Source organism: Mycolicibacterium flavescens (assembly GCF_001722335.1).
Lineage (GTDB): Bacteria > Actinomycetota > Actinomycetes > Mycobacteriales > Mycobacteriaceae > Mycobacterium > Mycobacterium flavescens.
Map to the genome: position 1 here is coordinate 57,672 of NZ_MIHA01000020.1, position 44,058 is coordinate 101,729.

Consider the following 44,058-nt stretch of genomic DNA (forward strand, 5'->3'; position numbering starts at 1 on the left):
ACGGTGATCTTCTGGGGTGTGGCCACCGGCGCCGTCGCGGCGGTGATGCTGCTGGTCGGCGGGGAGGACGCGCTGACCGGTCTGCAGTCGATCACGATCATCGCGGCGCTGCCGTTCGTGCTGGTGATGGTGGGCCTGGCGGTGGCGCTGGTGCGGGATCTGCGCCGCGACCCGATGATGGTGCGCAAGAGGTACGCCGAGGAGGCCGTCGACAGCGCGGTCATCCACGGCGTCACCGAACACGGCGACGACTTCATCATCTCGGTGGAGAAGGACCCGGCCGCCGACGGCTAACCTCGCCTGGTGCGCGTCTACATACCGGCGACCCTGGCCATGCTGCAGCAGCTCGTCGCCGACGGGGCGCTGCACGCCCGTAGCGGCACCGCGTTCGCGGTCACCCCGGCCCTGCGCGAGTCCTACGCCGAGGGTGACGACGACGAGCTTGCCGAGGTCGCGCTGCGCGAGGCGGCGCTGGCGTCGCTGCGGCTGCTGGGCGGGCAGGGCGTCGGTGAGCTGCCGCCGCGGCGGGCGGTGCTGGTGGCCGACGTCGAGGACGCCGCCCCGCGACCCGATCTCGACGACGCGGTGGTGCGGCTGACCGGGCCGGTCGGGTTCGATGCGGTGATCGCGGCCTACGTCGACAACGCTGAGGCCGAGTCGGCGGTGCTGGCCGCCGTCGATGCGGTCGACGACGCCGATCTGGGTGACGAGGACGCCGAGTTCGTCGTCGGCGACGCCCAGGACCACGACCTGGCCTGGTATGCGCCGCAGGAACTGGCGTTCCTTCTCGAGCTGCTCTGACGTCCTGCGGTGAGCAGACACAGAATCGCGTAATCGCGGCCGTCCGGGTGCGAGTCCGCGTCTGCTCGCCGTTCGGGTGGATACGGGAGCGTAAGTTACGGTACCGTAGGTTGCCATGGCCAAGAATCACGTGAAGGTTTCGGCCAATGTCGTCGATACCGTGCGGCCGTCGGTCGCCGGAGCCGACAGACATCCGGGCTGGCACGCGCTGCGTTCCCTCGCACAGCGGATCACCACACCGCTGCTGCCCGACGATTACCTCAAGCTGGCGAACCCGCTGTGGTCGGCGCGCGAACTGCGCGGCCGGGTGCTGGAGGTGCGTCGCGAGACCGTCGACTCCGCGACGCTCGTCATCAAGCCCGGCTGGGGTTTCACGTTCGACTACCAGCCCGGGCAGTACATCGGGATCGGTGTGCAGATCGACGGGCGGTTCCGCTGGCGGTCGTACTCACTGACCTCCGCGCCGTCGCGCACCACCCGCACGATCGCGATCACCGTCAAGGCGATGCCCGAGGGCTTCCTGTCGACGCACCTGGTCGACGGCCTGGCCCCCGGGACGATCGTGCGGCTGGCCGCGCCGCAGGGCAACTTCACGATGCCCGACCCCGCGCCGGCCAAGGTGCTGTTTTTGACCGGCGGGTCCGGGATCACCCCGGTGATGTCGATGCTGCGCACCCTGGCGCGTCGCGACCAGATCACCGACATCGTCCACTTGCATTCCGCACCAACCGAATCCGATGTGATGTTCGCCGGTGAACTCGCCGAGCTGGCCGATGCGCACCCCGGGTACCGGCTGCGGATCCGGGCCACCCGCACCGAGGGCCGGCTGTCGCTCGACCGGTTGGCCGACGAGGTCCCCGACTGGCGTGAGCGCCAGACCTGGGCCTGCGGCCCCGAGGGCATGCTCGACACCGCCTCGCGGGCGTGGTCGGAGCACGGCGTTCCCGAGAACCTGCACCTCGAGCGGTTCGCGGTCACCAAGGCGGCCGTGCAGGGCGCCGGCGGCACCGTGGAGTTCGCGCGCAGCGGCAAGACCGCACAGGTGGACGCCGCGACGCCGCTGATGGACGCCGGGGAGCAGGCCGGGATCCGGATGCCGTTCGGGTGCCGGATGGGCATCTGCCAGTCGTGTGTGGTGGGTCTGCTCGACGGCCACGTGCGCGACCTGCGCACCGGTGTCGAGCACGAACCCGGCAGCCGCGTGCAGACGTGCGTGTCGGCGGCAGCGGGCGATTGTGTACTCGATGTGTGAGGTTTACTCGCCAGTAACCTACGGGTACGTAGGTTACGGTAGCGTACGGAGCGAGAGGAGGCTCGACCATGGCAATCACTGACGTTCCGGAGTTCGCCCATCTGACTGAGTCGGACATCGAGGGTCTGGCCGTGGAGTTGGATGCGATCCGGCAGGACATCGAAGACTCCCGCGGCGAACGCGACGCGCGCTACATCCGTCGCACCATCGCCGGCCAGCGCGCGCTGGAGGTGGCAGGTCGGCTGATGCTGGCCGCGAGCTCGCGTCGCTCCGCCTGGTGGGCAGGCACCGTCACGCTCGGCGTGGCCAAGATCATCGAGAACATGGAGATCGGCCACAACGTCATGCACGGCCAGTGGGACTGGATGAACGATCCCGAGATCCACTCCTCCACGTGGGAGTGGGACATGAGCGGGTCGAGCAAGCACTGGCGGTTCACCCACAACTTCATGCATCACAAGTACACCAACATCCTGGGCATGGACGACGACGTGGGCTACGGCCTGCTGCGCGTCACCCGCGATGCGAAGTGGAAGCCGTTCAACCTCGGAAACCTGCTGTACAACACGATTCTCGCGCTCGGCTTCGAATGGGGCGTCGGACTGCAGCACGTCGAGCTCGGCAAGATCTTCAAGGGCCGGGACAACCGCGACGAAAGCAAGGTCCGCGCACGGGAGTTCGCCGCCAAGGCGGGCGCCCAGGTGGTCAAGGACTACGTCGCCTATCCGGCACTGACGTCACTGTCCCCGGGTGCGACGTTCCGTTCGACGTTGACGGCCAACGCGGTCGCCAACGTGATCCGCAATGTCTGGTCGAACGCGGTGATCTTCTGCGGCCACTTCCCTGACGGCGCAGAGAAATTCACCAAGACCGACATGGTCGGCGAGTCCAAGGGCCAGTGGTACCTGCGTCAGATGCTGGGCAGTGCCAACTTCGAGGGCGGCCCGGTGTTGCGGTTCATGAGCGGCAACCTGTGCCATCAGATCGAGCACCACCTGTATCCGGACCTGCCGAGCAACCGGCTGCACGAGATCTCGGTCCGGGTGCGCCAGGTGTGCGACAAGTACGACCTGCCGTACACGACGGGTTCGTTCCTGGTGCAGTACGGCAAGACGTGGCGCACGATCGCCAAGCTGTCGCTGCCGGACAAGTACCTGCGCGACACCGCCGACGACGCCCCCGAGACCCGCAGCGAGCGGATGTTCGCCGAACTCGAGCCCAGCCAGCGCCGCGGCCTCAAGTCGGCGATCACGGCGGCGCGGGCGCGGCGGCGCCAGAAGCGTCTGGCGGCCTGAGCATTTTCTGCGCGAGCGTGCGTGTCTGCGCACGACACGCCGCGGAAAATCAGCGCTCTGCGCACGCTCGCGACGCGATGAGGTAGGCCTGCTGCGTCGACTCGAGGCCGTCGTCGTCGGCGTCGCGCACCAGGCGCGCGTACGGCCGGAGGCCCGCGTCGGCGAGCAGCCGCTCGACCGCCTCCGGGCGGCGGCGGTGGAACGTCAGGTCCACCTCTTCGCTGAACGCCTCGGTGAGCACTTTCGGCTGATCGCCGACCTGGAAGGCCAGCAGCGCATGGCCGCCGGGTCGAAGTATCCGGTGGAACTCCGAAAAGACCTGCGGCAGCTGATCATCAGGGATATGGATTGTCGAATACCACGCGCAGACACCGTCGGCGTGGCCATCGGGCAGGTCGGTGCGCATCATCGACCCGACGCGGTACTCGAGGTCCGGGTTCAATCGGCGCGCCTCGGCAATCATGTTCGGGGAGAGGTCGATTCCGACGACGTCCACGCCGTAATCGGCGAGGATGCGTGACGTCGCCCCGGTGCCGCAGCCGAGGTCGACGACGAGCCCGTCGGGCCGGATCAGCCCGGCGAACCCCGACAGCACCGCGCGGTCGAGGGGCTTGTCGCGGAGGTGGTCGTGGAACCGTTCGGCATAGCCGGCGGCGGTCACGTCGTAACCCTCTCGGGTGCGCCGCTCGTAGTGCGGTTCGCTCACTGGCGGCAGTCTACGCACGCTCGTTCGGGTTTGAGCGTGCGCAAAGTGTCGAAGTTGCGCGGCGTGTCGGGTGCAAACGCGCACGCTCGCCCCAAAGAGGTGAGGGGTTACCAGGCTGTCGACTCGTGCAGGGCGGCCAGCAGCCTGCGGGCGGCGGCGACCCGCTCGACGGCCGGCCCGGTCAAAGTGTCCAGCGCGCACTCCGGGTCGGCGGGCGGACCCATGTGCCCGCAACCGCGCGGACAGTCCTTGATGGCCTCGGCCAGATCCGAGAACGCCAACAACACGTCGTCGGGTTCGATGTGGGCCAACCCGAACGACCGGATGCCCGGCGTGTCGACCACCCAGCCGCCCGACGCCAACGGCAGCGCCACCGACTGCGTCGACGTGTGCCGACCCCTGCCGATGTCGGTGACCGCGCCGGTCGCTCGATCCGCCTCGGGCACAAGCCGATTCACCAGCGTCGACTTGCCGACCCCGGAGTGGCCCAGCAGCACCGTGACCCGGTCGGTCAGCAGCGGCGCGACCGTGTCGAGCGGATCGTCACGGCCGGCGGTCGTGACGGTCAGGTCCAGGTCGGCGAACTGCGCGGCGAACGGCTCCGCGGGCGCCAGGTCGGTCTTGGTCAGGCAGAGAATGGGTTGCAGTCCGCCCGCGTAGGCCGCGATCAGCGCGCGCTCCACCAGGCCGGTGCGCGGCGGCGGGTCGGCCAGCGCCACCACCATCAGCAGCTGGTCGGCGTTCGCGACGACGACGCGCTCGCTGGGGTCGGTGTCATCGGCGGTGCGGCGCAACACCGTTCGCCGATCACCGCGGCGCACGATGCGGGCCAGCGTGTCCGGCCGCCCGGACAGGTCACCGACGATCCCGACCTCGTCACCCACCACGATGGGCGTGCGGCCCAACTCGCGCGCCCGCATCGCGGTCACCCGCCGGTCCGGGTCACCGCCGAGCGCGCATCCCCACCGCCCCCGGTCGACCGTGACCACCATGGCTTCCTGCGCATCGGCGTGGTCGGGGCGGGTCTTGGTCCGCGGCCGCGAGCCACGACCCGGGCGTACCCGGACGTCGGACTCGTCGTACTCGCGCCGGCTCAAGCGGTGCCGACCTCCGTCGTCTGGCCGGCGAGCATGTCGGCCCACAGGGCCGGGAAGTCGGGGATGGTCTTGCCGGTCGTCTCGATGTCCTGCACCGTCACGCCCGGAACCTTCAGTCCCACAATGGCGCCCGCGGTGGCCATCCGGTGGTCGGCGTAGGAGTGCCACAGCCCGCCGCGCAACTGCCGGGCGGTGATGACCAGGCCGTCGGCGGTCTCCTCACACTGCCCGCCGAGACCGTTGATCTCCGCCGACAGCGCCGCCAACCGATCGGTTTCGTGCCCGCGAAGGTGCGCGATGCCCGACAGGCGCGAAACCGCGCCGGGGGAGGCCAGCGCGGCCAGCGCCGCCACCGCGGGGGCCAACTCGCCGACATCGCGCAGGTCCACGTCGATACCGTCGTACTCGTGCGCGCCGCACACCTCGAGGTACGAATCCCCGTGCCGCACAGTGGCGCCGAGCTTCTTCAGGATCGCGACGATGGTTTCGGTCGGCTGGGTGCTCGCCTGCGGCCAGCCCGCCAGGCGCACGGTCCCGCCGCTGACCACCGCCGCGGCCAGGAACGGCACCGCGTTCGACAGATCGGGCTCGATCACCCATTCCCGCGCGGCGACGGGTCCGGGCGCCACCCGCCACCGGTTGGCCTCGGTGTCGTCGACGTCGACGCCCGCGTCGCGCAGCATCGCCACCGTCATCGACACATGTGGCGCCGACGGCACCGCTTCGCCGGTGTGCACGACGGTCAGCCCGTCGCGAAAACTGGCTCCCGACAACAACAGTCCCGACACGAACTGTGAGGACGCCGACGCGTCGATCTCGACGGTCCCGCCGGCGACCGACCCGGCGCCGCGCACCGCGAACGGCAGCCCGTCGCCGTCGATGTCGACCCCGAGCCCGCGCAGCGCGTCGAGCAGCGGCGAGATCGGGCGGACGCGGGCCTGCTCGTCACCGTCGAAAGTGATCGTCGCGGTGCCCAGCGCCGCGACCGGCGGCACGAACCGCAACACCGTGCCCGCCAGCCCGCAGTCGATGCGTGCGCCGTCGCGCGGGTCGACCGCGCCGCCGATGCTCAGGTGGTCGGCCGCACCGTCGACACTGACCCCGAGTTCCTGCAGCGCGCCGATCATCAGGTCGGTGTCGCGACTGCGCAGCGCACCCGTGACGGTCGACGGCCCCTGCGCGGTGGCCAGCGCCGCCAGCACCAAGGCCCGGTTGGTCTGCGACTTCGAACCCGGGACGGTGATCGTGGCGTGCACGGGGTTGGCGATCGTCGGTGCAGGCCAGGCCGCCGGTTCTGCGGGTTCGGTGTTGTTCACAGCTCCCATCTTCCCCTGTCGGCGATGCGTGCCACCATGGGATTCATGTGTGGACGTTTCGCGGTCACCACCGACCCGGCGCTGCTGGCCGAGAAGATCAAGGCGATCGACGAGACCACGGCGAGCGGCAAAGACACCGGCGCCAATTACAACGTGGCCCCGACCACGACGGTCAGCACTGTCGTCAAGCGGCACAGCGACCCCGACGACGAGGCCACCCGACGGCTGCGCTCGATGCGCTGGGGCCTGATCCCGCCGTGGGCCAAGGCCACCGGTGACGGCAGCCCGGAGACCAAGGGCCCGCTGCTGATCAACGCCCGCTCCGAGAAGCTGACCACTTCGCCGGTGTTCCGCGCCTCGGCCAAGAGCAAGCGCTGCCTGGTGCCGATGGACGGCTGGTACGAGTGGAAAGGCGAGAAGGGCGCCAAGACCCCGTTCTTCATGTACGCCGGCGACGGTGAGCCGCTGTTCATGGCCGGGCTGTGGTCGACGTGGCGACCCAAAGACGCCCCCAAGGACGCCAAACCGCTGCTGAGCTGCACGATCATCACCACCGACGCCGCGGGCCCGCTCGCCGACATCCACGACCGGATGCCGCTGACCATCAGCGAACGCGACTGGGACCGCTGGCTAGACCCCGACGCGCCCATCGACGAAGGCCTGCTGCGCGGGCACGGCGACCTGGACCGGGTGCAGGTCCGCGAGGTCTCGCGGCTGGTCAACAGCGTGCGCAACAACGGCCCCGAGTTGATCGAACCGGCGCAGCCGGAACCGGAACAGGGCACCCTGCTTTGACGGCCGGCGAGCCGCCCGCCGTGGCGGCCGACCCGGCCGTCGTCGACGCCCTCGGCGCCGACCTGCGCGCCGCGGGATACACCACCGACGCGGTGGCCGATCTGCTCGGCGAGGACGTCTACGCGGCGTTCGCGCGGGGCGTGTGGTGGCCGGCGGCGCGCGCCACCGAGCGGGCGCGAAGCGGTGAGCGACGCCGGCTGGCCGCGGTGGTGCGGCTGTTCCTGCTCGGCTCCGACGAACCGGTGGATCTCATCGCCGATGCGCTGCCCACCGCCGGCGTCGACGCCCTGCTCGCCAACGGTGTCCTCGAGTCCGCCTCACCCGCGACGGTCCGCGCCGCGCTCGATGTGCGCCCGCACAGCGACGGTGACCGCGACTTTCTGGTGGTCTCGGATCTGGACGCGGCGCTGCGGGCCGGCCCGGTGCGCCAGGACCACGTGCTGGGTATCGGGGGTGCGTCGGTTTCGTTGGCCCGCGCGGTGATTCGCCGGCCGGTCGAACGGGCGCTGGACCTCGGCACCGGGTGCGGTATTCAGGCGCTGCACCTCGACGCGCACTGTGAGCAGATCGTCGCCACCGACACCAACGTGCGCGCGCTCGCGCTGGCGGCGGCCACCGCGCGGCTCAACGGAATGGACTGGGACCTGCGGGAGGGCAGCCTGTTCGAACCGGTGGCGGGGGAGCGGTTCGACCTGATCGTGTCCAACCCGCCGTTCGTGGTCGGTGCCGGCACCCGCGACTACACGTACCGGGACTCCGGGATGGTCGCAGACACCCTGTGCGAGAGCCTGATTCGACAGATCGGTGACCACCTGAAACCGGGCGGCCATGCGCAGATCATGGCCAACTGGGTGGTGCGCCGCGACGCCGACTGGCGCGACCGGGTGCGCGGGTGGCTGGCCGGCACCGGCCTGCACGCGTGGGTGGTGCAACGCGAACTCGCCGACCCGGTCAGCTACGTGTCGCTGTGGACGTCGGACGCCGGTGAGACCCCCGAACAGACGGCGCTGCGCGGTGGGCGGTGGCTCGACTGGTTCGCCGCCGAGGGGATCGCCGGGATCGGGATGGGCGCCATCGCGCTGCGCGCCCCCCGCCGAGGCGAGGACGGCGACCCCGAGCATGTCCTCGAGGAGATCACCGGTGCCGACGAGGCGCCGACCGGAGACGAGATCGAGGCGTTCTTCGCCCGCCGCGAGTACCTGCGCGACACCACCGACGAGCAGTTGCTCGCGGCGAAGTTGTCCACCGCGCCGGTCTTGCTCGAGGAGCACTCGCTGCCCGGACCGGACGGATGGCAGGTGGTGGGCGCGGCGGTGCGTCGGCCCGGTGGGCCCGGCGCGGTTCTCGGCGTCGACGAGGTGAGCCGCGCGCTGCTGGCCGGCTGCCGCGGCGAGGTGCCGCTCGGCACTCTGATCGGGCTGCTGGCCGGCGTCCACGACGTCGACGCCGACGCGTTGGCCACTGCCGCGCTTCCGGTCGTGCGCGAGGCGATCGGCCGCGGCATCCTCTATCAGGCCCACTGACGTTGACAGAGGATTCCTCGGTACTACTAGAGTGATCCTCGTGCCCGCGAGGAGCGATGCCCGGACGCGGCTGCTGGCTGCCGCCCGGCGCCGGTTCGCCGCGGACGGCGCGCTGTCGGCGACCCTCGACGAGGTACGCCGAGAGGCCGAGGTCAGCGTCGGAGCCCTGTATCACCACTTCCCGGACAAGGTTTCGCTGGCCACCGCCGTCTTCGCCCAGCTGCTCGGCGAATACCAGGCGGGCTTCATCGCGATGCTGCGAAGTCACGACACCGCGGAGGGCGGTATCCGCGGCGGCGTCGCCTACCACCTGCGGTGGGTCGCCGCGCACCGGGGCGAGGCCGGACTGTTGCTCGGTCCTCGCCTGGACAGTGACGAGCTACGCGAGTCCAACGAACAGTTCTTCGCGGCGGTCGGCGACTGGTGGCGCCCACACCACCGGTATGGAGTGCTGCAGCCGATGCGGGTCGCGGTCACGGCGGCGCTGTGGCTGGGGCCGGCCCAGGAGTACAGCAGGCACTGGGTGTACTCCGCCGCCAAGCGCCTACCGCCGGGCACGATCGAGGTTTTCGCCGACGCCGCCTGGGCGGCGTTGCGCTCCAGAGAAACCGAGGAGGACAGATGATGGCTGAGCAGAGCCCGTTGTACCGCGAGATGGTGGCCGCCGGTGATGACGACGACGCGCCCCAACGTGTGCGCGTCGAGCGTCGCGGGGACCGGGCCGTGGTCACGCTCGACGAACCGCGGCGGCTCAATGTGCTGTCCGCGCCGCTGGTGCGCCAACTGCGCCGCGCCTTGACCGATCTGGACGGCGACCCCGAAGTCCGCAGTGTCGTGCTCACCGGCGCCGATCCTGGTTTCAGCGCCGGCGGTGACCTGCAGATGATGAACACCGCGATCGACCGACTCGGCGCCAGTGAGGGGGCGGCCGACATCTGGCGGTGGATCCGCCGTGAGTTCGGCGGGATCGCCCGGTTGATCGCCGGCTCCGACACCATCTACATCGCCGCGCTCAACGGCGCGGCTGCCGGGGTCGGGTTGGCTTGGGCGCTGACGTGTGACCTCGTGATCGCCAGCGAGCGCGCCATCATCGTGCCCGCGTTCGGTCGGCTGGGGCTGCTTCCGGAAGTCGGCACGAGTTGGGCTCTGACGCGGCGGTTGGGCTATCAGGGCACGTTGGCCTACTACCTGCGCGGCGAACACCTCGATGCCCGTGCTGCCCAGCGTCTGGGTCTCGTGCAGGAAGTCGTCGAACACGCGCGACTTGCCGAGGTGGCCGACGAGTGGTGTGCGCGGATCGCGGCCATGCCGGCGCACTCGGTCGCGATGGTCAAGCCGTTGCTCCGTGCGGCCGCCGACGCGAACTGGTCCGACGCGGTCACGCTCGAGGAGTTCGCCGAGCCGATCTGCTTCACCACCGCAGCCTTCGCCGACAACGTGCGCTCCATGCTGTCCTGACCACGCGGCCGGGCGCGGGCATTACCGTGAATTCGCTGACAGCGCGTGAATCAGCATTAACATAGTGCGGGAGAGGCGATCGAGAGGACGGCATGCTCAGCGCGGCAAAGAAGCTCTTGAGCTTCGAGATGACCATCGCCGAGTGGATCGGCACCGCGCTGATGCTGGCCGCGCCGTACGCGGTCATCGGGATGGCCTGGACCGCGTTCAACACCGACCAGCTGCCCGGGACGGGCGTCGTCTGGCTGGTGCAGCTGCTCGGCTCGATCGTGTTCTGGCCGGCGATGGTGTTCTCCGCGGTGTGTGTCGGATGACCGACCGCTACCGCATCTCGATCCGGCGGCGCACCGCGCGCTGGGACCCCGACGCCGAGGTGTCCGCGGCCGAGGCGATGGACTTCTGGGCGTTCGCCGCGGGCGCGGCCAACGTGATCATGCAGCTGTCCTGGCCCGAGGTCGGCTACGGCGTCGCCGAGAGCAAGGTCGACTCGGGCAACCTGCTCAAGCATCCGTGGAAACGCGCGCGCACGACGTTCCAGTACCTGGCTGTCGCGGTGCTCGGCACCCCCGACGACCGCGCCGCGTTCCGCGAGGCGGTCAACGGCTCGCACCGCCACGTCAAATCCGAGCCGGACAGCCCGGTGCGCTACAACGCGTTCGACCGCGACCTGCAGATGTGGGTTGCCGCATGCCTTTTCGTCGGGTTGGAGGACACCTACCAGTTGCTGCGGGGCGAGATGACGCCGCAGCAGGCCGAGCAGTTCTACCGCTCGGCGTGGCCGCTGGGCACCACGCTGCAGGTGACCGAGGATCAGTGGCCGCCCACCCGCGCCGAGTTCGACGACTACTGGCGCACCGCCTGCGACCGCGTCGCGATGGACGACCTGGTCCGCGGGTACCTGACCGACCTGATCAACCTCAAGATGATCAACCCGCTGCTGGGTCTGCCGTTCCGGCCGCTGCTGAAGTTCCTCACCACCGGCTTCTTGGCCCCGGTCTTCCGTGAGGCGATGCGGTTGCGGTGGAACGGATTTCAGCAGTTCCTGTTCGAGTCGCTGTTCCTGCTGGTGTCGTTCGTCAACCGGTTCCTGCCGGTGTTCATCCGCCAGGGCGGCAGCTACGTGCTGCTGGCCGACGTGCGTCGGCGGGTCCGTGCTCACAAGGCGCTGGTGTGACCGCGCTGCGCCGCCTGCTGAGCCGCCCGGTCAGCGTCGAAGCGATGATCGAAACCCTGATGTGGCTGGCGATCCCGTACCTGCTGATCGGGCTGGTGTGGGCGTTCTTCGACGCCGAGCAGGTGCAGCTGATCGACACCGCGCTGCGCACGCGCATCCCGGCCGGCTCGGACATCGGGGCGTTCCTGCTGACCGCGGCGTTCTGGCCGGCCGGTCTGCTCGGCATCGATCTGTGCGTCGCCTGAGATCCGTGCGTCAGGGCCCGCGGTAGCCGGGCGGATTCGGCGAGTCGACCCACAGGTCGACGCCCAACTCGGCGCCGGGCACGCAGTTGTACACCGACAGGTTGGTCACCCCGGATTCCAGCAGCACGTCCTCGCACAGCAGCGAGTTGCCGGTGTACTCGCGGGCGGGCTTGTTCAGGACCACGTACGCGGCGTCGGCGTAGACGTCGGGCGTGCGGGCGCGGCCCATCGCCTCGTCCCCGCCGAGCAGGTTCTGCACGGCGGCCGTGGCCACCAGCGTGCGCGGCCACAGCGTGTTGGACGCGATGCCGGCCTCGCGCATCTCTTCGGCGATCCCCAACGCGCACAACGTCATTCCGAACTTCGCCATCATGTAGGCGGTAGGCTTGAGCCACTGCGACTCCAGCCGGATCGGCGGCGACAACGTCAGCACGTGAGGGTTGTCGCGGCCCTTCATGTGCGGCAGGCACGCCTGCGAGACGGTGTAGGTGCCGCGCACCTGGATGCCGTTCATCAGGTCGAACCGTTTGAGCGGCACCTCTTCGATCGAGCCGAGATTGATCGCCGAAGCGTTGTTGACGCAGATGTCGATGCCGCCGAACCGTTCGACGGTCTGCGCGACGGCCGCGGCCACCGATTCGCCGTCGCGCACGTCGCCGACGATCGGCAGCGCCTGCCCGCCGGCCTCCTCGATCTCCTTCGCCGCGGTGTAGACCGTGCCGGGCAGCTTCGGATGCGGGTCGGCGGTCTTGGCGATCAGCGCGATGTTGGCCCCGTCGGCGGCGGCCTTCTTGGCGATCGCCAGGCCGATACCCCGGCTGGCCCCGGAGATGAACATGGTCTTCCCGTTGAGCGACATGGCCTGAGCCTAACCGCGGGGCAAGCACCGCCGACCGATCAGGCGCAGATGTCCGCCGTCACCGCCGACGTCAGCCGGACCAGGTCCTGCGGCGCCAGCGCCACGTCCCAGCCGCGTTTGCCCGCGCTGCACAGCACCCGCTCGAAGCGCAGCGCCGAGGCGTCGACGACGGTCGGCAGCGGCCTGCGCTGGCCCAGCGGCGAGATGCCGCCGAGAACGTAGCCGGTCGACCGTTCGGCGGCGGCCTTCTCCGCCATGGTGGCCTTCGCAACGCCCAGCGCCGCCGCGGCCGCCTTGAGCGACAGCCGCGCCGGTACCGGCAGCACCGCGACCCCGAGACCCCGCGGCAGCGCGATGACCAGCGTCTTGAACACCTGCGCGGGTTCGACGCCGGTGTCGCGGGCCAGTGCTTCGACGGCCTCCTCGCCGTACGACTCGGCCCGGGGGTCGTGGTGGTACTGCAGGACCTCGTGCGGGACGCCGGCGGCCAGCAGGGCCGCGATGGCCGGGGTGGCTGCGCGGGGCACCGCGTCAGGATAGTGGCCGCCCGGATCGCCACCACCTCGCTGTTCGGGGAACAACCCCGGCGGCTCGCGGTGTTATTGACGGTGATTGCGGCCGTGAATCGGTCGACAGCGGGCGACGGCGTGTCGGCCGCTACCTCTACGATTGCGTGAAGGGGGTCAGGTGCCAGCGCTCACCGCGGACTATCCCGTGCGTCTGGTGTATCTACCGGGCATGATCGGTGGCGCCGCGACAGAAGGGACGGTGTTGCCCACAATGACCGACTCCGACGGGTCGACCGGCGACACGACGCCGGAGACGTCGGCGCAGAAGACGTCGGCGCTGGAGCCGCGGGAGGAGACCGACGCCGAGCTGACGGCGCGGTTCGAACGCGACGCGATCCCGCTGCTCGATCAGCTGTACGGCGGCGCGCTGCGCATGACGCGCAACCCGGCAGACGCCGAGGACCTGCTGCAGGAAACCATGGTCAAGGCCTACGCGGGGTTCCGCTCGTTCCGTGAGGGCACCAACCTCAAGGCGTGGCTGTACCGCATCCTGACCAACACCTACATCAACAGCTACCGCAAGAAGCAGCGGCAGCCGGCGGAGTATCCGACCGAGGAGATCACCGACTGGCAGCTGGCGGCCAACGCCGAGCACTCGTCGACGGGGCTGCGCTCGGCCGAGGTCGAGGCGCTCGAGGCGCTGCCGGACAACGAGATCAAGGAAGCGCTGCAGGCGCTGCCCGAGGACTTCCGGATGGCGGTGTACTACGCCGACGTCGAGGGCTTCCCATACAAGGAGATCGCCGAAATCATGGACACGCCGATAGGCACAGTGATGTCCCGGTTGCACCGGGGCAGGCGTCAGCTGCGCGAACTGCTGGCCGGTGTGGCCCGCGACCGCGGCTTCATCCGGGGTCAGATGGACACGCCCGAGGAGGTTACGTCGTGAGCGACCGCTCAGACGCCGATGAGCGCTGGAGCCCGCCGGTCGGACCGGTGGACCCCGAGCACCCCGAGTGCGCCGCGGTGATCGCCGAGGTGTGGACGCTGCTCGACGGCGAATGCACGGCCGAGACCCGCGACAAGCTGCGCCATCACCTCGAGGAGTGCCCGGCGTGCCTGCGCCACTACGGTGTCGAGGAACGGGTCAAGAAGCTGATCGCGCAGAAGTGCGGCGGCGAGAGGGCCCCGGAGAGCCTGCGTGAGCGGCTGCGCATCGAGATCAGCCGCACCACCATCATCCGTGGCGGTTAGCGCACCGACTTCGAACCGGCGTTGGGCCGCTTGCCGTGGTTGGCCTTGGAGTGCTTGCGGTCGCGCTTCTTACGGCCACGCTTGGCCATGGTGGTCCTCCATACAGTCTGGGATGATCAGGTCCGCCGTCGGGCGGACGCGTTGACGACCATTGTGTCATGACCCTGCGACAGCACTGACGGCGCGGGGTTGTGGTTCGATAGGACCCTGTTGGCAGCCGGTGCGCCGGTGAACTGGAGAGCTCCGAAGGGGTGAAGATGGCCGAGGACGTTCGCGCTGAAATCGTGGCCAGTGTGCTGGAGGTCGTGGTGAGCGAGGGCGATCAGATCGGTGAGGGCGACACCCTGGTGCTGCTGGAGTCGATGAAGATGGAGATCCCGGTGCTGGCCGAGGTGGCGGGCACGGTGAGCAAGGTCAGCGTCTCCGTCGGCGACGTCATCCAGGCCGGCGACCTCATCGCGGTGATCAGCTGATCGCATGATCCGCTGCCGGAGGTGATCGGCGATGTCCACCCTCGGTGATCTGCTCGCCGAGCACACCATGCTGCCCGGCAACGCGGTGGACCATCTGCACGCCGTGGTGGGGGAGTGGCAACTGCTCGCCGACCTGTCGTTCGCCGACTACCTGATGTGGGTGCGCCGCGACGACGGCGCGCTGGTCTGCGTCGCGCAGGTGCGGCCCAACACCGCCTCGACGGTGCTGCTGGCCGACTCGGTCAGCACGCTGGCCGACGCCGACGCCCTGCCCGTCGTCACCGCGGCGTTCGACTCCGGCGAGATCGTCGTCGGCGACGGTGCCGGACAACAGGTTTCGCCCGGACTGAACGTCGAGGCCGTCCCCGTGCGCTACAAGGACGAAGTGGTGGCGGTGCTGACCCATCAGACCGCGCTGGCGTCCCGCAAGGCCAGCCGGCTCGAAGGCGCCTACCTCGACTGCGCGGGCGACCTGCTGCTGATGCTCTCGGAGGGCACCTTCCCCAACGTCGGGGACCTGGCGATGTCGCGGTCGAGCCCGCGCGTGGGCGACGGGTTCATCCGGCTCGACGGCGCCGGGGTCGTCACCTTCGCCAGCCCGAATGCGATCTCGGCCTACCACCGGATGGGACTGGCCGCCGAACTGGAGGGCCACAACCTGGTCAGCGTGACCAGGCCGCTGATCGGCGACCCGTTCGAGGCCCAGGAACTGGCCAACCACATCCGTGACTCGCTGGCCGGTGGGTCGAGCATGCGCATGGAGGTCGACGCCGGCGGCGCCGCCGTGCTGATGCGCACGCTGCCGCTGGTGGTGCACGGTCAGGCGGTCGGCGCGGCGGTGCTGATCCGCGACGTCACCGAGGTCAAACGCCGCGACCGGGCGCTGCTGTCCAAGGACGCCACCATCCGCGAGATCCACCACCGGGTGAAGAACAACCTGCAGACCGTCGCGGCGCTGCTGCGGCTGCAGGCCCGCCGCACCAACAACGCCGAGGGCCGCGAAGCGCTGATCGAGTCGGTGCGGCGGGTGTCGTCGATCGCCTTGGTCCACGACGCGCTGTCGATGTCGGTGGACGAGGAGGTCAACCTCGACGAGGTCGTCGACCGCATCCTGCCGATGATGAACGACGTTGCCGCCGTGGACACTCCGATCCGGATCACCCGGGTCGGCGAACTGGGCGTGCTCGACGCCGACCGGGCGACCGCGCTGATCATGGTGATCACCGAACTCGTGCAGAACGCGATCGAGCACGCCTTCGACCCGTCCACCCCACAGGGCTGCGTCACGATCCGCGCGGAGCGCTCGGCGCGCTGGCTCGACGTCGTCGTCCACGACGACGGCCGCGGGCTGCCCGAGGGCTTCAGTCTGGAGAAGGCCGACCGGCTCGGTCTGCAGATCGTGCGGACCCTGGTCTCGGCCGAACTCGACGGCTCACTGGGTATGCACGAGGTCCCCGACGGCGGCACCGACGTGGTGCTGCGGGTGCCGCTGGGCCGTCCGCGCCGGCCCGCGCAGTAGCCAGAACTCGATTCGCAATTCGTCCGATTGATCGTTAATCGGCTCACAGCGAATTTGCGGAAAAGATACGGCCCCGACATATGTCGGGGCCGTAGTGCTATTCGCGTGAAGCGGTGATCAGACTCCGCTGCGGGCCTTGGTGCGGGCGTTGCGACGCTTGAGTGCACGCCGCTCGTCCTCGCTCATGCCGCCCCACACGCCGGCGTCCTGGCCGGACTCCAATGCCCAGGTGAGGCACTCGGTGGTGACCGGGCAACGATTACAAACAAGCTTCGCGTCGGCGATCTGCGCGAGCGCCGGGCCGCTGTTTCCCACCGGGAAGAACAGTTCCGGATCCTCGTCGCGACAGACGGCCTTATGGCGCCAATCCATTGATCTAACTCTCCTTATTCGTTGGCACAGCACAGCGCACGAGCGATAGTTCGGCTGTTAACGCGTGCACATGAAATGTTTCAGCACTGTTGCTATCGATATTTTCACAGGCTGGACAGATGTCAATACTCGCGAGTTAACAAGTGCGCAATGTCACTAGCGCGGCCCGTTCGCGGCTCACTCACCTGCCTGTACTAGACTCGATCCAACTGCGCCTACAACTCTACGCCGTAAACCGGTTACCGCTGGTGAGAGCCTTTTTCCGGATCCGCCGGCGCGGGCGCGAGAACCCCCAGCGCCTCCGGTACCGACCGGAACGTCATGGAATCGCGCGGCCCGAGGAAATCTCCGTCGATCTGGCAGGCGACCGGTGTATCGCTCGTCACCCGCAGCCACGGCAGGTCGTCGTCGCGCACCAGATGCCGGGCCTTGACGACCGACTTCTGCGACAGCATCCGCCGCACCAGCCCGAGGTTGGCCCATACGCTCATGCTGGTGGTGGCGAACAACCCGAGCCCGGTCTCGAACGTCGTCGACGGGTTCGTCCACACCGGCCTGGCGTTGGCGTAGGTCCACGGGCTGGCGTTGGAGACGAACGCGAAGTGCACGCCGCCGACCGGTTCCTGGCCGGGCAGGTGCAGCGTCAGCGTCGGCTCCTTGCGGGCGCTGGCCAGCACCTCGCGGATCGCCACCCGCACGTAGCGCGACGCGGTCACCTTGCGGCCGCGGGCCCGCTGCGCCTCGACCGCGGCCACCACGTCGCCGTCGACCCCCATACCCGCGGTGAACACCGCCCAGCGTTCGCCGCAGTCCATCAACCCGATGCGCCGCCAGACCCTGCGCCGGCGGTACTCCGAGAGCAGGTCGACGAGCTGGTTGGTCGCCTCGATCGGGTCCGGGCTGATGCCCAGCGCCCGGGCGAACACGTTGGCCGACCCGCCCGGCACCACGCCGACGGCCGGGGCCGCCGCGCCCGGGCCGTTGACCTCGAGCACACCGTTGACCACCTCGTTGACGGTGCCGTCCCCGCCGTGCACGATCAGCACGTCGACACCGTCGCGGGCGGCTTCACGGCCGATCTCGATGGCATGCCCGCGGTGGTCGGTGTGCACGACGGTCAGCTTCACCCGGCTCTCCAGCGCGTGCGCCAGCAGATCGCGGCCGGCCGGGGTCGTCGAAGTGGCATTCGGGTTCACGATCAGCACGGCGCGCACGGGGTCCGAGCCTACTGAACGGCCTTTACGCACTTGAGGGCCTGAGCGCACCCTCTACGCTCGGATCGTGATCGTTCCCTCCCCGACGACCGTGCGGCAGGCCGCCGTCCTCGTCGCCGCAGAAGGTGTCGCCGCGCTGATCGCGGCGCTGGTGTACGTGGTCAGCGGCTTCGGTGCGGCGGAGGTCGACGGGCTCAACAAGTACGGCACCGCGCTGTGGTTCGCGATCATGGGCGCCGGTGTGCTGGCCGCGGGCTGGGCGTTGTGGACCGGCCGGCGATGGGGCCGCGGCATCGCGGTGTTCGTCCAGCTGCTGCTGCTGCCGGTGGCCTGGTACATGGGTCCCGGCTCGCAGCAGTGGCTCTACGCGGTGCCGATCGCGGTGGTGGCGGTCGCGACGCTGGTGCTGCTGTTCAGCCCGGCCACGGTCGAGTGGCTGGGCGTCCGGGACGACGCTCAGGGCAGTTCTGAGGCCAGCGCCGACAACTCCGGGCCCGACACCCGGTAGGTGATCCAGTCGCTCTGCTGCGTGCCGCCGACGGCGTCGTAGAGGGCGATCGCGTTGACGTTCCAGTCCAGCACCGCCCACGTCAGCCGGGAATAGCCGCGTTCGACGCATTCGCGGGCCAGCGTGGCCAGGATCTTGCGCGCCAGCCCGCGCCTGCGGAACTGCGGGCGGACGTAGAGGTCTTCGAGGTAGATACCCGCGACCCCGTCCCACGTCGAGAAGTTGGTGAACCACAACGCGCCGGCGGCGGCCTGTCCGTCGACCTCGACGATGTGGCCGTTCACGGTCACCGGATCGCCGAAAAGTGCTTGGCGCAGTTGGTTTTCGGTGACGGTGCACTGGTCGGCGGCGCGTTCGAACTCGGCGAGTTCGTGGATCATCGCGGTGAGCTCGGTTTCGTCGCCGGGCCGCACCCGCCGTATCACCTCGGTCACGGCCGGACGCCCAGCGCCGACAGGATGGTGCTGAATTTCGTTGTGGTCTCGCTGACTTCGTCGTCCGGGTCGGACTCGGCGACGATGCCGCCGCCGGAGTAGGCGTCGGCGGTGCGCCGGTCGGCTGAGAGCTGCGCACACCGGATGGACACCACCCAGCGGCCGTCGCCGCGCTGGTCGCACCAGCCGACGGCGCCCGCGTAGAAACCGCGGTCGCCCTCCAGTTCGGCGATCAGCGCGGCCGCATCGGCGGTCGGCACCCCGCCGACGGCCGGGGTGGGATGCAGCGCGACCGCCAGATCCAGTGCGGTCGTTGACTTGTCGCGCAGCCGACCGGTGACGCGGGTGGCCAGATGCCAGACCGCGTCGGTCTTGTGCAGCTGCGGTTCGGCCGCCACGTCGAGTTCGTCGCACAGCGGAGCCAGCACCTCGCGGATCGCGTCGACGACCAGTTGGTGTTCGTGCCGGTCCTTGGCGGAGGCGGCCAGCGCGGCGCCGTTCGCCTCGTCGGTGGCCGGGTCGGGGGAGCGGGCAGCCGAACCCGCGAACGGCGCGCAGACCACCTGGTCGCCGCGGCGCGCCACCAGAAGCTCCGGGCTCGCGCCGACCAGCACGCTGCCCGAACAGCCGCCGCCGGCTGCGCTCAGATCGACCAGATAGCCGTTGGCCGAAGGGTCGGCGCCGACCAGTCGGTGCAGCACGGTGCGCGCATCCAGCGGCCCGTCGGCGGTCAGCCGCAGCGCACGCGCCAACACCACCTTGTGCAGGCCGGCGGCCGGATCGCGCAGCCGGTCCACCGCGGCGGCGATGCGGGCGCGGTGCTCCTCGGGCGCCGGCAGCGTCTCGGCGATCTGCACCTCGGGCAGCTCGCGCAGCGGCCAGTCCGGCAGCGCGTCGAGGAACTGCACGGTCTGCGGGCGGATCAGCGCCGCGGGTTTGGTCATGTCAAAAGGCAAGGCCCCCAGGATGATCGGGGCGCTGTGCGACGCGAGCGCGGCGCGCGCGTCGGCGATGCCGGGGAACGCCGTGTGCACTCCGTCGGCGACGACCGCGCCGCGGGAGGCCATGACGAAGCTCGGTTCGCGGGTCACCGTGGCTTACACGGATCCTGATGGCCGGTCAGCCCCTGGGCGATGATCTGCCGGATGCCGTGCTCGAATCCGAGCACCGCGATCGACGCGGGCGCCATCGCGAAGCGGATGCCGCTGGCCACGGGCAGTTCCACCCAGCGGGCGATGACCGAGCGTGAGAAGTGGGCGTGTCCGACGAACACCACGTCGCGCGTCTCCATGTGGGTCAGCGCCAGTTCGACCGCGCGGTCGGCGCGCGCGGCGATGTCGGCGACGCTCTCACCGCCCTCGGCGCCGTGCGTCCAGACCAGCCAGTCGGGCACGGTCTCGCGGATCTGCGGGGTGGTCAGGCCCTCGTAACGGCCGTAGTCCCACTCCTGCAGTAGCGGGTTGCGCTCGTCGATCCTCAGCCCGGCCAGTTCGGCGGTGTCCACGGCGCGGCGCAGCGGGCTGCTGATCACCCGCGGATTGTCGAGGTCGAGTTCGGCCAGCGCCTCGGCCGCCAACTTGGCGCGGTCGCGGCCGACGTCGGTGAGTTCGAGGTCGGTGTGGCCGGTGTGCTGACCGGTCTTGGACCACTCCGTCTCACCGTGACGGAGCAGTACCAGCCGGTGCTGCAGTAGGCCCACGCCGACTGATTCTGCCGCACGGTCGCTCGCGCCGTGCGGGCCCGTGCAACGATGAACACCGTGACGCGGGTACTTGCGGTCGCCAATCAAAAGGGTGGGGTTGCCAAAACGACGACGGTGGCGTCGTTGGGTGCGGCGATTCAGGAGAAGGACAAGCGGGTCCTGCTGGTGGACCTCGACCCGCAGGGCTCGTTGACGTTCTCGCTGGGCCACGACCCCGACAAGCTGCCGGTGTCGATCCACGAGGTGCTGCTCGGGGAGGTCGAACCGGACGCTGCGCTGCTGGAGACGCCCGAGGGCATGGCGCTGCTGCCCGCCAACATCGACCTGGCAGGCGCCGAGGCGATGCTGCTGATGCGGGCGGGCCGCGAGTACGCGCTCAAGCGCGCGCTGGCCAAGGTTGTCGAGCGCTACGACGTGGTGATCATCGACTGCCCGCCGTCGCTGGGGGTGCTGACGCTCAACGGGCTGACCGCCGCCGACGAGGTGATCGTGCCGCTGCAGTGCGAGACCCTGGCGCACCGCGGGGTGGGCCAGTTCCTGCGCACCATCGCCGACGTGCAGGCGATCACCAACGAAGACCTCAAGCTGCTGGGCGCGCTTCCGACGCTGTACGACTCGCGCACCACGCACAGCCGTGACGTGCTGCTCGACGTCGCCGACCGCTACGACCTGCCGGTGCTGGCCCCGCCGATCCCGCGCACGGTGCGTTTCGCCGAGGCCAGCGCGTCGGGGGCCTCGGTGCTGGCCGGCCGCAAGAACAAGGGTGCGCTGGCCTACCGCGAACTCGCGCAGGCCCTGCTCAAGCATTGGAAGAACGGCAAACCGATGCCGACGTTCACCCCGGAGATCTAGCCGCTCAGCCGAGTGCGACCAGTTCGCCGCCGCGCTGTTCGAGCACGGTCGCGCCGGCCACCGCAGGCACCACCGGCGTCGACGCGTCCGGGCGATCCAGCGCGATGTGCCGTTCGCCGCGGCCGGTCTGCGCATCGAACACGTCGTAGCCGCTCGTGACGGGCACCAGCAGCTTGCCCGCCATCACGGTGCCCGGTCCGAGCGGGACGTTGGGCCCGGCCGGGGCGATGGTGTAGAGGTAGCGAAGTCCGTTGACGGAGAACACCATCACGCTGTCGCCGGTCCACCAGGTGATGAGATCGCCGGCCCGCGACGCGGTGGCCTGCGCCGACACCGCCCTGCCGACCTCGGTGCTGGCGACGGTGGCCCCGGTGTCGTCGACGACGTGCACGGTGGGGGCCGGGGTGGGCACGTAGACCGCGGTCGTGGTGTCGGCCACCGCCACCACGCGGGCATCGGAGTCCTTGGCGACGCCCGGCTGGGGCACGTACTTGAGCTCCGGGGCGTCCTCGTCGTCGGCGGGCCGCAGCAGCGTCAACCGCAGGTCGGCCTGCCCGGGGCAGGCCTCCAGCAGCGACACCGCGCTCGAACTCGCCTGCGTCGAGACGAACCGGCACAGCGGCGTGGCGGGGGTGCCGGGTTTGATCGGCGCGTCCAGCGCGCCGTAGCTGATCATCCGCACCATGTCCGAGCGCCACAGCTCCAGCCGGTTCTCCCCGGCCGACAGCACCGTGGTGCCGTCGGAGCTCAGCGTGACCTCGGCGTCGGCGTAGGAAGTCCGGGCCGGGCCCCGCAGCCCGGTCTTGGCGTCGATGGTGCTGACCTGCCCGCAGCCGCGGGCATCGGGGTAGACGGCGACGGCGTACTGGTAGACGTAACTCACGCCGCACAGGTCCAGGTCGCGCGCGTAGGCCCACAGCGGATCACCGGTGGCGGGGTCGCGTCCCTCGACGGTGCGCCCGTCCCCGGTGATCACGGCGCCGCCGGCCACGATCGGTGTGGTGGTCTTCGCGCTCGACGCATTCCACAGCGGCCGCAACGCGGCGGGCACGGCGGCGGCGGGCTTGAGATCGGGCACCGGCGCGGCCGCGGGTCGGCTCAGCGTCGCGCGGGCGTCGCTGGTCCACCAGACCAACCCGGCGGTCACCGCCACCACCGCGGCGATCGCCACGGCCACCAGCACGTCGGTCCTGGTGCGGCGTTCGGGTTTGACCATGTACTGGCCGGTGTCCTCGCTAGCCGGCGCTGGCCGGGGCCTTACGGGTCCGGCGCCGGCGCCGGCGCTTGGCCGGTGCGGTCGACTCGTCGCCGGAACTCTCGCCGGTGTCGTCGGACTGCTCGGCGGTCGGGTGTCCCGTCGCCGGCTTGCCGCCCCGGGTGCGGCGGCGGTTACGGGTGCGGGCCGGCCGCTCGGCGGACTTCTCCGCCGGGGCGCGCCTGCTGCTCTGCACCCTGACCGGGTCGCCGACGGTGCCGGTGGTCCCGGCGGGGATGCCCAGTTCCTCGTAGAGGTGCGGTGAACTGGAGTACGTCTCGGCCGGATCGGGGCAGCCGAGGTTGAGCGCCTTGTCGATCATCGTCCAGCGGGCCAGCTCGTCCCAGTCGACGAGGGTCACCGCGACGCCGGTCTTACCGGCCCGGCCGGTGCGGCCGATGCGGTGCACGTAGGCCTGCTCGTCCTCGGGAATCTGGTAGTTGATGACGTGGGTGACGTCGTCGATGTCGATGCCGCGCGCGGCCACGTCGGTGGCGACGAGCACGTCGATCTCACCGGTGCGGAACGACTTGAGCGCTTTCTCGCGGGCGCCCTGGCCGAGGTCACCGTGCACGGCGCCGACCTTGAAGCCGCGCTCGGCGAGCTCGTCGGACACCTTCTGGGCGGTGCGCTTGGTGCGGGTGAAGATCATCGTCGCGCCGCGGCCTTCGGCCTGCAGGATCCGCGCGACCATCTCCACCTTGTCCAGCGCGTGGGCGCGGTAGGCGAACTGCTCGGTGGTGTCGTGGGTGGCCGCCGAATGCGGGGCCTCCGCCCGGATGTGGGTCGGCTGGTTCATGAACGTGCGGGCCAGCGTGATGATCGGGTCGGGCATGGTCGCCGAGAACAGCATCGACTGGCGGTTGTCGGGGATCTGGCGCAGGATCCGCTCGATGTCGGGCAGGAACCCGAGGTCGAGCATCTCGTCGGCCTCGTCGAGCACCAGCATCGACAGGCCGCCGAGCTTCAGGTGGCCCTGCTGGGCGAGGTCGAGCAGCCGGCCGGGCGTGCCGACGACCACGTCGACGCCGTTGTCGAGCGCCTCGATCTGCGCCTCGTAGGGGCGGCCGCCGTAGATCGAGGTGACCGAGAGCTTGCGGTCCCCGACGGTCAGGTACTTCGCGGCGGTCGCCAGGTCGTTGTAGACCTGCAGACACAGCTCGCGGGTGGGCACCACGACCAGGGCGCGCGGAACGCCGGTCAGCGGGCGTGACTCGTCGGTGGTGATCCGCTGCAGCAGCGGCACCCCGAACGCGAGCGTCTTGCCCATACCGGTGCGGGCCTGCCCGATCAGGTCGTCGCCGGCGAGTGCCATCGGCATCGTCAGCTCCTGGATGGCGAACGGGTGTTCCTTGCCATCTTCGGCGAGCGCCCGCACGATCTCGTCGCGGACTCCAAGTTCAGCAAATGTGGGGTTGAGATGCGTCATACGCGAAAACAAAGCCTTTCAATCGTCAATCCTCATGGCTGTCACGCGCGCACGAGGTTTTTAAACGATGTATATGGCCGTAAGACCCAAGCCCTGCACTGAGGTAGGCGGACTGTCTGCGTGCACGCACATTTCTTCAGGTAGCGGCAATTCAGATGCCACCGCCTTTGCCTAGCATACCTGCTCGAGTCCGAGGTTCGGGCGGCGCGCCGGGCGCGTTTATTGTTGGCCCCATGAACGCGACGCCGCCTGCGCCCGAGCGGACCGATTCGGCGACGTCCGGTGTGAGCGTCGATCACCCCGGGGTCACCGAACTGTTCGCGCTACTGGCCTACGGCGAGGTGGCGGCCTTCTACCGGCTCACCGACGAGGCCCGGATGGCGCCCAACCTGCGCGGACGCATCAACATGGCGACGATGGCGGCCGCCGAGATGAACCACTACGAGGTGCTGCGCGAAGCGCTCGAACGCCGCGGTGTCGACGTCGTGCCCGCGATGACGAAGTACGCGTCGCCGCTGGAGAACTACCACCGGCTGACCACGCCGAGCACGTGGCTGGAGGCGTTGGTCAAGACCTACGTCGGCGACGCGCTGGCCGCCGACTTCTATCTGGAGATCGCCGACGCGCTGCCCGACGAGGTCGCCGACGTCGTGCGGGCGGTGCTCGCCGAAACCGGGCACTCCCAGTTCGTCGTCGCCGAGGTCCGGGCCGCGGTGACCGCCAGCGACCGGCAGCGCCACCGGCTGGCGCTGTGGTCCCGCCGGTTGCTCGGCGAGGCGATCACCCAGGCCCAGTACGTGCTCGCCGAGCGCGACGAACTCGTCGACCTGCTGATGTCCAGCGGTGAGGGGCTCAAGCAGATGACCGAGTTCTTCGACCGGCTGCAACGCACCCACGCCGCCCGCATGCAGGAACTGGGCCTGGCCTGACCTACTGCGTGCAGGTCGCGATCATCGCGTTGTTGTTCTGCGCGGTGATCAGCGTGCCGGCGGCGTCGGTGATGCTGCAGTTGAGCTGACCGGTGACGCTGGTCGCGGTGACCGATTTGAGCTCCACACCCGGGTCCAGCACGACGGTCTTGGCCCACGGCAGTGCCACGTTGACGTCGGTCTGCAGCGCGCCGCGCCCGTCGGTGTAGATGATCGTCACCAGGTCGAGCAGCGGTCGGGTGCCCGTCACCCGGTAGGTGATCGTGCGCGGTGCCGGCGCGACGGGCGGCGGCGCGGCCGCGGGCGGCGCCTGGGTCGCCGACGGTTCGGCGACGGGCGACGGGGTGGCCTCCGCGCTCGGGCTGACGGTCGTCACGGTCTCCGGCGGCAGGGACGGGACCAGCGGCGCCGCGGTGCCCGCGCGCGGTGCCGAGGACGTGGCGGGTGCGGCCGAGGTGGCCGCCTCCGACGTCGCGGTGGCCGACACCGAACCGCTGTCGCCGCCGCCCAGGATGATGCCGGTCGTGCCGATCGCGACGAACAGGATCACCCCGGCGATCCCGGCGATCCACATCCAGCGCCGGTCGATTCGCTCCTCGTCGTACTGCGGCGCGAACTCGTCGTAGTCCTCGTCGTAGGCCTTGTCATAGGCCTCGGGGGCCTCGGGCTCATACGGCTGGGAGCCGTAGCGCTCGGTCTCGCGCAGCCCTTCATAGCCGGAGGAGTAGCCCCCCGAGTAGCTCCCATAGCCGCGGTCATAGCCGTCGGCGGGCGGTTCCTCGGTGTAGGTGCGGATCCGCTCGGTCGGGGTCAGCGAATACGGTGAAGCTGCGGTATAAGGCCTGTTCATATGGGTTTTCCCGGATCGTGTAGCGCACGGAAATCGTTACCGTGCCTGATGCTAGCGAGACGCATGTGACGCCTGAGGTTCAGCGACCGGTGTGTCGATTACGGTCCGGACTCGGTTCGGTCGCCGTTCGGCGGCGGTGGGCCGCACCCGCTTCGCTACCCGCGAAGTCACCGGGGCGGCGGGGCGGCCGGGCCGTCCACTAGCCTTGGCTCAAGTTCTTCGAGTGCTTCAGGAAAGGGACCAGGCGTGGAGGTCAAGATCGGTGTCACGGACAGCCCGCGCGAGTTGAGCTTCAACAGCGCGCAGACACCAAGCGAGGTCGAGAAGTTGTTCACCGACGCGCTGGCCAAGGATGACGGTGTGCTGGCCCTGACCGACGAGAAGGGCCGCCGCTTCCTGGTCCAGACGTCGAAAATCGCCTATGTCGAGATCGGCGCGGCCGATGTGCGGCGCGTCGGGTTCGGGGTCGGTCTCGGGGCCAGCAAGACCGGGTAGCGGCTAGGACCGGGTGAGCGGGACGTGTGACAGGCCGCCCCAGGCGAACTGCACGGTCCCCTCGACGGCCGCCTCCTTGGATATCGGCCGCTCGTTGTTGAGCCAGTAGCGCGCGGAGTCGACGCTGATCGCCACGAGGCCGACCGCGATCATCCGCGCGCGGTGCGCTTCCAGCCCAGAATCGCGGCTGATCAGGTCGAACACCGCGTCGGTGCACGCCTCGGTGGCGACCTTCACCTGTGCGGCGACCTGCGGTTCGGTGACGTAGTCGTTCTCGAAGATCAGCCGGTAGCCCTGGCCGTCGTGCTCGATGAAGTCGAAGAACGCCTGCACCGCCGCGCGCAACCGCTGACGGTTGTCGGTGGTGGTGCGCAGCGCCTGCCGGACCCCGGACACCAGGTTCTCGACATGCTTGGCCAGCACCGCCAGGTACAGCTCGAGCTTCGACGAAAAGTGTTGGTAGAGCACCGGTTTGCTCACTCCGGCGCGGTCGGCGATCTCATCCATGCCCGCGGCGTGATAGCCGCGGTCGACGAAAACCTCGCTCGCGGCGACAAGTAGCTGGCCGCGGCGCTCATCCCGCGGGAGCCGGTTGCCGCGGCGGTTCAGTGTTTCGCCGCTGCCCCGCTGGGAGCCCCTCCTCGCGGTGTTGGCGAGATCGCTCATCACGTCCTTCATCTGCTCGGTGTCGCAACGACACTACTACCGTCGGCCCCGCGCGCACGTCAGGCACGGGCGGCGACGCCGTTCGCTGCCGGTGGCGCGCCGAAAGTATGAGGCCACCAGGTTGTGTCATCCTGTTGCGGTGACCTATGACTCCCGCATGCGAGGGGGACAGACGGGTCCGGAGCACGGCGGAAGCACAGGGACCCAGGGGGGATTGCCCGCGTTGCGCGACCAGTGGCGCGAGCCGCTGCGCGCCCAGCGCGACCCGCTGGCCGAGGACTCGGGGCGGGTGCGATCCAACCGCGACGAGCACCGCGGCGTGCGCAGGCAGACCTGGCTCGGCCGGTTCGTCTCGACCTACGGCTGGCGCGCCTACGCGTTGCCGATCCTGATCGTGGTGACCGCGATCGTGGTGTACCAGACCATCACCGGCACCAGCGCCCCCGCGCCCATGGAGGCCGAAGGGCCGGTGCAGGGCCCGCCGACGATCGGGGTGGCCAGCACGGCGATCATCGGGGCACCACCCAAGGGGCTCACCGAGTTCGACGCCAACCTGCCGACCGGGATCCTGCCCCAGGGCGGTCCGTTCACCGAGGCCGGCGCCAAGACGTGGCGCGTCGTGCCGGGCACCGCGCCGCAGGTGGGTCAGGGCACCGCCAAGGTGTTCACCTACAGCGTCGAAGTCGAGGACGGGATCGACACCGCGACGTTCGGCGGCGACGACGGGTTCGCGCGGATGGTCAGCGAGACCCTGGCCAATCCGAAGAGCTGGACGCACAACCCGCAGTTCGCGTTCACCCGTGTCGACGCGTCGTCCGGCGTCGAGCCCGACTTCCGGGTGTCGTTGACCACACCGATGACGATCCGCGAGGGCTGCGGTTACGACATCCAGCTCGAGGCGTCCTGTTACAACCCGGCCTATCTCGACGGCCAGCCGCGGGTGTTCATCAACGAGGCGCGCTGGGTGCGCGGCGCGGTGCCGTTCCAGGGCGACGTCGGGTCCTACCGGCAGTACCTGATCAACCACGAGGTGGGCCACGCGATCGGCTACCAGCGGCACGAGCCGTGCGGTGAGAACGACCAGTTGGCGCCGGTGATGATGCAGCAGACCTTCTCGACCAGCAACAACGACGCGGCGCGCTTCGACCCGCAGTCGGTGCAGCCGGACAACAAAACCTGCAAACCCAACCCCTGGCCCTACCCGATCGCCTGACCCCGTTGCGGCGAGCATTGCGCGTCTGCGCACGACACGCCGCGCAAATTCCGGCGTTCGCGCACCCTCGCGCCCGATCGAGCGTGCGGGAAGCGCCGGAGGCTCGTTGCTGTTGAACCCGACAGCTGCTGAGATGGACACAGAACGTCAATAAAGGAGAACTCGGTGTCGACACCGTTGCCGCCGCTGGTAGAACCGGCGACCGAACTGACCCGTGAGGAAGTCGCGCGCTACAGCCGCCACCTCATCATCCCGGACCTCGGCCTGGACGGGCAGAAGCGGCTGAAGAACGCCCGCGTGCTCGTGATCGGCGCCGGCGGGCTGGGCTCGCCGACGCTGCTGTACCTGGCCGCCGCCGGCGTCGGCACCATCGGCATCGTCGAGTTCGACGTCGTCGACGAGTCCAACCTGCAGCGCCAGATCATCCACGGCGTCGCCGACATCGGCCGGTCCAAGGCCGAAAGCGCCAAAGACTCCATCCTGGCGATCAACCCGCTGGTCGACGTGCGGCTGCACCAGTTCCGGCTGGAACCCGACAACGCCGTCGAACTGTTCGAGCAATACGACCTGATCCTCGACGGCACCGACAACTTCGCGACCCGCTACCTGGTCAACGACGCCGCGGTGCTCGCGCACAAGCCCTACGTGTGGGGGTCGATCTACCGCTTCGAGGGCCAGATCTCGGTGTTCTGGGAGGACGCCCCGGCCGGGCTCGGCCTGAACTACCGCGACCTGTACCCCGAACCGCCGCCGCCGGGAATGGTGCCGTCGTGCGCCGAGGGCGGCGTGCTGGGCATCCTGTGCTCCTCGGTCGCCTCGGTGATGGGCACCGAAGCCATCAAGCTCATCACCGGCATCGGCGAGACACTGCTGGGCCGGCTCATGGTGTACGACGCGCTCGACATGACCTACCGCACCATCAAGATCCGCAAGGACCCGTCGACCCCGAAGATCACCGAACTGATCGACTACGACGAGTTCTGCGGCGTCGTCTCCGAGGCCGCCGCCGAAGCCGCCGCGGACGCCACGATCACCCCCGTCGAACTCAAGGAGCTGATCGATTCGGGTAAGCCGCTGGCGCTGATCGACGTTCGCGAACAAGTCGAATGGGACATCAACCACATCGAGGGTGCCGAGCTGATCCCCAAGGGCGCCTTCGAGTCCGGTGAAGCGCTGGCCAAGCTGCCGGTCGACCGGACACCGGTGTTCTACTGCAAGACCGGGGTGCGCTCAGCCGAGGTGCTGGCCATCGCCAAGAAGGCCGGCTTCTCCGACGCCGTGCACGTTCAGGGTGGAATCGTCGCCTGGGGACGACAACTCGAACCCGACATGGTGATGTACTAACGGCTGGTTTGCCGGTTCTCAGCTTAGGCTGAGGTGGTGAGTGTCGAACGGCCACCGGATCATGTGCTGGCTGCGTTCGGCCTGACCGGCGTCGCACCGGTTCCATTGGGATCGAGCTGGGAAGGTGGCTGGCGCTGCGGCGAAGTCGTGCTGTCGATGGTCGCCGACCACGCCCGCGCCGCCTGGTCGGCCAAGGTGCGCGAGACGCTGTTCGTCGACGGTGTCCGGCTGGCCCGGCCGGTGCGCTCGACCGACGGGCGCTACGTGGTCGCCGGCTGGCGCGCCGACACCTTCGTCGCGGGCACACCCGAACCGCGCCACGACGAGGTGGTCTCGGCGGCGGTCCGGTTGCACGAGGCCACCGCCAAACTCGAGCGCCCGCGGTTTCTGACCCAGCCGCCGGTGGCGCCGTGGGCCGACGTCGACGTGTTCATCGCCGCCGACCGCGCCGCGTGGGAGGAGCGCCCGTTGCACTCGCTGCCGCCGGGCGCGCGGGTGTCGCCCGGTTCGGCCGACGGGCAGCGGTCGGTCGAGTTGCTCAACCAGCTCGCCACGCTGCGCAAGCCGACCAGGAGCCCCAGCCAACTGGTCCACGGCGACCTGTACGGCACAGTGCTTTTCGCCGGTACCGCAGCCCCGGGCATCACCGACATCATCCCGTACTGGCGGCCCTCGTCCTGGGCGGCCGGTGTCGTGGTCGTCGACGCGCTGTCGTGGGGTGAGGCCGACGACGGGCTGATCGAGCGCTGGGCTCCGCTGCCGGAGTGGCCGCAGATGTTGTTGCGGGCGTTGATGTTCCGCATCGCCGTGCACGCTCTGCATCCGCGGTCGACGGCTGCGGCGTTCCCCGGCCTGGCCCGGACCGCTGCGCTGGTGCGGCTGGTCCTCTGAGCGTCACCGCGCCGAACGTGGCTTACCCGCACGCGCGCGGCGCCCGGAGCGTGCCTCAACCCCACACTCGACGCGCGCTCTAGAACACGTGACGGACGTCGCGTAGCGGCACCCGGCCGTCGTCGGCGAGCACACCCTCGGCGCGCAGAAGCTCGAGTTGGCGCGTGCTCAGGTGCGGCGCCGGCCGGCCCGACGCGCGAATCACCCGGTGCCACGGCAGATCCGAGGAGTCGGTGCGCATGATCCAGCCGACGATGCGCGGGCTGGACAACCCGGCCGCGTCGGCGATGTCACCGTAGGTCGCCACCCGCCCGGGCGGGATCGCGGCGACCAGCGCGCGCACCGCCTCGACCTGTTCGTCGGTGATCGCGGCCACCGCTAGGACCCCAGATGTCCGCGGATCACCGCCGCCGTCTGCGCGGGCAGCGCCTGAGCGACCATGTGGTCGCAGTCCCATTCCAGCAGCTGCAAATTCGGGCCCAGCCGCTGCGCCAGCGTGGCGATCAGCTCGTCCGACGCGTACGGCGGACGGGTCCGGGTGGCGCGCACCAGCGTCGTCGGGATGTCCTCGGGCGGCAGCGTGACCGGACGCGCCAGCTCGCTCCAGTACGACAACATCGCCGGGATGCTGATCCGCCAGCCCACCCGCCCGGACGGCAGGTCGATCAGATGCTCGTCGAGTTCGCGGTCGAGTTCGGCCGGTTCCACCTCACCCCACGAGCCGTTCGCCTTCTCCGCGCGCGCCTCTGCGCGGTCGGTGTAGTCCGGCGAGGCGTACATGTCGTCGGCGATCTGGCGCATCCACTCGCCGTCCAGTCCGACCGCCGGATCCAACAGCACCAGCGCCGAGACCAGGTCGGGGCGGGCGGCGGCCAGCGCCAGCACCAGCGCGCCGCCGAACGAATGTCCGACCACGACAACCGGATTGTGGATCGCCCCGACCAGCGCCTCGACGTTGCACTCGATGGTCCACGGCGCGGCCCACGACGAGCGCCCGTGTCCGATCAGGTCGGGCGCGGCCACCGCGACGCCGGGCAGGTGCTGTGTCGCCAGCGTCTGCCACCGCTGACCGTGGCCGGTGAGGCCGTGCACGGCCAGCACCTGCGCGGGGGAGTCCGGGCCGTACCGGTGAACATGCAGAGTCCGGGTCACGCAGACGATGCTGCCAGCTGCGCGCGCCGGCCACTTGTCAGACCCCCGTGGTGTCATGCGTTCATGTCCGCACCGCACACCGACCTGACTCCCGAGGCGCTCACCGAACCCGGCGTCCGCGGGGTGGTCCGCGTGATCGGCGGGGCGGGCACCGGCAAGAGCACGCTGCTCGTCGACACCGCGGTCGCGCACATCGCGGCCGGCGCGGACCCGGAATCGGTTCTGCTGCTGACGGGCTCGGCCCGGCTGGGCGCGCAGACCCGCGCCCGGATCACCTCGACGCTGCTGGCCGCCGGTGATCGGGCCGTGGTGCGCGAACCCCTGGTGCGCACCGTGCACTCCTACGCGTTCGCGGTGCTGCGGCTGGCCGCCCAACGCACCGGTGACCCGCCGCCGCGGCTGATCACCGGCGCCGAGCAGGACGGCATCATCCGCGAACTGCTGGCCGGTGACCTCGAGGACGGTGACCGGTCCGCGGTCGCCTGGCCCGCGCACCTGCGTCCGGCGCTGAGCACGGTGGGGTTCGCCACCGAGCTGCGCGACCTGCTGGCCCGCTGCACCGAGCGCGGTGTCGATCCGGTTGCGCTGCAACGTATCGGGCGTCGTTCGGGCCGGCCGGAGTGGCTGGCCGCCGGACAGTTCGCCCAGGCCTACGAGCAGATCATGCTGTTGCGGTCGGCGGTCGGGATGGCCGCACCGCAGGCCACCATCCCGGCGCTGGGCGCCGCCGAGCTCGTCGGCGCGGCGCTCGAGGCGTTCGGCACCGACCCCGACCTGCTGGCGGCGGAGCGGGCCCGGGTGAAGCTGCTGCTGGTCGACGACGCCCAGAACCTCGACCCGCAGGCCGCGCGGCTGGTCCGGGTGCTCGCCGAGGGCGCCGAACTGACGGTGCTCGCAGGTGATCCCAACCAGGCGGTGTTCGGGTACCGGGGCGCCGATCCGGCCCTGCTGCGCGGTGACGAACCGGCCGTCACGCTCACCACGTCGCACCGCTGCGCCCCTGCCGTCGCCGACGCGATCACCCGGGTCGCCGCCCGGTTGCCCGGCGCCGACGACGGTCGCGTGCTGACCGGCGCGCCCGGCCCGGACGGGTCGCTGGCGGTGCGCATCGCCGCCTCACCACACGCCGAGGCGGCGATGATCGCCGACGCCCTGCGCCGCGCGCATCTCGTCGACGGGCTGCCCTGGTCGCAGATGGCCGTCATCGTCCGTTCCGTCCCGCGGCTCGGTGCCGCGGTCGCGCGCACCCTGGCCGCCGCGGGTGTGCCGGTCGAATCGCCGACGCCGACGGCGCCGCTGGCCCAGCAGCCCGCGGTGCAGGCGTTGTTGACGGTGCTGGCCGCCACCGCGCAGGGCCTGGACGCCGAGCAGGCGACCGCGCTGATCACCGGGCCGATCGGTCGCGTCGACCCGGTGTCGCTGCGGCAGCTGCGCCGGGCGCTGCGGCGCGCCGACACCGCCCAGCCGCGCCGCGAGTTCGCCGAACTGTTGGTCGAGGCACTGGAACGGGGTGTCGACGGGCTGCCGGAGAACCTGGCGCGGCCGGTGGAGCGGGTGCGCAAGGTGCTGGGCGCGGCGCGTCGCAGCGTCGACGAGGGCGCCGATCCGCGCTACACGCTGTGGCAGGCGTGGCACCGGTCCGGGCTGCAGCGCCGCTGGCTGGCGGCCAGCGAACGCGGCGGGCCGGCCGGTGTGCAGGCCGACCGCGACCTCGACGCCGCCACAGCGCTTTTCGACGTCGCCGAGCAGTACGTGAACCGCACCGCGGGGGCGTCGCTGCGCGGGCTGATCGACCACGTGGCCGCGTTGGGCCTGCCGACCCGTGAGGACCGTGTCGAGGCCGACACGGTCGCGGTGCTCAGCGCGCACGCGGCGCTGGGTAGGCAGTGGGAGTTCGTCGTCATCGCCGGTGTGCAGGAAGGGTTGTGGCCCAACGCGGTACCCCGCGGCGGCGTGCTCGCCACCCAGCAACTCGTCGACGTGCTCGACGGCGTCACCGGCGACGGTGAACAGGGTGTGTCCACCCGCGCGCCCGTACTGGCCGACGAGCGCCGCCTGCTGGTCTCCGCGATGGGCCGGGCCCGCAGCCGCCTGCTGGTGACCGCGGTCGACAGCGACAGCGGCGACGAGTCGATGCTGCCGTCGGCGTTCTGCTACGAGCTGTCCGCCCTGGCCGACGACACCGCCCCGGAGGTGACGGCACCGGTGAGCGCACCTCGGGTGCTGGCGCCCACGGCCGTCGTGGGCCGGCTCCGCGCGGTCGTGTGCGCCCCCGACGGCGCCGTCGACGACGCCGCCCGTGCCTGTGCGGCAACGCAACTGGCGCGCCTGGCCGCGGCCGGGGTGCCGGGCGCCGCGCCGACGCAGTGGCAGACGATGACGGCGCTGTCTGACGAGCAACCGCTGTGGGACGACGACGGCCACACCGTCACGCTGTCCCCGTCGACGCTGCAGATGCTGACCGACTGCCCGCTGCGCTGGCTGCTCGAACGCCACGGCGGCAGCGGCGGGCGCGACGTCCGGTCGGCGGTCGGCTCGCTGGTGCACGCGCTGGTCGCCGATCCGGACCGGACCGAGAGCCAGATGGTCAACGATCTGGAGAAGATCTGGCCCCGGCTGCCGTTCGACTCGCAGTGGTACGCCGACAACGAACTCGGCAGGCACCGGGCCATGCTCGCGACGTTCGCGCAGTGGCGCGCCCAGACCCGCGGCCGGTTCACCGAGGTCGGCACCGAGATCGGCGTCGACGGGGTCGTCGCGGGCGCCGAGGGGCAACCCGACGTGCGGGTGCGTGGCCGGATCGACCGGCTCGAACGCGACGCCGACGGCCGCCTCGTCGTGGTCGACCTCAAGACCGGCAAGAGCCCGGTCACCAAGGACGACGCCCAACGGCACGCCCAGCTGGCGATGTATCAGCTGGCGATCGCCGAAGGGCTTGTCCCCGAAGGGCAGACACCCGGGGGTGGGCGGCTGGTCTATCTCGGCAAGCCGCGAGCGGACGGCGCCACCGAACGGGAACAGAACCCGATGGGCCCCGAGGCGCAGGCCGAATGGCGCGAGGCCGTGCACCGCGCCGCGGCCGCCACCCGCGGGCCGGAGTTCGTCGCGCGGGTCAACGACGGCTGTTCGCACTGCCCGGTGCGCGCGATGTGCCCCGCGCAGACCCGATCCGAAGGAGACCGGTGATGAGCCCCCGCTACAGCCCCGCCGAACTGGCCGCCGCACTGGGCCTGTTCGCGCCCACCGACGAGCAGGCCGCGGTCATCGCCGCGCCGCCGGGACCGCTGGTGGTCATCGCGGGAGCCGGGGCCGGCAAGACCGAGACGATGGCCGCGCGCGTGGTGTGGCTGGTCGCCAACGGCTACGCCCGGCCCGGCGAGGTGCTCGGGTTGACGTTCACCCGCAAGGCGGCCGGGCAGCTGCTGCGACGCGTGCGCACCCGGCTGAACCGCCTCGCCGGCGCGGGCATCGCCGACGTCGCGGCCGGGGTGGTCGACGAACCGCCGACGGTCAGCACCTATCACGCGTTCGCCGGCAACCTGCTGCGCGAGTACGGGCTGCTGCTGCCGGTCGAGCCGGAGACCCGCCTGCTCAGCGAAACCGAGTTGTGGCAGTTGGCGTTTCGCGTGGTGTGCGAGCAGCCGGCGCTGGAGACGGACAAGTCGCCGGCCGCGGTGACCTCGATGGTGCTGCGGCTGGCCGGCCAGCTCGCCGAACACCTCGTCGACACCGAGCAGCTGCGTGACACCCATGTCGAACTCGAACGGCTCGTGCACACCCTGCCCGCCGGGCCGTACCAGCGCGACCGCGGCCCCAGCCAGTGGCTGCTGCGGTTGCTGAGCACCCAGACCGAACGCACCGAACTGGTGCCGCTGATCGACGCGCTGCACCAGCGGATGCGCGCGGAGAAGGTGATGGACTTCGGCATGCAGATGGCCTCGGCCGCCTGTCTGGCCGAACGGTTTCCGCACGTCGGTGAGGAGCTGCGCCGCCGGTACCGGGTGGTGCTGCTCGACGAATACCAGGACACCGGGCACGCGCAGCGGGTCGCGTTGTCGTCGCTGTTCGGCGGCGGCGCCGACGAGGGTCTCGCGCTGACCGCCGTCGGTGACCCGATCCAGTCGATCTACGGGTGGCGGGGCGCGTCGGCGACCAACCTGCCGCGGTTCACCACAGATTTCCCGCGCGCGGACGGCAGTCCCGCGCCGGCGTTGGAGCTGCGCACCAGCTGGCGCAACCCGCCGCGGGCGCTGCACCTGGCCAACGCGGTGTCGGCGCCGGCGCGGCGCCGTTCGGTGGCCGTCCGCTCGCTGCGTCCCCGACCCGACGCCGAACCGGGCACCATCCGGTGTGCGCTGCTGAACGACGTTGTCGCCGAACGTGACTGGGTCGCCGACCACATCGCCGAGCGCTACCACGCCCCGCGGCCCGACGGTGCAGGCCCGCCGACGGCGGCGGTGCTGGTGCGCCGCAACGCCGACGCGGCGCCGATGGCCGACGCGCTGACCGCGCGCGGGGTGCCGGTCGAGGTCGTGGGGCTGGCCGGGTTGCTGGGCGTGCCCGAGGTGGCCGACGTGGTGGCGATGCTGCGGCTGCTGGCCGACCCGACCGCCGGCAACGCCGCGATGCGGGTGCTCACCGGGCCGCGGTGGCGGCTCAGCGGCCACGACATCGCGGCGCTGTGGCGGCGTGCCGTGCATCTCGACGACGCCGGGCGGGCCGAGCCCGCCGACGGCGCTGACCGGATCATCGCGCAGGCGGTACCCGACGCCGACGCCGCCACACTGGCCGAGGCGATCACCGATCCCGGTGCGCCCGAGGCGTATTCGCCGACAGGTTACGCGCGGATCGTCGCGCTGGGCCGGGAGCTGACCGCACTGCGCGCGCACCTGTCGCATCCGCTGCCCGACCTGGTCGCCGAGGTGCGCCGCACGCTCGGCGTCGACACCGAGGCGCGGGCGCGGCGCCCGGTGTCGACGGGCTGGTCGGGCACCGAGCACCTCGACGCGTTCGCCGACGTGGTGGCCGATTTCGCGGGCCGCTCGACCGCCGGGCCTGCCGCGTTCCTGGCCTACCTCGACGCCGCCGAGGACGTGGAGAACGGGCTGGCGCCGGCCGAGACGTCCACGGCCACCGACCGGGTGCAGATCCTGACCATCCACGCCGCCAAGGGCCTGGAATGGCAGGTGGTCGCCGTCCCGCACCTGAGCGGGCGGGTGTTCCCCTCCACCGGGTCCGCGCGCACCTGGCTCACCGACGCCGGTGATCTGCCGCCGCTGCTGCGCGGCGACCGCGCGACGATGTCCGAACACGGTGTCCCGGTGCTCGACACCTCCGACGTCAACGACCGTAAACGGCTGTCCGACACCATCGCCGAGCACAAGAAGAGCCTCGAACAACGCCGCATCGACGAGGAACGCCGCCTGCTGTACGTGGCGCTGACCCGCGCCGAGGACACCCTGCTGCTGTCCGGTCACCACTGGGGCGCCTCGGAGGGCAAGGCCCGCGGGCCGTCGGAGTTCCTGTGCGAACTCAAGGCGATCATCGACGAGTCCGCCGCGGCCGGCGACCCGTGCGGCGTCGTCGAGCACTGGGCACCGGCACCCGCCGACGGTGAACCCAACCCGCTGCGCGACGAGGTGGTCGAGGCGGTCTGGCCCGCCGATCCGGCCGGCTCCCAGCGCCACTGGGTCGACCGCGGGGCGGCGCTGGTGGCCGGCGCGATGGCCACCCCGGCCGCCGACGCCGCCGCACCCGACGGTGAGGACTGGGTGGCCGACGTCGACGCGCTGATCGCCGAGCGGAACCGACCGGCCGAGACGCCCGCGGTCGTCCTGCCCGACCAGGTGTCGGTCAGTGCCCTGGTCGAACTCAGCCGTGACCCGGCGGCGCTCGCGCAGCGGCTGCGGCGCCGGCTGCCCACCCGACCCGATCCACATGCGCTGCTGGGCACCGCTTTTCACGACTGGGTGCAGCGGTTCTATCAGGCCGAGCGGCTGTTCGACCTCGACGATCTGCCGGGCGCGGTCGACCACGACGCCGCGGTCGGCGAGGAACTGGCCGAACTGCAGGCGGCCTTCGCGGTCTCACCGTGGGCCGCGCGCACCCCGATCGACGTGGAGGTGCCGTTCGACATGCTGATCGCCGGGCGGGTGGTGCGCGGCCGCATCGACGCGGTGTTCGCCGACGACGACGGCGGCGTCACCGTCGTCGACTGGAAGACCGGGGAACCGCCCGGCACACCGGAAGCCAAGCAGCACGCGGCGATTCAGCTCGCGGTGTACCGGCTGGCGTGGGCGAGGCTGCACGGACGCGCGATCGACGAGGTGCGGGCCGCGTTCCACTACGTGCGCACCGGCACCACCGTCGTCCCCGAGGCGCTGCCGGACGCCGCCGACCTCGCCGCGCTGCTCGACGAGGCCGACGTCGCACGGGACGTGGCGTGAACCGCTAGGACGCGCGGTAGATCTTGACTGCCTGCACGATCATCGGCACCTGCAGCGGCAGCCGGGCCAGCGCGACCGCCCGCATCGGCGTCGACTTCGTCGGGTCCTTGAACCACAACCGCGCCATGTTGATGTTGGCCGGGAACACCGCGACGAACAGCGCCACCGCGGCCAGCGCGCCGAAGCGACGCGTCCGCGGCGCCGCGAGCAGGCCCGCGATGCCGAGCTCGGCCACCCCGGAGGCGTAGGTGTAGAACCGCGGGCTGCCCGGCAGCTCGGCCGGAATGATCGAGTCGAACGGCTTGGGCGCGACGAAGTGCAGGGTGCCGATGCCCAGCAGGCCGGCGGCCATCCGGTGGGCGCGCGACCGGACGGCCGGCTGCTGGGATTCAGGCGAGGAAGAGGTCATGGTTACATTGTGCGGATGCGGCGGTCCCCTGCGGTGACGAGGCGCGATGGCTAAGGGCAAACTGCGGCGTCGGCTCCGCCGCTTCGACGAGTCCCTGTCGGATCAGCCGGTCCACGCGATCACCGACCGGGTGCAGATCCCGAGCGATCCGGTCAGCCCGGGCCGGCGCATCACGGTGCGGGTCTGCTACGCGCTGGGCGCGCTGATCGCCGCGGTGATCATCGTCTACCTGGACCGGCACGGGTATCGCGACATCGACAGCGCCCCGAATGCCGACGATCCGCTGTCGTTTCTGGACTGCCTGTACTACGCGACGGTGTCGCTGTCGACGACCGGGTACGGCGACATCACCCCGGTCACGCCGTCGGCGCGGCTGATCAACGTCCTGGTGATCACCCCGCTGCGGGTCGCGTTCCTGATCGTGCTCATCGGTACGACGGTCGAGACGCTGACCACCCAGTCGCGGCAGGTCTACCAGATCCAGCGATGGAGGAACAAAGTGCGCAACCACATCGTCATCGTCGGATACGGCACCAAGGGCCGCACCGCCGCCGCGGCGATGGTCGGCGACGAGATCGCCCCCGCCGACATCGTCGTCGTCGACGAGAACCCCATCGCGCTCGAGCGCGCCAAGAGCGCGGGCCTGGTCACGGTGCGCGGCAACGCCACCGACTCCGAGGTGCTGCGGCTGGCCAGCGCGCAGCACGCCAGATCGATCATCGTGGCCACCAACAGCGACCCCAGCGCCGCGCTGGTCACGCTCACCGCCCGCGAACTGGCGCCCAACGCCAAGATCATCGCCGCGGTGCGTGAAACCGACAACGAGCACCTGCTCAAGCAGTCCGGTGCCGACTCCACCGTCGTCACCGCCGAGACCGCGGGCCGGCTGCTCGGCATCGCCGTGCAGACCCCCAGCGTGGTGGAGATGATGGAGGACCTGCTGACCCCCGACCGGGGCTTCGCGATCAGCGAGCGTGACGTGACACCCAAGGAGGTCGGCGGATCGCCCCGGCACCTGTCCGACCTCGTGCTCGGCGTCGTGCGCAACGGCACGCTGATCCGCGTCGACGAACCCGACGTCGACGCGCTCGAACTGGGGGACCGGTTGCTCTACATCCGCAGCGCGGACGCCGAGCGGTGATGAGAGCTTGCGCGAAGAACAGAGTGCGATGAGCCCGTTCCGGCTGCGCAACGTGCCGCTGCTGTCCCGTATCGGGGCCGACCGCGCCGACACCCTGCGCACCGACGTCGACGCGGCGCTGGCGGGGTGGCCGGACGCGTTGGTGCTGCGCGTCGACCGGCGCAACCAGGTGCTGATCGCCGGTAACCGGGTGGTCCTCGGCAACGCCGCGAACCTCGGGGACAAACCACCCGAGAACGCGGTGTTTTTGGGGCGGCTCAACGACGGCAGGCATGTGTGGGGGATCCGCGCCGCGTTGGAGGGACCCGAGGACCCGCACACCGAGACCGAGGTGCTCGACCTGCGCCGCGCCGGTCAGGTGTTCGACGACGTCAGCGCGCAGCTGGTCGCCACCGCCACCGCGCTGCTGAACTGGCACGACAATGCCCGCTTCTCGGCGGTCGACGGGTCGCCGACCCGCCCGATCAAGGGCGGCTGGGCGCGGGTCAACCCGCTCAACGGTCACGAGGAGTTCCCGCGCATCGACCCGGCGGTCATCTGCCTGGTGCACGACGGCCACGACCGCGCGGTGCTGGCCCGTCAGACGGTGTGGCCGGAACGGCTGTTCTCGATCCTGGCCGGGTTCGTCGAGGCCGGCGAGTCGTTCGAGACCTGCGTCGTGCGCGAGATCGCCGAGGAGATCGGGCTTTCCGTCACCGACGTGCAGTATCTGGGCAGCCAGCCGTGGCCGTTCCCGCGGTCGCTGATGGTCGGGTTCCACGCGATCGGCGACCCCGAGCAGGAGTTCTCGTACAACGACGGCGAGATCGCCGAGGCGGCGTGGTTCACCCGCGCCGAGATCCGCGAGGCCCTCGACCACGGGGACTGGAGCAGTGATTCGCCGTCGCGGCTGCTGCTGCCGGGGTCCATCTCGATCGCGCGGGAGATCATCGAGTCCTGGGCCGCTCAGGATTGATGCCGAGCAGTCGCAAACTGCCCTCAGACAGCCCGGTTTCAGGGCATTTTGCGTCTGCTCGCCGGGAAACTAGACCCCGAGCTTGGCCTTGACCTCGCGCGGGGTCGGGTTGGTCAGCGTCGAACCGTCGGGAAACTTCAGCGTCGGGACGGTCTGGTTGCCGCCGTTGGCCGTGGCCACGAACTCCGCGGCCGCCGGATCCTTCTCGATGTCGACCTCGGTGAACGCGATGCCCTCGGCCTGCAGCGCCTTCTTCAAACGGACGCAGTAACCGCACCAGGTGGTGGTGTACATCGTGACGGGAGTCTGTGCAGCGCTCATATCGCAGTCAACGTAGCCGATGACCCGAACATGCCCGACGGCGTCCCGGCTTTTGTCGGCGGCCACTGCCAAGATGGACCGCATGTCCGTAGACGCCGTCCCCGCGCGCCCCGGCGCCGCCGCGGTGGACGACCTCGACGAGGAGCAGCGTGAGGCGGTGCTCGCCGCGCGGGGGCCGGTGTGCGTGCTGGCCGGCGCGGGCACGGGCAAGACCCGCACCATCACCCGCCGCATCGCGCACCTGGTCGCCGCCGGGCACGTCGCGCCCGGTCAGGTGCTCGCGGTCACGTTCACCTCGCGTGCGGCCGGCGAGATGCGGGCCCGGCTGCGGGCGCTGGACGCCGCCTCGGGCGGTGTCGGCACCTCGGCCGTGCAGGCGATGACGTTCCACGCCGCCGCGCGCCGTCAGCTGGCGTACTTCTGGCCGCGGGTCGTCGGCAACACCACCTGGGAACTGCTCGACACCAAGTTCTCCGTGGTGGCCCAGGCCGCCAACCGGGCCAAGGTGTCGACCGGCACCGACGACGTACGCGACCTGGCCGGTGAGATCGAGTGGGCCAAGGCGTCGCTGATCAGCCCCGAGGACTACCCGCAGGCCGTCGCGCAGACCAACCGCGACATCCCGTTCGACGCCGCCAAGGTGGCCGCGGTGTACGCCGGCTACGAGGCGCTCAAGGCCCGGCGCGACGGCACCACGCTGCTCGACTTCGACGACCTGCTGCTGCACACCGCCGCCGCGATCGAGACCGACGTCGCGGTCGCGCAGGAGTTCCGCGACCGGTACCGCTGCTTCGTCGTCGACGAGTACCAGGACGTCACACCCCTGCAGCAGCGGGTGCTCGACGCCTGGCTCGGCGACCGTGACGACCTGACCGTCGTCGGCGACGCGAACCAGACCATCTACTCGTTCACCGGCGCCACCCCGCGCTACCTGCTCGACTTCTCCCGGCGTTTCCCCGACGCCGCGGTCGTCCGCCTCGAACGCGACTACCGGTCCACCCCGCAGGTGGTGTCGCTGGCCAACCGGGTCATCGCCGGTGCCCGCGGGCGGATGGCCGGCAGCCGCCTGCACCTCGTCGGCCAGCGCCCACCCGGGCCGGCGCCCACGTTCGCCGAGCATCCCGACGAGGTCGCCGAAGCCGCCGCGGTCGCCAAGAACATCAAGCGGCTCATCGAGTCCGGCACCGAACCGGCCGAGATCGCGGTGCTCTACCGGATCAACGCGCAGTCGGAGGTCTACGAGGAGGCGCTCACCGAGGCCGGCATCCCGTTCCAGGTCCGCGGCGGTGAGGGCTTCTTCAGCCGCCAGGAGATCCGTCAGTCGTTGGTGGCGCTGCAGCGGGCGTCCGAAAGAGACGTCGACGACGCGCCGCTGCCGCAGCTGGTGCGCGCCGTGCTGGAACCGCTGGGGCTGACGGCCGAACCGCCGGCGGGCACCAAGGCGCGGGAACGGTGGGAAGCGTTGAGCGCGTTGGCCGAACTCGTCGACGAGGAGGTCGCGCTGCGCCCGGCGCTGGACCTGCGCGCGTTGGTGGCTGAACTGCGCCAGCGCGCCGACGCGCGGCATCCACCGGTCGTGCAGGGCGTCACGCTGGCGTCGCTGCACGCCGCGAAGGGACTCGAGTGGGACGCGGTGTTCCTCGTCGGCCTGGCCGACGGCACGCTGCCGATCTCGCATGCGCTCTCGCACGGTCCCGACAGTGAGGCGGTCGAAGAGGAGCGTCGCCTGCTGTACGTCGGAATCACCAGGGCCAGAGTGCATTTGGCGTTGAGTTGGGCGCTGGCGCGGACGCCGGGAGGTCGGCAGGGCCGCAAACCGTCGCGGTTCCTCAACGGCATCGCACCGCAGTCGTCGAGCACCTCCGACACCGCCGCCAAGCCCCGCCGGGCGCGCGGCGCGCCGCCGCGCTGCCGGGTCTGCAACGCCACGCTCACCGCACCGGCGGCGATCATGTTGCGACGCTGTGAAACCTGCCCGTCCGACATCGACGAGCAACTGCTCTCCGACCTCAAGGACTGGCGGCTGCGCACCTCCAAGGAGATGAGCGTGCCCGCCTACGTGGTGTTCACCGACAACACGTTGATCGCGATCGCGGAGACCCTGCCGACCGACGACGCCGCGCTGGTCGCCATCCCCGGCATCGGCGCGCGCAAGCTCGAGCAGTTCGGGTCCGACGTGCTCGAACTGGTCAGACGCCGAAGCCGTTAGGCGGCAGGCGAACACCGCCAAGAATCGTAAAAATCGTGCCAAACCCGCAGCTCAGAAAATCGCTTGTGAGTTTCGGCTGTTACGCTTAGCCTCGAAATCACATCCCGCAGGGGATGTTCTTGTGCGAAAGGAGGGTACCGACGTCATGAATTGCAACAGCGCGTTCACCGGCGTAGCCGTTGCCGGCATGTCGCGGACCCTCCGTGTCGCCGCTCGCGCAGCGCATCCGGCGCCCGTCGCCGCGCATATTGCCGCCGCGGCATATCCCGCGCACGCCGCCGCTGCCGTCAACCCGCAGCGCAAGCGCCGCACCGCCGCCGCGACTGTCACGTCCGTCGATCGGGGTTTCATCTAGGTAAGCCCACGATATCGCCGAGAAGGCCACGGACCCGCAGTCAAGGATCCGTGGCCGTTGGTTTTTCCGGGCTTTCCCGCCCACCGAAGACCTGGTCCGGATCCGCAGAACAGATCCGAAGAGCGACGAACGACCAGGAAGCAGAGGAACAACCCATGTCAACTGCGATGAGCGCTCCGTCCAAGAGCGGCCTATCGAGGACATGCCGGGAGAAGACCAAGCTGGCGGTGCCGTGTCACAGAAACGATCCCGATCTGTGGTTCGCCGAGAACCCAGCTGAACTCGAACGCGCCAAGGCGCTGTGCGCGGACTGCCCGATCCGGCGCGAGTGCCTGGCCGCGGCGCTGGAAAGGCAAGAGCCGTGGGGTGTTTGGGGCGGCGAGATCCTCGAACGCGGTGAGGTCATCGCCCGCAAGCGGCCCCGCGGCCGGCCCCGCAAGAACACCGCGGGCGCTGCCGCATGACCGGAGGCGTCGGGACGACGGGCTTCGTCGTCCCGACGCTTTCGCGCATCTAGGAGTCTGCTGAATTAATACGGTGTGCCGGGTCGGTTTGTTCTGGGTTTTTGGGGATGATTGATCGGTGCAGGGTCGCTCTGATGATCAGCGTGAATTGTTGGATGCCGAATCGGTTGCCGGGC

At 70.4% G+C, this 44,058-nt stretch carries 48 protein-coding genes (1 of these 48 cut by a window edge); 28 read left to right on the forward strand and 20 right to left on the reverse strand.

The features are described from left to right. The 4 genes from BHQ18_RS22825 to BHQ18_RS22840 all read left to right on the forward strand — a co-directional run. Positions 1 to 294, forward strand: the final stretch of a protein-coding gene (locus BHQ18_RS22825; protein ID WP_069415928.1) for a BCCT family transporter. The gene continues 1,443 nt to the left of window position 1, outside the view; only the last 294 of its 1,737 coding nucleotides appear in the window; its start codon lies off the left edge, out of view; the stop codon is at positions 292 to 294. A gap of 9 nt (positions 295 to 303) precedes the next feature. After that, a complete protein-coding gene (locus tag BHQ18_RS22830) occupies positions 304 to 801 on the forward strand; it encodes a DUF6912 family protein (RefSeq protein WP_069415929.1) in 498 nt (165 codons plus the stop codon). A 115-nt stretch (positions 802 to 916) separates the two neighbouring features. After that, entirely contained in the window at positions 917 to 2,053 is a 1,137-nt protein-coding gene (locus BHQ18_RS22835; protein ID WP_069415930.1) for a ferredoxin reductase, read from the forward strand. A 68-nt stretch (positions 2,054 to 2,121) separates the two neighbouring features. Beyond that, positions 2,122 to 3,348 carry a fatty acid desaturase family protein gene (locus tag BHQ18_RS22840; RefSeq protein WP_069415931.1) on the forward strand — a complete coding sequence of 409 codons (1,227 nt, stop codon included), beginning with the start codon at positions 2,122 to 2,124 and terminating at the stop codon, positions 3,346 to 3,348. A 49-nt stretch (positions 3,349 to 3,397) separates the two neighbouring features. Here BHQ18_RS22840 and BHQ18_RS22845 read toward each other — a convergent pair whose 3' ends face one another. The 3 genes from BHQ18_RS22845 to aroA all read right to left on the reverse strand — a co-directional run bounded on the left by BHQ18_RS22845 (position 3,398) and on the right by aroA (position 6,467). Continuing rightward, positions 3,398 to 4,054, reverse strand: coding sequence for a class I SAM-dependent methyltransferase (locus BHQ18_RS22845; protein WP_069415932.1), 657 nt, complete (start codon positions 4,052 to 4,054; stop codon positions 3,398 to 3,400). A 107-nt stretch (positions 4,055 to 4,161) separates the two neighbouring features. Next, positions 4,162 to 5,151 (reverse strand): ribosome small subunit-dependent GTPase A, encoded by a 990-nt coding sequence (gene rsgA / locus BHQ18_RS22850; protein ID WP_069415933.1) that lies wholly within the window; start codon positions 5,149 to 5,151, stop codon positions 4,162 to 4,164. Next, complete coding sequence (gene aroA, locus BHQ18_RS22855; protein ID WP_234794276.1) at positions 5,148 to 6,467, reverse strand: 3-phosphoshikimate 1-carboxyvinyltransferase; 1,320 nt, start codon at positions 6,465 to 6,467, stop codon at positions 5,148 to 5,150. The genes rsgA and aroA overlap by 4 nt, the downstream gene beginning before the upstream one ends. Positions 6,468 to 6,512: 45 nt before the next feature. On the opposite strand from aroA, the gene BHQ18_RS22860 reads away from it, so the two are divergent. The 7 genes from BHQ18_RS22860 to BHQ18_RS22890 all read left to right on the forward strand — a co-directional run bounded on the left by BHQ18_RS22860 (position 6,513) and on the right by BHQ18_RS22890 (position 11,662). Beyond that, complete coding sequence (locus BHQ18_RS22860) at positions 6,513 to 7,262, forward strand: SOS response-associated peptidase (protein WP_084294282.1); 750 nt, start codon at positions 6,513 to 6,515, stop codon at positions 7,260 to 7,262. Next, positions 7,259 to 8,785: a DUF7782 domain-containing protein gene (locus BHQ18_RS22865; protein ID WP_084294277.1), complete on the forward strand. Its 1,527-nt coding sequence runs from the start codon at positions 7,259 to 7,261 to the stop codon at positions 8,783 to 8,785. The genes BHQ18_RS22860 and BHQ18_RS22865 overlap by 4 nt, the downstream gene beginning before the upstream one ends. 40 nt (positions 8,786 to 8,825) lie before the next feature. Beyond that, positions 8,826 to 9,410: a TetR/AcrR family transcriptional regulator gene (locus tag BHQ18_RS22870; RefSeq protein WP_069415978.1), complete on the forward strand. Its 585-nt coding sequence runs from the start codon at positions 8,826 to 8,828 to the stop codon at positions 9,408 to 9,410. After that, a complete protein-coding gene (locus tag BHQ18_RS22875; RefSeq protein WP_069415936.1) occupies positions 9,410 to 10,243 on the forward strand; it encodes an enoyl-CoA hydratase/isomerase family protein in 834 nt (277 codons plus the stop codon). Before BHQ18_RS22870 ends, BHQ18_RS22875 begins: the two co-directional genes overlap by 1 nt. 92 nt (positions 10,244 to 10,335) lie before the next feature. Then, positions 10,336 to 10,557 (forward strand): hypothetical protein, encoded by a 222-nt coding sequence (locus BHQ18_RS22880; protein WP_069415937.1) that lies wholly within the window; start codon positions 10,336 to 10,338, stop codon positions 10,555 to 10,557. Further along, a complete protein-coding gene (locus BHQ18_RS22885) occupies positions 10,554 to 11,417 on the forward strand; it encodes an oxygenase MpaB family protein (protein ID WP_069415938.1) in 864 nt (287 codons plus the stop codon). The genes BHQ18_RS22880 and BHQ18_RS22885 overlap by 4 nt, the downstream gene beginning before the upstream one ends. Before the next feature lie 44 nt (positions 11,418 to 11,461). Beyond that, positions 11,462 to 11,662: a hypothetical protein gene (locus tag BHQ18_RS22890; RefSeq protein WP_069415979.1), complete on the forward strand. Its 201-nt coding sequence runs from the start codon at positions 11,462 to 11,464 to the stop codon at positions 11,660 to 11,662. 10 nt (positions 11,663 to 11,672) lie between these two features. Here the strand turns inward: BHQ18_RS22890 and BHQ18_RS22895 are convergent, their stop codons facing one another. Both BHQ18_RS22895 and BHQ18_RS22900 read right to left on the reverse strand, forming a co-directional pair. Next, entirely contained in the window at positions 11,673 to 12,521 is an 849-nt protein-coding gene (locus BHQ18_RS22895) for an SDR family oxidoreductase (RefSeq protein ID WP_069415939.1), read from the reverse strand. A gap of 38 nt (positions 12,522 to 12,559) precedes the next feature. Next, positions 12,560 to 13,048 (reverse strand): aminoacyl-tRNA deacylase, encoded by a 489-nt coding sequence (locus BHQ18_RS22900; protein WP_069415940.1) that lies wholly within the window; start codon positions 13,046 to 13,048, stop codon positions 12,560 to 12,562. Between the two features lie 253 nt (positions 13,049 to 13,301). Here BHQ18_RS22900 and BHQ18_RS22905 point away from each other — a divergent pair, with 253 nt between their 5' ends. After that, positions 13,302 to 13,979, forward strand: a complete 678-nt coding sequence (locus BHQ18_RS22905) for a sigma-70 family RNA polymerase sigma factor (RefSeq protein ID WP_372516626.1) — start codon at positions 13,302 to 13,304, stop codon at positions 13,977 to 13,979. After that, positions 13,976 to 14,284: a mycothiol system anti-sigma-R factor gene (gene rsrA / locus BHQ18_RS22910; RefSeq protein ID WP_069415941.1), complete on the forward strand. Its 309-nt coding sequence runs from the start codon at positions 13,976 to 13,978 to the stop codon at positions 14,282 to 14,284. The genes BHQ18_RS22905 and rsrA overlap by 4 nt, the downstream gene beginning before the upstream one ends. Here the strand turns inward: rsrA and BHQ18_RS30945 are convergent. After that, positions 14,281 to 14,373: a 50S ribosomal protein bL37 gene (locus BHQ18_RS30945; RefSeq protein WP_003882799.1), complete on the reverse strand. Its 93-nt coding sequence runs from the start codon at positions 14,371 to 14,373 to the stop codon at positions 14,281 to 14,283. The two genes, rsrA and BHQ18_RS30945, sit on opposite strands and share 4 nt — an antisense overlap. Before the next feature lie 168 nt (positions 14,374 to 14,541). Here BHQ18_RS30945 and BHQ18_RS22915 point away from each other — a divergent pair, with 168 nt between their 5' ends. Continuing rightward, positions 14,542 to 14,757, forward strand: coding sequence for a biotin/lipoyl-binding carrier protein (locus tag BHQ18_RS22915; RefSeq protein ID WP_043414713.1), 216 nt, complete (start codon positions 14,542 to 14,544; stop codon positions 14,755 to 14,757). A 31-nt stretch (positions 14,758 to 14,788) separates the two neighbouring features. Beyond that, the gene (locus BHQ18_RS22920; protein WP_069415942.1) at positions 14,789 to 16,276 is read left to right on the forward strand and encodes a two-component system sensor histidine kinase PdtaS; all 1,488 of its coding nucleotides are present in this window, start codon (positions 14,789 to 14,791) and stop codon (positions 16,274 to 16,276) included. A gap of 117 nt (positions 16,277 to 16,393) precedes the next feature. Here BHQ18_RS22920 and whiB1 read toward each other — a convergent pair whose 3' ends face one another. Both whiB1 and BHQ18_RS22930 read right to left on the reverse strand, forming a co-directional pair. Further along, on the reverse strand, positions 16,394 to 16,648 hold the full coding sequence (whiB1, locus tag BHQ18_RS22925) for a transcriptional regulator WhiB1 (RefSeq protein WP_014208822.1): 255 nt from the start codon (positions 16,646 to 16,648) through the stop codon (positions 16,394 to 16,396). Positions 16,649 to 16,887: 239 nt separating this feature from the next. Further along, the gene (locus tag BHQ18_RS22930) at positions 16,888 to 17,862 is read right to left on the reverse strand and encodes a diacylglycerol/lipid kinase family protein (RefSeq protein WP_069415943.1); all 975 of its coding nucleotides are present in this window, start codon (positions 17,860 to 17,862) and stop codon (positions 16,888 to 16,890) included. 67 nt (positions 17,863 to 17,929) lie between these two features. Here BHQ18_RS22930 and BHQ18_RS22935 point away from each other — a divergent pair, with 67 nt between their 5' ends. Then, the gene (locus BHQ18_RS22935) at positions 17,930 to 18,370 is read left to right on the forward strand and encodes a hypothetical protein (protein WP_069415944.1); all 441 of its coding nucleotides are present in this window, start codon (positions 17,930 to 17,932) and stop codon (positions 18,368 to 18,370) included. Here the strand turns inward: BHQ18_RS22935 and BHQ18_RS22940 are convergent. The 3 genes from BHQ18_RS22940 to BHQ18_RS22950 are packed head-to-tail and all read right to left on the reverse strand — an operon-like array spanning position 18,319 to position 20,503. Continuing rightward, on the reverse strand, positions 18,319 to 18,804 hold the full coding sequence (locus BHQ18_RS22940) for a GNAT family N-acetyltransferase (protein WP_069415945.1): 486 nt from the start codon (positions 18,802 to 18,804) through the stop codon (positions 18,319 to 18,321). The genes BHQ18_RS22935 and BHQ18_RS22940 overlap by 52 nt on opposite strands. Continuing rightward, the gene (locus BHQ18_RS22945; RefSeq protein WP_069415946.1) at positions 18,801 to 19,895 is read right to left on the reverse strand and encodes an isochorismate synthase; all 1,095 of its coding nucleotides are present in this window, start codon (positions 19,893 to 19,895) and stop codon (positions 18,801 to 18,803) included. Before BHQ18_RS22945 ends, BHQ18_RS22940 begins: the two co-directional genes overlap by 4 nt. After that, positions 19,892 to 20,503 (reverse strand): acid phosphatase, encoded by a 612-nt coding sequence (locus BHQ18_RS22950; protein ID WP_069415947.1) that lies wholly within the window; start codon positions 20,501 to 20,503, stop codon positions 19,892 to 19,894. Before BHQ18_RS22950 ends, BHQ18_RS22945 begins: the two co-directional genes overlap by 4 nt. Before the next feature lie 51 nt (positions 20,504 to 20,554). On the opposite strand from BHQ18_RS22950, the gene BHQ18_RS22955 reads away from it, so the two are divergent. Beyond that, entirely contained in the window at positions 20,555 to 21,358 is an 804-nt protein-coding gene (locus tag BHQ18_RS22955) for a ParA family protein (protein ID WP_069415948.1), read from the forward strand. 4 nt (positions 21,359 to 21,362) lie between these two features. Here the strand turns inward: BHQ18_RS22955 and BHQ18_RS22960 are convergent, their stop codons facing one another. Then, positions 21,363 to 22,574 carry an Rv3212 family protein gene (locus tag BHQ18_RS22960; protein WP_069415949.1) on the reverse strand — a complete coding sequence of 404 codons (1,212 nt, stop codon included), beginning with the start codon at positions 22,572 to 22,574 and terminating at the stop codon, positions 21,363 to 21,365. Between the two features lie 19 nt (positions 22,575 to 22,593). Continuing rightward, on the reverse strand, positions 22,594 to 24,042 hold the full coding sequence (locus BHQ18_RS22965; RefSeq protein WP_069415950.1) for a DEAD/DEAH box helicase: 1,449 nt from the start codon (positions 24,040 to 24,042) through the stop codon (positions 22,594 to 22,596). A 233-nt stretch (positions 24,043 to 24,275) separates the two neighbouring features. Between BHQ18_RS22965 and BHQ18_RS22970 the strand changes: the two genes are divergently transcribed. Next, a complete protein-coding gene (locus BHQ18_RS22970) occupies positions 24,276 to 24,971 on the forward strand; it encodes a ferritin-like fold-containing protein (protein WP_069415951.1) in 696 nt (231 codons plus the stop codon). A 1-nt stretch (position 24,972) separates the two neighbouring features. Here BHQ18_RS22970 and BHQ18_RS22975 read toward each other — a convergent pair whose 3' ends face one another. Further along, positions 24,973 to 25,821, reverse strand: coding sequence for a hypothetical protein (locus tag BHQ18_RS22975; RefSeq protein ID WP_069415952.1), 849 nt, complete (start codon positions 25,819 to 25,821; stop codon positions 24,973 to 24,975). A gap of 246 nt (positions 25,822 to 26,067) precedes the next feature. Here BHQ18_RS22975 and BHQ18_RS22980 point away from each other — a divergent pair, with 246 nt between their 5' ends. Continuing rightward, positions 26,068 to 26,316, forward strand: a complete 249-nt coding sequence (locus tag BHQ18_RS22980) for a DUF3107 domain-containing protein (protein ID WP_069415953.1) — start codon at positions 26,068 to 26,070, stop codon at positions 26,314 to 26,316. Between the two features lie 3 nt (positions 26,317 to 26,319). Here the strand turns inward: BHQ18_RS22980 and BHQ18_RS22985 are convergent, their stop codons facing one another. Continuing rightward, a complete protein-coding gene (locus tag BHQ18_RS22985) occupies positions 26,320 to 26,982 on the reverse strand; it encodes an HTH-type transcriptional activator FasR (RefSeq protein WP_069415981.1) in 663 nt (220 codons plus the stop codon). A 157-nt stretch (positions 26,983 to 27,139) separates the two neighbouring features. On the opposite strand from BHQ18_RS22985, the gene BHQ18_RS22990 reads away from it, so the two are divergent. The 3 genes from BHQ18_RS22990 to BHQ18_RS23000 all read left to right on the forward strand — a co-directional run bounded on the left by BHQ18_RS22990 (position 27,140) and on the right by BHQ18_RS23000 (position 30,430). Then, positions 27,140 to 28,195 (forward strand): DUF3152 domain-containing protein, encoded by a 1,056-nt coding sequence (locus tag BHQ18_RS22990; RefSeq protein ID WP_069415954.1) that lies wholly within the window; start codon positions 27,140 to 27,142, stop codon positions 28,193 to 28,195. Positions 28,196 to 28,360: 165 nt separating this feature from the next. Then, entirely contained in the window at positions 28,361 to 29,539 is a 1,179-nt protein-coding gene (gene moeZ, locus BHQ18_RS22995; protein WP_069415955.1) for an adenylyltransferase/sulfurtransferase MoeZ, read from the forward strand. Between the two features lie 36 nt (positions 29,540 to 29,575). Next, a complete protein-coding gene (locus tag BHQ18_RS23000) occupies positions 29,576 to 30,430 on the forward strand; it encodes a TIGR02569 family protein (RefSeq protein ID WP_069415982.1) in 855 nt (284 codons plus the stop codon). Between the two features lie 79 nt (positions 30,431 to 30,509). Here the strand turns inward: BHQ18_RS23000 and BHQ18_RS23005 are convergent, their stop codons facing one another. Beyond that, positions 30,510 to 30,806: an MGMT family protein gene (locus BHQ18_RS23005; protein WP_069415956.1), complete on the reverse strand. Its 297-nt coding sequence runs from the start codon at positions 30,804 to 30,806 to the stop codon at positions 30,510 to 30,512. Positions 30,807 to 30,808: 2 nt separating this feature from the next. Beyond that, complete coding sequence (locus BHQ18_RS23010; protein ID WP_069415957.1) at positions 30,809 to 31,639, reverse strand: alpha/beta fold hydrolase; 831 nt, start codon at positions 31,637 to 31,639, stop codon at positions 30,809 to 30,811. A 6-nt stretch (positions 31,640 to 31,645) separates the two neighbouring features. On the opposite strand from BHQ18_RS23010, the gene BHQ18_RS23015 reads away from it, so the two are divergent. Together BHQ18_RS23015 and BHQ18_RS23020 are read left to right on the forward strand one after the other, a co-directional pair. Beyond that, complete coding sequence (locus BHQ18_RS23015) at positions 31,646 to 34,768, forward strand: ATP-dependent helicase (protein WP_069415958.1); 3,123 nt, start codon at positions 31,646 to 31,648, stop codon at positions 34,766 to 34,768. After that, positions 34,768 to 38,028, forward strand: coding sequence for an ATP-dependent helicase (locus BHQ18_RS23020; RefSeq protein ID WP_069415959.1), 3,261 nt, complete (start codon positions 34,768 to 34,770; stop codon positions 38,026 to 38,028). Before BHQ18_RS23015 ends, BHQ18_RS23020 begins: the two co-directional genes overlap by 1 nt. A gap of 4 nt (positions 38,029 to 38,032) precedes the next feature. Here BHQ18_RS23020 and BHQ18_RS23025 read toward each other — a convergent pair whose 3' ends face one another. Beyond that, a complete protein-coding gene (locus BHQ18_RS23025; protein ID WP_069415960.1) occupies positions 38,033 to 38,437 on the reverse strand; it encodes a DoxX family protein in 405 nt (134 codons plus the stop codon). 46 nt (positions 38,438 to 38,483) lie between these two features. On the opposite strand from BHQ18_RS23025, the gene BHQ18_RS23030 reads away from it, so the two are divergent. After that, complete coding sequence (locus BHQ18_RS23030) at positions 38,484 to 39,578, forward strand: potassium channel family protein (protein WP_069415961.1); 1,095 nt, start codon at positions 38,484 to 38,486, stop codon at positions 39,576 to 39,578. Positions 39,579 to 39,606: 28 nt separating this feature from the next. Continuing rightward, the gene (gene nudC, locus BHQ18_RS23035) at positions 39,607 to 40,533 is read left to right on the forward strand and encodes an NAD(+) diphosphatase (protein WP_069415962.1); all 927 of its coding nucleotides are present in this window, start codon (positions 39,607 to 39,609) and stop codon (positions 40,531 to 40,533) included. A 69-nt stretch (positions 40,534 to 40,602) separates the two neighbouring features. Here the strand turns inward: nudC and BHQ18_RS23040 are convergent, their stop codons facing one another. Then, complete coding sequence (locus tag BHQ18_RS23040; RefSeq protein ID WP_069415963.1) at positions 40,603 to 40,854, reverse strand: mycoredoxin; 252 nt, start codon at positions 40,852 to 40,854, stop codon at positions 40,603 to 40,605. Between the two features lie 73 nt (positions 40,855 to 40,927). Here BHQ18_RS23040 and BHQ18_RS23045 point away from each other — a divergent pair, with 73 nt between their 5' ends. After that, the gene (locus BHQ18_RS23045; protein WP_069415964.1) at positions 40,928 to 43,063 is read left to right on the forward strand and encodes an ATP-dependent DNA helicase UvrD2; all 2,136 of its coding nucleotides are present in this window, start codon (positions 40,928 to 40,930) and stop codon (positions 43,061 to 43,063) included. A gap of 97 nt (positions 43,064 to 43,160) precedes the next feature. Here BHQ18_RS23045 and BHQ18_RS29905 read toward each other — a convergent pair whose 3' ends face one another. Then, positions 43,161 to 43,448, reverse strand: coding sequence for a hypothetical protein (locus BHQ18_RS29905; RefSeq protein WP_131815723.1), 288 nt, complete (start codon positions 43,446 to 43,448; stop codon positions 43,161 to 43,163). 125 nt (positions 43,449 to 43,573) lie between these two features. On the opposite strand from BHQ18_RS29905, the gene BHQ18_RS23055 reads away from it, so the two are divergent. Then, entirely contained in the window at positions 43,574 to 43,882 is a 309-nt protein-coding gene (locus tag BHQ18_RS23055; RefSeq protein ID WP_069415966.1) for a WhiB family transcriptional regulator, read from the forward strand. The last annotated feature ends 176 nt before the right edge of the window (positions 43,883 to 44,058 follow it).

What these genes read in the sequence shown, in the direction of transcription:
- BHQ18_RS22835 (WP_069415930.1), top strand. Translation starts at nt 917, where the DNA reads ATGGCCAAGAATCACGTGAAGGTTTCGGCCAATGTCGTCGATACCGTG.
- BHQ18_RS22840 (WP_069415931.1), top strand. Translation starts at nt 2,122, where the DNA reads ATGGCAATCACTGACGTTCCGGAGTTCGCCCATCTGACTGAGTCGGAC.
- BHQ18_RS22860 (WP_084294282.1), top strand. Translation starts at nt 6,513, where the DNA reads ATGTGTGGACGTTTCGCGGTCACCACCGACCCGGCGCTGCTGGCCGAG.
- BHQ18_RS22875 (WP_069415936.1), top strand. Translation starts at nt 9,410, where the DNA reads ATGGCTGAGCAGAGCCCGTTGTACCGCGAGATGGTGGCCGCCGGTGAT.
- BHQ18_RS22880 (WP_069415937.1), top strand. Translation starts at nt 10,336, where the DNA reads ATGCTCAGCGCGGCAAAGAAGCTCTTGAGCTTCGAGATGACCATCGCC.
- BHQ18_RS22885 (WP_069415938.1), top strand. Translation starts at nt 10,554, where the DNA reads ATGACCGACCGCTACCGCATCTCGATCCGGCGGCGCACCGCGCGCTGG.
- BHQ18_RS22890 (WP_069415979.1), top strand. Translation starts at nt 11,462, where the DNA reads ATGATCGAAACCCTGATGTGGCTGGCGATCCCGTACCTGCTGATCGGG.
- BHQ18_RS22895 (WP_069415939.1), bottom strand. Translation starts at nt 12,521, where the DNA reads ATGTCGCTCAACGGGAAGACCATGTTCATCTCCGGGGCCAGCCGGGGT.
- BHQ18_RS22905 (WP_372516626.1), top strand. Translation starts at nt 13,302, where the DNA reads ATGACCGACTCCGACGGGTCGACCGGCGACACGACGCCGGAGACGTCG.
- BHQ18_RS30945 (WP_003882799.1), bottom strand. Translation starts at nt 14,373, where the DNA reads ATGGCCAAGCGTGGCCGTAAGAAGCGCGACCGCAAGCACTCCAAGGCC.
- BHQ18_RS22915 (WP_043414713.1), top strand. Translation starts at nt 14,542, where the DNA reads ATGGCCGAGGACGTTCGCGCTGAAATCGTGGCCAGTGTGCTGGAGGTC.
- BHQ18_RS22920 (WP_069415942.1), top strand. Translation starts at nt 14,789, where the DNA reads ATGTCCACCCTCGGTGATCTGCTCGCCGAGCACACCATGCTGCCCGGC.
- whiB1 (WP_014208822.1), bottom strand. Translation starts at nt 16,648, where the DNA reads ATGGATTGGCGCCATAAGGCCGTCTGTCGCGACGAGGATCCGGAACTG.
- BHQ18_RS22955 (WP_069415948.1), top strand. Translation starts at nt 20,555, where the DNA reads ATGAACACCGTGACGCGGGTACTTGCGGTCGCCAATCAAAAGGGTGGG.
- BHQ18_RS22960 (WP_069415949.1), bottom strand. Translation starts at nt 22,574, where the DNA reads ATGGTCAAACCCGAACGCCGCACCAGGACCGACGTGCTGGTGGCCGTG.
- BHQ18_RS22965 (WP_069415950.1), bottom strand. Translation starts at nt 24,042, where the DNA reads ATGACGCATCTCAACCCCACATTTGCTGAACTTGGAGTCCGCGACGAG.
- BHQ18_RS22970 (WP_069415951.1), top strand. Translation starts at nt 24,276, where the DNA reads ATGAACGCGACGCCGCCTGCGCCCGAGCGGACCGATTCGGCGACGTCC.
- BHQ18_RS22975 (WP_069415952.1), bottom strand. Translation starts at nt 25,821, where the DNA reads ATGAACAGGCCTTATACCGCAGCTTCACCGTATTCGCTGACCCCGACC.
- BHQ18_RS22985 (WP_069415981.1), bottom strand. Translation starts at nt 26,982, where the DNA reads ATGAGCGATCTCGCCAACACCGCGAGGAGGGGCTCCCAGCGGGGCAGC.
- BHQ18_RS22990 (WP_069415954.1), top strand. Translation starts at nt 27,140, where the DNA reads ATGCGAGGGGGACAGACGGGTCCGGAGCACGGCGGAAGCACAGGGACC.
- BHQ18_RS23010 (WP_069415957.1), bottom strand. Translation starts at nt 31,639, where the DNA reads ATGACACCACGGGGGTCTGACAAGTGGCCGGCGCGCGCAGCTGGCAGC.
- BHQ18_RS23015 (WP_069415958.1), top strand. Translation starts at nt 31,646, where the DNA reads ATGTCCGCACCGCACACCGACCTGACTCCCGAGGCGCTCACCGAACCC.
- BHQ18_RS23020 (WP_069415959.1), top strand. Translation starts at nt 34,768, where the DNA reads ATGAGCCCCCGCTACAGCCCCGCCGAACTGGCCGCCGCACTGGGCCTG.
- BHQ18_RS23025 (WP_069415960.1), bottom strand. Translation starts at nt 38,437, where the DNA reads ATGACCTCTTCCTCGCCTGAATCCCAGCAGCCGGCCGTCCGGTCGCGC.
- BHQ18_RS23030 (WP_069415961.1), top strand. Translation starts at nt 38,484, where the DNA reads ATGGCTAAGGGCAAACTGCGGCGTCGGCTCCGCCGCTTCGACGAGTCC.
- nudC (WP_069415962.1), top strand. Translation starts at nt 39,607, where the DNA reads ATGAGCCCGTTCCGGCTGCGCAACGTGCCGCTGCTGTCCCGTATCGGG.
- BHQ18_RS23040 (WP_069415963.1), bottom strand. Translation starts at nt 40,854, where the DNA reads ATGAGCGCTGCACAGACTCCCGTCACGATGTACACCACCACCTGGTGC.
- BHQ18_RS23045 (WP_069415964.1), top strand. Translation starts at nt 40,928, where the DNA reads ATGGACCGCATGTCCGTAGACGCCGTCCCCGCGCGCCCCGGCGCCGCC.
- BHQ18_RS23055 (WP_069415966.1), top strand. Translation starts at nt 43,574, where the DNA reads ATGTCAACTGCGATGAGCGCTCCGTCCAAGAGCGGCCTATCGAGGACA.